The organism is Methanothrix sp. (assembly GCF_030055635.1).
Lineage (GTDB): Archaea > Halobacteriota > Methanosarcinia > Methanotrichales > Methanotrichaceae > Methanothrix_B.
The window spans coordinates 1-57,671 of sequence record NZ_JASFYM010000009.1 but is presented as its reverse complement, the minus strand read 5'-3'; the positions used below and the strand labels follow the sequence as shown (position 1 = coordinate 57,671).

Annotated in this window: 45 protein-coding genes and 2 tRNA genes; 32 read left to right on the top strand and 15 right to left on the bottom strand. The window is 55.0% G+C overall.

All coding sequences use genetic code 11. From position 1 onward, the window contains the following. The first annotated feature begins 208 nt into the window (after positions 1 to 208). On the top strand, positions 209 to 1,474 hold the full coding sequence (locus QFX31_RS05160; protein WP_348531054.1) for an adenylosuccinate synthase: 1,266 nt from the start codon (positions 209 to 211) through the stop codon (positions 1,472 to 1,474). Here the strand turns inward: QFX31_RS05160 and pyrE are convergent. Next, on the bottom strand, positions 1,462 to 2,025 hold the full coding sequence (gene pyrE / locus QFX31_RS05155; RefSeq protein ID WP_348531053.1) for an orotate phosphoribosyltransferase: 564 nt from the start codon (positions 2,023 to 2,025) through the stop codon (positions 1,462 to 1,464). The genes QFX31_RS05160 and pyrE overlap by 13 nt on opposite strands. A 41-nt stretch (positions 2,026 to 2,066) precedes the next feature. Beyond that, positions 2,067 to 2,966, bottom strand: a complete 900-nt coding sequence (ilvE, locus tag QFX31_RS05150; RefSeq protein WP_348531052.1) for a branched-chain-amino-acid transaminase — start codon at positions 2,964 to 2,966, stop codon at positions 2,067 to 2,069. A 111-nt stretch (positions 2,967 to 3,077) separates the two neighbouring features. On the opposite strand from ilvE, the gene ribH reads away from it, so the two are divergent. The 5 genes from ribH (at position 3,078) to QFX31_RS05125 (ending at position 11,642) form a co-directional block, all read left to right on the top strand. Further along, positions 3,078 to 3,488 (top strand): 6,7-dimethyl-8-ribityllumazine synthase, encoded by a 411-nt coding sequence (gene ribH / locus QFX31_RS05145; protein ID WP_348531051.1) that lies wholly within the window; start codon positions 3,078 to 3,080, stop codon positions 3,486 to 3,488. 1 nt (position 3,489) lies between these two features. Next, positions 3,490 to 4,629 (top strand): pyridoxal phosphate-dependent aminotransferase, encoded by a 1,140-nt coding sequence (locus tag QFX31_RS05140; RefSeq protein WP_348531050.1) that lies wholly within the window; start codon positions 3,490 to 3,492, stop codon positions 4,627 to 4,629. Positions 4,630 to 4,922: 293 nt separating this feature from the next. Next, the gene (gene xseA / locus QFX31_RS05135) at positions 4,923 to 6,134 is read left to right on the top strand and encodes an exodeoxyribonuclease VII large subunit (protein WP_348531049.1); all 1,212 of its coding nucleotides are present in this window, start codon (positions 4,923 to 4,925) and stop codon (positions 6,132 to 6,134) included. Further along, a complete protein-coding gene (locus tag QFX31_RS05130) occupies positions 6,080 to 9,631 on the top strand; it encodes a helicase-related protein (protein WP_348531048.1) in 3,552 nt (1,183 codons plus the stop codon). Before xseA ends, QFX31_RS05130 begins: the two co-directional genes overlap by 55 nt. A gap of 700 nt (positions 9,632 to 10,331) precedes the next feature. Beyond that, positions 10,332 to 11,642, top strand: a complete 1,311-nt coding sequence (locus tag QFX31_RS05125; RefSeq protein WP_348531047.1) for a sodium-dependent transporter — start codon at positions 10,332 to 10,334, stop codon at positions 11,640 to 11,642. Between the two features lie 12 nt (positions 11,643 to 11,654). Here the strand turns inward: QFX31_RS05125 and QFX31_RS05120 are convergent, their stop codons facing one another. Beyond that, the gene (locus tag QFX31_RS05120; RefSeq protein WP_348531046.1) at positions 11,655 to 13,319 is read right to left on the bottom strand and encodes a Na/Pi symporter; all 1,665 of its coding nucleotides are present in this window, start codon (positions 13,317 to 13,319) and stop codon (positions 11,655 to 11,657) included. A gap of 442 nt (positions 13,320 to 13,761) precedes the next feature. Here QFX31_RS05120 and QFX31_RS05115 point away from each other — a divergent pair, with 442 nt between their 5' ends. The 8 genes from QFX31_RS05115 (at position 13,762) to QFX31_RS05080 (ending at position 25,307) form a co-directional block, all read left to right on the top strand. After that, a complete protein-coding gene (locus QFX31_RS05115) occupies positions 13,762 to 13,971 on the top strand; it encodes a hypothetical protein (RefSeq protein WP_348531045.1) in 210 nt (69 codons plus the stop codon). 260 nt (positions 13,972 to 14,231) lie between these two features. Beyond that, the gene (locus tag QFX31_RS05110; protein WP_348531044.1) at positions 14,232 to 15,776 is read left to right on the top strand and encodes an AMP phosphorylase; all 1,545 of its coding nucleotides are present in this window, start codon (positions 14,232 to 14,234) and stop codon (positions 15,774 to 15,776) included. Between the two features lie 406 nt (positions 15,777 to 16,182). After that, the gene (locus tag QFX31_RS05105) at positions 16,183 to 19,002 is read left to right on the top strand and encodes a DUF1156 domain-containing protein (protein ID WP_348531043.1); all 2,820 of its coding nucleotides are present in this window, start codon (positions 16,183 to 16,185) and stop codon (positions 19,000 to 19,002) included. Between the two features lie 36 nt (positions 19,003 to 19,038). Beyond that, the gene (locus QFX31_RS05100; RefSeq protein WP_348531042.1) at positions 19,039 to 19,779 is read left to right on the top strand and encodes a DUF3800 domain-containing protein; all 741 of its coding nucleotides are present in this window, start codon (positions 19,039 to 19,041) and stop codon (positions 19,777 to 19,779) included. A 368-nt stretch (positions 19,780 to 20,147) separates the two neighbouring features. Continuing rightward, on the top strand, positions 20,148 to 23,456 hold the full coding sequence (locus tag QFX31_RS05095; RefSeq protein ID WP_348531041.1) for a Swt1 family HEPN domain-containing protein: 3,309 nt from the start codon (positions 20,148 to 20,150) through the stop codon (positions 23,454 to 23,456). 136 nt (positions 23,457 to 23,592) lie between these two features. After that, positions 23,593 to 24,381 (top strand): DUF166 domain-containing protein, encoded by a 789-nt coding sequence (locus QFX31_RS05090; RefSeq protein ID WP_348531040.1) that lies wholly within the window; start codon positions 23,593 to 23,595, stop codon positions 24,379 to 24,381. Between the two features lie 33 nt (positions 24,382 to 24,414). Next, positions 24,415 to 24,903 carry a tetratricopeptide repeat protein gene (locus QFX31_RS05085; protein ID WP_348531039.1) on the top strand — a complete coding sequence of 163 codons (489 nt, stop codon included), beginning with the start codon at positions 24,415 to 24,417 and terminating at the stop codon, positions 24,901 to 24,903. Positions 24,904 to 25,232: 329 nt separating this feature from the next. Then, positions 25,233 to 25,307: transfer RNA gene (locus QFX31_RS05080), tRNA-Pro, on the top strand. Here the strand turns inward: QFX31_RS05080 and QFX31_RS05075 are convergent. After that, on the bottom strand, positions 25,308 to 26,222 hold the full coding sequence (locus QFX31_RS05075) for a methyltransferase (RefSeq protein ID WP_348531038.1): 915 nt from the start codon (positions 26,220 to 26,222) through the stop codon (positions 25,308 to 25,310). It abuts the tRNA gene before it with no gap. 174 nt (positions 26,223 to 26,396) lie between these two features. Between QFX31_RS05075 and QFX31_RS05070 the strand changes: the two genes are divergently transcribed. Together QFX31_RS05070 and QFX31_RS05065 are read left to right on the top strand one after the other, a co-directional pair. Continuing rightward, positions 26,397 to 27,653, top strand: coding sequence for an ATP citrate lyase citrate-binding domain-containing protein (locus QFX31_RS05070; protein ID WP_348531037.1), 1,257 nt, complete (start codon positions 26,397 to 26,399; stop codon positions 27,651 to 27,653). Positions 27,654 to 27,656: 3 nt separating this feature from the next. Beyond that, the gene (locus QFX31_RS05065) at positions 27,657 to 29,501 is read left to right on the top strand and encodes a citrate/2-methylcitrate synthase (protein ID WP_348531036.1); all 1,845 of its coding nucleotides are present in this window, start codon (positions 27,657 to 27,659) and stop codon (positions 29,499 to 29,501) included. 172 nt (positions 29,502 to 29,673) lie between these two features. Here the strand turns inward: QFX31_RS05065 and QFX31_RS05060 are convergent, their stop codons facing one another. Next, entirely contained in the window at positions 29,674 to 30,153 is a 480-nt protein-coding gene (locus tag QFX31_RS05060) for a hypothetical protein (RefSeq protein ID WP_348531035.1), read from the bottom strand. 245 nt (positions 30,154 to 30,398) lie between these two features. Here QFX31_RS05060 and mutS point away from each other — a divergent pair, with 245 nt between their 5' ends. From mutS to QFX31_RS05045, 3 genes are all read left to right on the top strand, one after another. Then, the gene (gene mutS, locus QFX31_RS05055; RefSeq protein ID WP_348531034.1) at positions 30,399 to 32,966 is read left to right on the top strand and encodes a DNA mismatch repair protein MutS; all 2,568 of its coding nucleotides are present in this window, start codon (positions 30,399 to 30,401) and stop codon (positions 32,964 to 32,966) included. Beyond that, positions 32,944 to 34,617, top strand: a complete 1,674-nt coding sequence (mutL, locus tag QFX31_RS05050) for a DNA mismatch repair endonuclease MutL (RefSeq protein WP_348531033.1) — start codon at positions 32,944 to 32,946, stop codon at positions 34,615 to 34,617. The genes mutS and mutL overlap by 23 nt, the downstream gene beginning before the upstream one ends. Positions 34,618 to 34,692: 75 nt before the next feature. Next, positions 34,693 to 35,268, top strand: a complete 576-nt coding sequence (locus tag QFX31_RS05045) for a uracil-DNA glycosylase (protein WP_348531032.1) — start codon at positions 34,693 to 34,695, stop codon at positions 35,266 to 35,268. Positions 35,269 to 35,473: 205 nt separating this feature from the next. Here QFX31_RS05045 and QFX31_RS05040 read toward each other — a convergent pair whose 3' ends face one another. From QFX31_RS05040 to QFX31_RS05025, 4 genes are all read right to left on the bottom strand, one after another. After that, positions 35,474 to 36,298: a PstS family phosphate ABC transporter substrate-binding protein gene (locus tag QFX31_RS05040; RefSeq protein WP_348531078.1), complete on the bottom strand. Its 825-nt coding sequence runs from the start codon at positions 36,296 to 36,298 to the stop codon at positions 35,474 to 35,476. A gap of 327 nt (positions 36,299 to 36,625) precedes the next feature. After that, positions 36,626 to 37,069, bottom strand: a complete 444-nt coding sequence (locus QFX31_RS05035; RefSeq protein WP_348531031.1) for a hypothetical protein — start codon at positions 37,067 to 37,069, stop codon at positions 36,626 to 36,628. A gap of 10 nt (positions 37,070 to 37,079) precedes the next feature. Then, on the bottom strand, positions 37,080 to 37,292 hold the full coding sequence (locus tag QFX31_RS05030; RefSeq protein WP_348531030.1) for a DUF2116 family Zn-ribbon domain-containing protein: 213 nt from the start codon (positions 37,290 to 37,292) through the stop codon (positions 37,080 to 37,082). A gap of 666 nt (positions 37,293 to 37,958) precedes the next feature. Further along, complete coding sequence (locus tag QFX31_RS05025) at positions 37,959 to 38,177, bottom strand: dodecin family protein (protein WP_342766388.1); 219 nt, start codon at positions 38,175 to 38,177, stop codon at positions 37,959 to 37,961. A gap of 346 nt (positions 38,178 to 38,523) precedes the next feature. Between QFX31_RS05025 and QFX31_RS05020 the strand changes: the two genes are divergently transcribed. The 5 genes from QFX31_RS05020 to QFX31_RS05000 all read left to right on the top strand — a co-directional run bounded on the left by QFX31_RS05020 (position 38,524) and on the right by QFX31_RS05000 (position 46,078). Beyond that, positions 38,524 to 39,237, top strand: coding sequence for a UPF0280 family protein (locus QFX31_RS05020; RefSeq protein WP_348531029.1), 714 nt, complete (start codon positions 38,524 to 38,526; stop codon positions 39,235 to 39,237). 188 nt (positions 39,238 to 39,425) lie between these two features. Beyond that, the gene (locus tag QFX31_RS05015; protein ID WP_348531028.1) at positions 39,426 to 40,925 is read left to right on the top strand and encodes a 2-isopropylmalate synthase; all 1,500 of its coding nucleotides are present in this window, start codon (positions 39,426 to 39,428) and stop codon (positions 40,923 to 40,925) included. A gap of 31 nt (positions 40,926 to 40,956) precedes the next feature. Continuing rightward, complete coding sequence (locus tag QFX31_RS05010; protein WP_348531077.1) at positions 40,957 to 41,709, top strand: TatD family hydrolase; 753 nt, start codon at positions 40,957 to 40,959, stop codon at positions 41,707 to 41,709. 278 nt (positions 41,710 to 41,987) lie between these two features. Next, entirely contained in the window at positions 41,988 to 43,727 is a 1,740-nt protein-coding gene (locus QFX31_RS05005) for a BatA domain-containing protein (RefSeq protein WP_348531027.1), read from the top strand. A gap of 5 nt (positions 43,728 to 43,732) precedes the next feature. After that, a complete protein-coding gene (locus tag QFX31_RS05000; RefSeq protein WP_348531076.1) occupies positions 43,733 to 46,078 on the top strand; it encodes a VWA domain-containing protein in 2,346 nt (781 codons plus the stop codon). A 132-nt stretch (positions 46,079 to 46,210) separates the two neighbouring features. On the opposite strand, the gene QFX31_RS04995 is transcribed toward QFX31_RS05000, so the two are convergent. Both QFX31_RS04995 and lysS read right to left on the bottom strand, forming a co-directional pair. Beyond that, positions 46,211 to 46,342: a hypothetical protein gene (locus QFX31_RS04995; RefSeq protein ID WP_348531026.1), complete on the bottom strand. Its 132-nt coding sequence runs from the start codon at positions 46,340 to 46,342 to the stop codon at positions 46,211 to 46,213. A 329-nt stretch (positions 46,343 to 46,671) separates the two neighbouring features. Continuing rightward, the gene (lysS, locus tag QFX31_RS04990) at positions 46,672 to 48,165 is read right to left on the bottom strand and encodes a lysine--tRNA ligase (RefSeq protein ID WP_348531025.1); all 1,494 of its coding nucleotides are present in this window, start codon (positions 48,163 to 48,165) and stop codon (positions 46,672 to 46,674) included. 364 nt (positions 48,166 to 48,529) lie between these two features. Between lysS and QFX31_RS04985 the strand changes: the two genes are divergently transcribed. From QFX31_RS04985 to QFX31_RS04975, 3 genes are read left to right on the top strand one after another with little or no spacing between them, the layout of a single operon-like run. After that, complete coding sequence (locus QFX31_RS04985) at positions 48,530 to 48,997, top strand: formylmethanofuran dehydrogenase subunit E family protein (protein ID WP_348531024.1); 468 nt, start codon at positions 48,530 to 48,532, stop codon at positions 48,995 to 48,997. An 8-nt stretch (positions 48,998 to 49,005) separates the two neighbouring features. After that, positions 49,006 to 49,731: an ABC transporter ATP-binding protein gene (locus QFX31_RS04980; RefSeq protein ID WP_348531023.1), complete on the top strand. Its 726-nt coding sequence runs from the start codon at positions 49,006 to 49,008 to the stop codon at positions 49,729 to 49,731. Further along, positions 49,732 to 50,550 (top strand): metal ABC transporter permease, encoded by an 819-nt coding sequence (locus tag QFX31_RS04975; protein WP_348531022.1) that lies wholly within the window; start codon positions 49,732 to 49,734, stop codon positions 50,548 to 50,550. 137 nt (positions 50,551 to 50,687) lie between these two features. Here QFX31_RS04975 and QFX31_RS04970 read toward each other — a convergent pair whose 3' ends face one another. Continuing rightward, the gene (locus QFX31_RS04970) at positions 50,688 to 51,674 is read right to left on the bottom strand and encodes a hypothetical protein (protein ID WP_348531021.1); all 987 of its coding nucleotides are present in this window, start codon (positions 51,672 to 51,674) and stop codon (positions 50,688 to 50,690) included. A gap of 534 nt (positions 51,675 to 52,208) precedes the next feature. Here QFX31_RS04970 and QFX31_RS04965 point away from each other — a divergent pair. The 4 genes from QFX31_RS04965 to QFX31_RS04950 all read left to right on the top strand — a co-directional run bounded on the left by QFX31_RS04965 (position 52,209) and on the right by QFX31_RS04950 (position 54,362). After that, entirely contained in the window at positions 52,209 to 52,667 is a 459-nt protein-coding gene (locus QFX31_RS04965) for a hypothetical protein (RefSeq protein WP_348531020.1), read from the top strand. 248 nt (positions 52,668 to 52,915) lie between these two features. Then, positions 52,916 to 53,710, top strand: coding sequence for a polyprenyl diphosphate synthase (gene uppS / locus QFX31_RS04960; RefSeq protein WP_348531019.1), 795 nt, complete (start codon positions 52,916 to 52,918; stop codon positions 53,708 to 53,710). A 28-nt stretch (positions 53,711 to 53,738) separates the two neighbouring features. After that, positions 53,739 to 53,824 (top strand) — tRNA-Arg (locus QFX31_RS04955). Positions 53,825 to 54,011: 187 nt separating this feature from the next. Then, positions 54,012 to 54,362, top strand: coding sequence for a nascent polypeptide-associated complex protein (locus QFX31_RS04950; RefSeq protein ID WP_348531018.1), 351 nt, complete (start codon positions 54,012 to 54,014; stop codon positions 54,360 to 54,362). A 246-nt stretch (positions 54,363 to 54,608) separates the two neighbouring features. Here the strand turns inward: QFX31_RS04950 and QFX31_RS04945 are convergent, their stop codons facing one another. Then, the gene (locus tag QFX31_RS04945; protein ID WP_348531017.1) at positions 54,609 to 55,322 is read right to left on the bottom strand and encodes a hypothetical protein; all 714 of its coding nucleotides are present in this window, start codon (positions 55,320 to 55,322) and stop codon (positions 54,609 to 54,611) included. 159 nt (positions 55,323 to 55,481) lie between these two features. On the opposite strand from QFX31_RS04945, the gene scpB reads away from it, so the two are divergent. Further along, positions 55,482 to 56,492, top strand: a complete 1,011-nt coding sequence (gene scpB / locus QFX31_RS04940; RefSeq protein ID WP_348531016.1) for an SMC-Scp complex subunit ScpB — start codon at positions 55,482 to 55,484, stop codon at positions 56,490 to 56,492. A gap of 147 nt (positions 56,493 to 56,639) precedes the next feature. Here the strand turns inward: scpB and QFX31_RS04935 are convergent, their stop codons facing one another. Beyond that, positions 56,640 to 57,197, bottom strand: a complete 558-nt coding sequence (locus QFX31_RS04935) for a matrixin family metalloprotease (RefSeq protein ID WP_348531015.1) — start codon at positions 57,195 to 57,197, stop codon at positions 56,640 to 56,642. After that, positions 57,194 to 57,671, bottom strand: a 478-nt coding sequence (locus QFX31_RS04930; protein WP_348531014.1) for an RNA-guided endonuclease TnpB family protein, incomplete at its 5' end; no start/stop codon positions are given. The genes QFX31_RS04930 and QFX31_RS04935, both read right to left, overlap by 4 nt.

Below are 57,671 nucleotides of genomic sequence, written 5' to 3'. Positions count from 1 at the left end.
GCTTCTACGCCAAAGCCTCCTACAACACGTGCTTCCCACACGCAGCTTTATAGTTGTCACAAATTAACTAAATAGATGAAAATACTCTATACATTTCTATATTCCAATTGACCGCACAGAAAGCGACCGGCACCATTGACGATGCGATTGCTGAGTGAACTGAGCTTGTGGGAAATGGTTTATCTACAATGCACCCAACCCACGGAGCATGTTCACGATAATCACAGGTGCACAGTTTGGTGATGAGGGCAAGGGCAAGATTGTGGATCTGCTTGCTGAAAAGTATGATATCATTGCGCGCTTTCAGGGCGGGGACAATGCGGGGCACACGGTGAAGGTAGGGGACAAGACATACAAGCTCCATCTGGTGCCCAGCGGCGTTCTTTTCAACAAAAGACTTCTGATAGGCCCGGGCGTGGTGCTCAACCCGAAGATACTCTGGGGAGAACTCCAGGCTCTCTGGGGAGAGGGAATGAAGGTGGATCTCGGCATAGACCCGAAGACGAGCATAATAATGCCCTACCACATAGAGCTGGATGCCCTGAGGGAGAAGGCCAGGACGGCAAAGATCGGCACCACCAAGCGCGGCATAGGGTATGCGTATATCGACAAGATCGCGCGCGAGGAGGTGCAGATGGCTGACATCACAGATCCGGAGAAGCTGAGAAGGAAGCTCGAGGAGATAGCGCCGGCCAAGGAAGCTGCGATAAGGGAGATGGGAGGGGATCCGTCTGTTGTGAGAGACGAGGCGCAGCTGAGCGAGTACCTGGAGATCGGAAGGGCTCTGAAGAACAACCTCACAGATGTCTCGCTTGAGATAAACAGGGCGCTCGATGAGGACAGGATGGTTCTCGCAGAGGGCGCGCAGGGATCGTTCCTGGATGTGATCCACGGCACGCAGAAGTTCGTCACATCGAGCTTCACAACAGCAGGCAGCGCGTGCGCAAACCTGGGCGTCGGTCCTGTGCGCGTCGACAACGTCGTGGGCGTTGTGAAGGCGTACATCACGCGCGTGGGTGAGGGGCCGCTGCCAACCGAGCTCAGGGACGAGACCGGAGCCAGGCTCAGGGAGGCTGGCGGGGAGTACGGTACGACGACCGGAAGGCCGAGGCGCTGCGGCTGGTTCGATGCAGTTCTCGGAAGAAAGGCGGTCTATCTGAACGGATACACAGAGCTCGCTCTGACGAAGCTGGATGTGCTCACCGGCCTCAGGCGGATAAAGATCTGCGTCGCATATGAGCTCGACGGGGAGATAATAGATTACCCGCCGGAGAGCACATCCGACCTGGAGAGATGTGTCCCTGTGTATGAGGAGATAGAGGGGTGGTCTGAGAGCATAAGCGATGCCCTGGATTACAGCGATCTGCCCCAGAACGCGAGGGCGTATGTGGAGAGGATACAGGAGCTCATGGATGTGGATATAGCTGCGATATCCGTTGGGCCTGCGAGGGAGCAGACCATCTACATGGAGTGATCGCGCTGAGCGAGCCCGAGGTCGTCTCTAGTGAAGAGCGACTCGAGCTCGAATCCAGCATCCCTCAGCGCCTCCTTTCCTCCCTCCATCCTGTCCAGGACTGCGAGGGCCTGTACAGGCCTGTAACCCGCCTCCTCGATCCGCTCGATCGATCTGAGCAGCGAGCTTCCTGTCGTCACGACATCATCCACGACCGCGACCTTTGCGCCCGCCTCCAGCACAGGCCCCTCTATAAACCTCCTCTTGCCGTGCTTCTTCGGCTCCTTTCTAACGATCAGTCCACACAGATCCCTGCCCTCCATATGACCGACAACGATCATGGAGGAGACGATCGGATCTGCTCCGAGCGTCATCCCTCCGATGGCACTGACCTCCGGCCTCACGAGATCCAGGAGGAGCTTCGCTGTCAGGTACGCCCCCCTTGGGGTGAGAACCATCCTCCTGAGATCGACGTAGTAGTCGCTGGTGCGGCCCGATGACAGGACCACAGTGCCGATCTCGAGCGCCATCTCCTTTATCAGGTTGAGAAGCTGCTCCCTGAGCTCTGACATTGCGACCTCGTATTGCTGAAAGCATGACCGCCTGAACAACCTCACTCCTGGGCAGCGACCTCGACGTTCTCTCTGTATATCGGCGTGCCCTCCGACTCTGTGCACTCCCTGAAGAGCTTCATCAGGAGCTTTGTAACAGGTCCGGGCTTCCCGTTTCCTATAACCCTGCCGTCGATCCTGGAGACAGGCGCTATCTCGGCTGCGGTTCCCGTAACGAAGACCTCCTCTGCGGTGTAGAGATCGAAGAGCCCGAGCCTGGTCTCATGAACCGGTATGCCGTTCCGGCTCGCGAGCTCCAGCACGACCTCTCTCGTTATGCCCTTCAGGTTGTTCAGTGTCGGGGGTGTGTAGATCCTGCCATCCCTAACAACGAATATGTTGTCGCCGCTGCCCTCTGAGATCGTGCCCTCTGCGTCTAGGAATATCGCCTCATCCCCTCCCTTTATATTGGCCTCTATCTTCGCGAGGATGTTGTTCAGGTAGTTCAGAGACTTTATGTTCGGCGGGAGCGCGGCAGGCGAGTTTCTCCTCACGGTGACCGTGATCGCGTTCAGCCCGACCTCGTAGAGGTTGCCATACATCGCGTCCCATTTGACCGCTATTATGATGACAGTGGGCTTTGAGCACTTTCTCGGATCGAGGCCCAGGTCGCCGACGCCCCTGGTGACCAAGGGCCTGATGTACGCATCTCTCAGGTTGTTTCTCCGGAGGGTCTCGAGTATCGCCTCGCACATCTCCTCCTGCGTCATCGGTATATCGAGCATTATGGCCTGCGCCGAATCGTAGAGGCGCCTGACATGCGCCTCGAGCCTGAAGACCCTGCCTCCGTATGCGCGAATGCCCTCGAAGACCCCATCTCCATAAAGAAGACCGTGGTCGAAGACGGAGACCACAGCCTGCTCCCTCGGGACGAAGCTGCCGTTGACGTAAACGATGCTCATGGATGTCCTCCCAATTTGCTTAGGATAAATGGGTTTTGATGCATGGTATCGATGGATTTATTAAAGAATGCATGAACCTAGATGGTTACATCTTCATCGGATGTTGATGTTATGGTACGACTTGGTTTCGTGGTTTCAGAGTTCAATAGGGATATAACATACCAGATGGAGCTCCTCGGGAGGGAGCATGCGCGATTTCTCGGCGCTGAGGTTGTGGAGACGATAATGGTTCCCGGGGTCTACGACATGCCGCTGGCTGTAAGAAAGCTCCTGAAGAGCGATGAGATCGATGCTGTTGTGGCGATCGGATGCGTGATCCAGGGCGAGACCGCGCATGACGAGATAGTCGCACAGCATGCTGCAAGAAAGCTCATGGATCTCTCGCTGGAGTTCGACAAGCCCGTCACGCTCGGCATCAGCGGACCGAGGATGTCCAGGCCGGATGCCCACAAGCGCGTCGATTATGGCAAGCGCGCGGTTGAGGCAGCCGTCAAGATGGTCAGGCGCCTGAGGGGGGAGTGATATGGTATCAAAGAGGCTCGCCTCGATAGAGGAATCAGCCACCATGAGGATCTCTGCGGAGGCCAAGCGCATGAACTCTGAGGGTTTCGACATCATAGATCTCGGTGTTGGGGAGCCTGATTTCGATACCCCCAGACACATATGCGATGCAGCCTGCAGGTACGTGACGGAGGGTAAGACTAGGTACACCCCGACGAACGGGATACCTGAGCTCAGAAGGGCGATCGCGAAGAAGCTCCGCGAGGAGAACAGGATCCCAGCGGTGCCTGAGGATGTTGTTGTCACCCCTGGCGCGAAGATGGCCGTCTTCGCTGCAATCCAGGCGCTCCTCGATGATGGGGATGAGATGGTGCTCATCGGCCCATCATGGGTGAGCTACGAGCCCTGCATCAGGTTCGCTGGCGGCAGGCCCGTGTGGGCAGACGTCGACCAGGATTTCATGCCGATAGATCTTCCTGATGCGATAACATCCAGGACAAAGGCGATACTGGTAAACTCCCCGTGCAACCCGACCGGCGCCGTCTTCGGGCGTGATGTGATGAACGAGATCCGGGATATCGCCATCGACCACGATATCTACGTCGTATCCGATGAGGTCTACGAGAAGATAATCTACGGGCATGAGCACATCAGCATAGCCTCGCTCCCTGATATGGCTGACAGGACCGTTACCATAAACGGCTTCTCAAAGTCATATGCAATGACCGGCTGGAGGCTGGGATACCTCACAGGCCCGAAGGATATACTGAAATGGGTCAGCAGGCTTCTATCCCATTCTGTGTCACATCCGACCACCTTCGTCCAGTGGGCAGGCATCGCAGCTCTCGAGGGGCCGCAGGATGAAGTGAAGAGGATGACAGAGGAGTTCAGGGCGAGAAGAGATCTGCTGGTGGAGGGTTTGAGATCTCTTGGGATAAGATGCGCGCTTCCGGGAGGGGCCTTCTACACGTTCCCCGATGTCTCTCACCTCGGCGGAGGGGATGCCTTCGCTGAGCGCCTCCTGAGAGAGGCGAAGATCGCGGTCACCCCTGGATCTGCATTCGGGCCCGCTGGAGAGGATTACGTGAGGATCTCGTATGCCACATCGATAGACCGCATAAGAGAGGCGCTGGAGCGCATCGGGAGAATGCTGAGTGGTTAGCCGCGCACAGCGACTCTGACGGTGGCTCATGTGGTCGAATCATAGGAGAGGCAAACTCTGATAACCTCCACCATCAGCAGTTGACGCCACATCTTTCTGCGAGGTTAATGATCCGCTGAATCACAGGATGAGCCCTGACGGTATCAGGGGTCACGTAGTGTTCGGGTGGGATCATCAGAGGCCCAGAGGCATCGGCAAAGGATGCGGCCATGTGGGGCTGCGGCCTATATTTTTTTCGCACTCAAATGCATCACAAAAAAATTATATAAGATCGCGAGAGCTGCTACCACCTGATGGTATACACGTATTCTGTTTCCGAGCTCTGCACAAGGATCCAGGACAGGATAGCCGGGGATGTGAGGCTTCATGATGTCTGGGCGCGTGGCGAGCTCTCGAATGTTGTGAACCACAGCTCAGGCCACCGGTACTTCACTCTGAAGGACTCTGAGGCCCAGATCTCATGCGTCATGTTCAGGAACCATGCAGCTGACCTCGATTTTGCTCTCAGGGACGGCATGAACGTCAGGGTCTTCGGTGATGTTGGATTCTACAAGGCGAGGGGTGATGTCCAGCTCCAGGTGCGATTGATCTCTCCCGACACCGGCATCGGGAGGAGCGCGATGGAGCTCGAGGTCATCCGGAGAAGGCTTGCAGCTGAGGGGCTCTTCGCTCCTGAGAGGAAGAGGCATCTCCCAAAATATCCGGAGAGGATCGGGATCGTCACATCCCTGGATGGGGCTGCGCTTCGAGATGTTGTTCGCTCTCTTGGGAGATATCCCGCGAGGATCGTACTCTCGCCGGCGACCGTGCAGGGGGATGCAGCTGCGCAGAGCATGATACTCGCTTTGAGGGCTCTGCGCGGGAGGGCGGACGTCATAATACTATGCAGGGGTGGCGGCTCTGCTGAGGATCTCTCGCCATTCAACGACGAGCACCTAGCGCGGGCGATAGCTGAGTGCGATGCTCCTGTCATATCAGCGGTCGGACATGAGGTTGACGTCACAATCGCCGATCTGGTCGCGGATGCGAGGGCGTCGACGCCGACAGCTGCCGCGAGGCTGGCAGTGCCTGATGTGGAGGAGATCAGGCTGCGCCTCCGGAACCTGGAGGATCGCATGACATGGGCCATCGATTCGCAGCTGGAGCGAATCAGATCCAGACTGGATTACCTCGGAAGGGGCGTTGAGGCCCGCCAGATGTATGCCCTCCTCGATAGGAGGAAAATCAGGCTTCGAGATCTCTCGAGGAGACTTCTGGATGCTGAGATCTCGATCTTGGACTCCAGAGAGAGAAGGCTTGAGCTCTCCAGGGCAAGACTGGATTCTGCGAGCCCGCTCGCACTGCTATCAAGGGGTTACACCATGGTTGTAGGCCCATCCGGAGTCGTGTGCCGTGCAGCAGATCTCTCCAGGGGTGAGGATATCAGGCTTGTGTTCTCAGATGGTGAGGCGTGCTGCAGGGTGCATGGAATCAGGATCAAATCCACGAGAGGTGGTTTGGACTGAGGCTGGAGGACATCCGCCCGAATATCTCCCTGCGCGGGGTGCTGCCTGACTCCACTGTGACTGTGGTGAGCGTGCGGTGGCACGGCCCGAACGCGCTGAGCGTGATCTACAGGACGCCATCTGGGCGTGTTGCTGAGGAGATACTCTACAGGGATGATGAGCAGCGCCTGGAGCCGGCTGAGAGGCACCAGTGGAGCTTTGGAGGCGATGGCAAGCTCTTCCGTCTGGTATCCGAGGCGTACAGGATCAGAATGGCACATCTATTCGATCCGCTGCTAGCAGTGCACACATCTCTCGTCGAGCCCCTGCCCCACCAGATCTCAGCGGTTTACGAGATCATGCTCCCGCGCCAGCCTCTGCGCTTCCTCCTTGCCGATGATCCGGGCGCGGGGAAGACGATCATGGCAGGGCTTCTGATAAAGGAAATGATGCTCAGAGAGGATCTCCACAGATGCCTCATAGTCTGCCCTGGAAGCCTGGCCGAGCAGTGGCAAGATGAGCTGTACCAGCGATTCCATCTTCACTTCGAGATACTCACAAATGACAAGCTAGAGGCTGCGAGAACCGGAAACTGGTTCCTGGAGAACGACCTGGCAATCGCGAGGCTCGACAAGCTCGCCAGGGATGAGACGCTCCACGACAAGCTCCGCGTTGATGAGTGCCGCTACGATCTCATAGTATGTGATGAGGCGCACAAGCTCTCAGCCACGTTCTTCGGAGACGAGGTGAAGTACACGAAGCGGTACAGGCTCGGGCAGATTCTCTCCGGCATCACCCGCCACTTCCTGCTTCTCACCGCCACCCCGCACAATGGCAAGGAGGAGGACTTCCAGCTGTTCATGGCGCTGCTCGACAGCGATCGGTTCGAGGGCAGGTTCAGGGGTGGTGTTCACAGAGTTGATGTCTCCGATCTTATGCGAAGGGTGGACAAGGAGAGCCTGCTCAGGTTCGACGGGACGCCGCTTTTTCCGGAGCGCATAGCCTACACTGTACCGTTCAAACTATCCATGGAGGAAGCAGAGCTGTACAGGGAGGTGACCGAGTACGTTCGTGAGGAGTTCAACAGGGCGGATGCCCTCGCAAACAACAAACGTGCTGGGACGGTGGGTTTTGCGCTGACGATTCTGCAGCGGAGGCTTGCATCCTCGCCGGAGGCGATATACCGGTCGCTGCGCAGGAGGCGGGAGCGGCTGGAGAAGCAGCTTCATGAGATGAAGAATCGGAGGATGAATGCAGCGGGCGGGCTGGAGCTGGATGCGGAGGAGCTGGAGGAGCTTGAGGACGCGCCTGAGTCTGAGGTATACCTCATAGAGCAGGAGGTGGTGGGCCAGGCCACAGCAGCTCAGACCATCGATGATCTCAGATCTGAGATCGAGACGCTGAGGCGGCTTGAGGATCTCGCCGGGAGGGTGCGCAAGAGCGGCAGGGATTCCAAATGGGTTGAGCTTTCGAGGGTTCTGAGCGAGGTGTTTGAATCAAAAGATGCAACAATCAGATCCAGCTCGATCTCCAGGGAGAAGCTTGTCATATTCACAGAGCACAGGGACACTCTGAGCTACCTGGCAGACAGGATACGCTCCCTTTTCGGGCGGAATGAAGCGGTTGTTACGATACATGGGGGTATGAAGCGGGAGGAGAGGCGGAGAGCTCAGGAGGTTTTCCTCTACGATCCAGAGGCAAGGGTGCTCGTCGCAACCGATGCAGCCGGTGAGGGCATAAATCTACAGAGAGCGCACCTGATGGTGAACTACGATCTGCCCTGGAATCCAAATCGAATTGAGCAGAGGTTCGGGAGGATACATCGAATCGGACAGACTGAGGTGTGCCATCTCTGGAATCTTGTTGCTGAGGATACGCGAGAGGGCGATGTGTATCGTACGCTGCTCGAGAAGCTCGACCGGGCACGCGAGGCTCTGGGGGGAAGGGTCTTCGATGTTCTCGGGAAGCTCCAGTTCGATGGGAGAAGTCTGAAGGATCTGCTCATAGACGCTATACGGTATGGTGACAGGCCCGAGGTTCGTGACAGGATAACGAGGGCGATAGAGGGGGCCGTGGACCGTGAGCGCCTGATGGAGCTGATCGAGGAACGGGCGCTCGCACGCGATCTGATGGATGTGGGGAAGGTCGCCAGGATCAGAGAGGAGATGGAGCGTGCAGAGGCCAGGAGGCTCCAGCCCCACTACATCGAGTCGTTCTTCCTTGAGGCTTTCCGGCATCTCGGCGGGGCGGTGCACCAGAGGGAGGGCAGGCGCTATGAGATCAGGAGGGTGCCGGCGGGCATCCGCCAGCACGCAAGATCGAGAGACAGGCAGATACTGGAGAGGTATGAGCGCGTCGTCTTCGAGAAGGAGCTCATCGCGCCGCAGGGCGTGCCGAGAGCTGCGTTCCTCTGCCCCGGGCATCCGCTTCTTGATGCGGTCATCGATCTGATCCTTGAAAAGCACCGCGATATCCTTCGCACAGGCGCTGTTCTTGTGGATGATCGCGATAATGGAAAGGATCCGCGGGTCGTCTTCTACATGGAGCATGCGATTCAGGATGCGAGCACTCTACCGTCAGGCGAGAGGCGGACTGTGAGCAGGCGCATGCTCTACGTCGAGGTAGATCGCTCCGGTGGTGTGAGGCACCTGAACAGTGCTCCGTATCTGGATCTGAGGCCGCTGGCTCCGGGCGAGCCATCGCCTGCTGAGATCCTGAGCAGACCGGAGTGTGCCTGGATCGGACCTGAGCTGGAACAGAGGGCTCTGGAGCATGCAATTGGTGAGATGGTTCCTGAGCACCTGAGCGAGGTCAGGGCGCGCAGGCTGGAGATGGTGGAGAGGACTCGCGCCGCGGTCAGGGAGCGTCTCACCAAGGAGATCGCCTACTGGGACCATCAGGCGGAGAAGCTCAAGCTTCTGGAGCGCGAGGGAAAAGCGGGAGCGCGGCTGAACTCACAGGAGGCGAGGAGAAGGGCGGATGAGCTCCAGGCCCGGCTTGAGAGGCGGATGAGGGAGCTCGACCTGGAGAAGCAGCTATCTCCGATGCATCCCGTTGTCATTGGCGGGTTCCTTGTCGTGCCAAGGGGGATGATCGATGCATTGAGTGGTAGAGATGTTGCGGGGTCAGAGGACGTGGATCCTCAGGAAGTCGCGGCTCGCGCCCGTAAGATCGTGATCGATCTCGAGCGGAGGCTCGGGTATCTGCCCATCGACAGGGAGGCGGAGAGGATCGGATACGACATAGAGAGCAGGGATCCCAGAACCGGGCGTCTCAGGTTCATCGAGGTCAAGGGCCGGGCCTCCGGAGCCAAGACGCTCACGGTGACGAGAAACGAGATCCTGACGTCGCTGAACAAGCCGGATGATTACATACTGGCGATCGTTGAGTTTCTCGCTGGCGATGAGCACAGGGTGCATTACATAAGAAGACCGTTCCGGAGGGAGCCTGACTTCGGGGTGACGAGCGTGAACTACGACTTCGAGGAGCTGCTGGCGAGAGCTGAGGAGCCGGCGTGAAGGTGACCTCCTCTATGGCCTGAAGACCTGGGTTTGCGTACTGAGTGTTTACCATGAAAGCACGACATGGAGGGTTGACCTTCCTTGTCGGGTTGTTTGGACGAAACCAACCCGCATCTCAAACGCTTTCATCCTTTTGGCACGCCTCTAATGTCGCATGCAGCGTTTCAATAATATTGGTACCTTGACATTGTTTCTACCACTATCTTCTGCTTGAGTTGCTGTGTTGGATAACCTCTCGAGATAATGTCTCAAGATATCGATTCTGATCTATTATTCACGCATTGCTGGAATCGTCTTCTGGTTGCGGATTTTCATAACTTCTCCAACACAGCAGCTTGAATTAAAATAAAATATATTAGATTCATGTTACTTTCCGTCACGTTTTTGGGTTGATACATGCGATGTGAGCAACTGCGCTCATCAATAAATAGGGTTTGCTGTTAAACCGCGGTCTTGGGAACTGCAGCAGGTTTGTGAGGACCGTGCACAAAAACACTTCAAATTTGGATACGTAAACGGATCATGTAGAAGACCGCTCGATGGTCAGCTCTACCTCCCAGATAGTTGGGCGATAACAACAAGTTGCGCAACGAATGCAAGAGGCCAAGCATAAAGCCAGAATCTCGGCCAGAGAGTCGCGTCATCGAATATCTGCGGCATCACATTCTAAATAGTAAGAGATGACAACATAAAGCCCTTGAGAATAATCAAAAGAGCAAACATGGAGAGGTGGTCTTCGAGAACGGGTTTTATATTGGCAGCAATAGGATCAGCCGTAGGCATAGGCAATGTTTGGCGATTTTCATCGGTAGTGGGGCAGAATGGAGGAGGAGCTTTCCTAATACCGTACCTTTTGGCAGTTCTTCTGTTCGCCGTTCCTCTGATGATCCTCGAGATGGCTGTAGGAAGGCATTTTAGAGCGGATGTGGTCTCGTGCTTTGGCCGTGCTGGCGAAAAGTTCAAGATATTGGGTTGGATGATATGTACGACACTTCTCTTAATCCTGAGCTACTATCTGGTGATCACCGGCTGGACTATGGCGTATCTGGTCTTCTCACTTCTCGACCTCAAGATAGCCTTTTCTTCGTTCACCTCCTCGTTGCAGCCAGTAGCTTACTTTTTGATCTCAGCGCTGGCAACTGGCGTGATTGTTTGTCTGGGCGTTCGAGCGGGCATTGAGAAGATAGTATCCACTTTGATTCCATTTGCATTTCTCATCCTGCTGATTCTGGTATTCTTCTCCATCACTCTTCCAGGTTTTCATCCTGGGATGAACTTTTTCCTTAGCCCTGATTTCTCCATGCTCGCCCATCCAAGCGTTTGGAGCGCTGCTCTGGGTCAGGCTTTCTTCTCCCTATCAGTCGGCATGGGCATTCTAATCACATATGGGGCATATCTCGATGATGAAACCGACATACCACAATCCGCTTTGGTCATCACTATCGCTGACCTTGCTGTCGCCATGCTGGCAGGAGCCTATATCTTTTCTCTAGTCTTCACCTTCGGTCTAGAACCCACTGCAGGCGCTGAGCTTGCCTTTACCACTCTGCCCGAAGGCTTTGAATTGATGCCACAAGGTCGAGCTTTTTCGACGGCTTTCTTCGCTCTTCTCTTCTCCGTAGCTATCACCTCAGCAATATCGATGATGGAGGTGATTGTGGCTGCCATTATTAGAGAAACCAACATGAACAGGACAAAGGCAAGCATTTTCCTGACAGTAACCATTATGCTGATAGGTCTGCCTTCTTGTCTGAGCTACAGCTCAGTCGATCTAAATATGCTTGGGTCAAAGATCTTAGACCTGATGGATAAGACTGTTGGAACGATAGGACTGCCAGTAGCTGCATTTCTTGTTGCAGTCGTCTTCCGGTGGTACACGGATAGCGATATCTTAATCCGCCAGGTCCATCTCACAGAGAGGCGGCTTATGCTTCTCTCTCTACTCACAAAATATGCCATACCGGTTGCTTTGCTGATAGTTACAGTTTCAAGATTCGTTGGCCTGTGATCAATGAAGCCATCATTTTTCGTCGTGGCCGGCGGCCGCATCATCCTGATCGGGCGGGTTGATGAGATCAGGCACATCCAGGGCAGAAGCATGCAGCCCCATCACTGTGGATGTCTTTCTCAATTCCCTGATGATGGATCCGATTCTCTCGAAGGAGAAGAGTATCTCTGAGAACATCTTGCTGTAAGAACTCTTGGCAGCCAACCTGATCAGATATCCCTTATAATTCCAGTTCAACAATTGACGGAGACGCTCATCATTTAGGCGCATTTGTTTCTCAATATCCTCCGGCATTTCCGGGAATGTTGCCAAAAGATATTCTATATTCTCCCTGCAAAGGACCGCCATGTCCTGAATGCCAGTGTAGGATTCTGGTGATAGTGCAATTTTCTTATCCTTCATCATCTCGAATACTTTTGCCATTGATACCATCTGCTGCGCCATCAGGCCGCAGAGGTCGGCAACTCGTGCAAGTATAGCGAGACGAGCGGCACCTTCAAGAGATATCTGACGATCTAATAGTGACATGATGGCAGATATGATCTGTGAATGCAGAAACTCGACGTAGTCTCTCAGCTGCACAACTCTTGAACACATGTCGATCTTGCCATCTGCGACCTTCAGAGCGCTCTCAAAGATATCTCCAGTGACTTTGAGCATGTGCCCAATCTCTTTTTCCACCAGAATAGTCGCGGCTGAGATGTCCGCTGGGAGTTCCGGTGTAATATGTTTTGTGACGAAGACTATCTCTCCGTCCTTTTGCGGCAGAAGGTACATGATCAGGCTGGAAAACGGCTTTATTGCCAGCAGAAATATCACCGAACATGTGGAGTTGAAGATAAGATGGGCATTTGCCACTTGCTGAGCAGCAGAGCCGCCCAGCTCTTCGATCAGCAGCGAAAAGCCATCTATAAACGGCAGAAAGAGCAGCACACCCAGAAAATTAAAGAGAAACTGAGCAACTGCAGTACGCTTCGCCGCTGTGTTCATGCGCAGGGATACGATAAGCCCTGTGATTGATGTGCCGATATTGGCTCCCAGTATTAACGGTACGGCCTGTATAGTGGTGATCAGACCGCTTTGTGCCAGGACAACAACCAGCCCTGCAGTGACCGAGCTAGACTGGAACAGGTTTGTTATAATAAAACCGATGGCGACTGCCATTAAGGTATTGTCTGTCGTGGCTATAAGAGATAGAACGCCAGGGTCTCCCTGCAGAGGTGCAACCACTGACGAAATCAAATTAAGGCTATAGAATACAAGCCCGAAATAAAATATCGGCTTTCCAAAAGCCCTGTAAGGTCCACGAATTATGCTTATCACAAACCCAAGGATAATAAATATTGGAGCAAAGGCCGTCAGCTTGAGGGCAACTAGCTGTGCAGTAAGAGTTGTGCCAATGTTCGCACCTATAATTATCCCCAGGGAACCCAAGAATGATATCGCTCCGGAGTTTACGAGCCCCACAGCGATGATTGTTGTAGCAGTGCTGGATTGGACCATTGCAGTAACTGCCGCGCCCGCAAGCGCGCCACGAAGAGGTGTCCTTGTCGCTTTTTGCAGAGCGGATCGGAAGCGTTCACCAGCTACATGTCGAACTTCTTCAGAGAAATTCTCAATGCCGTAAAGGAATAAAATGACAGCAGGAATAACGGCGAAAAGCAGATCTAACATCATCTTATTTCAGATCCCTCAAGCTATTCGGGGAAGATTATGCCCGCATCTCCTTTTGCTTATATGCTTCAGTATCTACACCCGGTTACCAGATGAGGATTCCCAATAAAAACCTTATGCTCAAACGAAAGCAAGCCCAGTCATACACGAACAATCAACACTTATTTTAAATTTAAAACCGCACAGCTAGCTGCTGGATGCACCGTAGCCGTTTGACTAGTACTCGTCTCAAAATAGCGATGCGTACCGTTTTTAACCGAACAGAGATTACACGTGAGTAATCAATGCCCTTAGCACCAAACCGATGTGAAATCTAGATCCTGATGGAAGTCTGCGTAAATAGTTTTGAGACCAGCTCTACCAGAAAGCACCGGAGAATTCCGGTCTTGAAGAATGCAAAGGATACCGAAAATATTTTCAGCAAGTCGATCCAAAATCAATCCCAGTGATCTTAATGGTAACGATAAGTGGAAGACCAAGCAGATTGGAAGGAAGCCTACAAGTGGACGAGGGGTTTGTGCAGGAGTTCTACATGACCGCAGATGAGGTGACGAGCATGCTTAGAAGCCTCGCAGATGTGGTCGAAATCCAGGGGGAAGTTAGAGGCATCTACAAGGGATTGGACTCTTCCAACGAGCCTGATAGAAGCCATTAAGGTTGATTGGGGTGCAGTACAAGCACGATCCTTGGAAGAAAAGCGGTTGAGGTTCATGTGAAGCTTAAAGAGAATCCCTAAAGTCGTATTCATGCAGAAGGAGATCCACTCTTACCTGGAGGAGAATGGGGACCTCCAAGTGCAAATCAAATTTAACTCGGCTCAGCTCTCCTCTGCAAATGTCCTAAGATCTTAATTCATAATCCCCCAATAACTGCGCATCAAACTGGGAGACGAAGCTGGAAGACGGAGTGCTAGAGATGATTCTAAAAACGGTGTTTTTGGGTTTAGACGCGGGTGGGAAGGCCGTTGCAGTACTGCATGAACAAGACGCTGAGCAGCTAGGAGCTATGAGCCTGGCAAGGATCACGATCCGAACTGATGTGGTGGAGCAGACAGCGATAGTTCACACATCCACCGACCTCGTTCAGCCGGGTCACATAGGGGTATGCAAGAAAGTTTGGGCCGCCCTTGGCCTCGAGGAGGGTGTCGATGTCGAAGTAAATGTTGCGCCCTTCCCTGCCTCTCTATTATTTATCAGGAACAAGCTGATGGGACGAAAGCTGGTATATGACGAGATCCTGAATATCGTTGAGGATACGATTGGGGGAAAGCTGAGCGATGTGGAGATAGCCGCCTTCGTGACCGCGTTGCATTGCTTCGGCCTGGATCTTGACGAGGCTACAAACCTCTCGCGTGCCATGGTGAAGACCGGCAACATGCTGAAGCTGGACAAACAACCGGTTGTTGATAAGCATTCTATAGGAGGTGTGCCTGGAGACAAGACTACACTGCTTGTGGTCCCGATTATTGCAGCATGCGGGCTCCCGATACCCAAAACCTCTTCCAGGGCTATCACATCTGCAGCCGGGACTGCAGATCGAGCAGAAGTACTGATGCCCGTAAGCCTGGATATGGGAGAGATGCAGGAGGTGGTGGAGAGAACAGACGGTTGCATTGTCTGGGGAGGCTCTGTCCATCTAGCCCCTGCAGACGACATATTCGTGAAGGTAGAGTACCCTCTATCAATCGATCCGCTCCTGCTCCCCTCGATCATGAGCAAGAAAAAGTCTGTCGGTGCGGACCTCCTGGTAGTCGACATCCCTTGCGGGAGGGGCGCTAAGGTTAAGACGATCGGGGAGGCGGATCTATTGGCCAAGGATTTCATGGAGATCGGCAGCCGCATGGGAATGCAGGTACGATGTGCTGTCACATATGGCGAGCAGCCGGTGGGCTACGCTATAGGTCCCTCTTTAGAGGCAAAGGAGGCATTGGAAGCTCTTATGAACCGAGGAAGTGCTTCGGACGTGGTTGAAAAGGCAATCGCTGTCGCTGGGATGATCCTGGAGATGGCTGGAAAAGAAAACGGACGCGAGCATGCAGCAGAGGCCCTAAGATCCGGAAAGGCCGAGATGAAGATGAGGGAGATAATTGAGGCGCAAGGAGGAGACCCACGGATAAATCCTGAAGATATTGCCCTTGGCAGCCATCAGTTCACACTTCAATCCGATAGGTCTGGGATTGTGCTATGGATCAACAATGCATTGGTCGCCGATCTGGCAAGGTTTGCCGGATGTCCGAAGGACTCCGGCGCCGGAATCCTCCTTCATAAGAAGCTCGGGGATATCGTGGATGAAGGTGAATCACTGTTCACCATCTATGCAGAGAGAAGCGCCAATCTTCAACATGCCCTGGACAAGCTAGAGAATTTCAGAATCATGGGCATCGGAAATAGAATTGAGATGCTGATTCATGAGGTCAAGGAGAGGCCTGTTACGGAGAGAACCTTTGCACTAGATAGGTAATGTTCCAATGGTGATGTATCAGGCAACCATCCAAAATATAAAAATATAATATTTATAAAATGATTTATGAGAATAAACGCGACTGGCGCGAATAGGTACTCTACCTAAGACGTGTGGATAAGCGCGAAAACAATTAGCCATCAACCACGCTGTGGGGCGCCGGAAATTTGTTAACCGGTCCATTGGTATCGATTTCCATACCAGCATTGCTCAAAATAAACACATCTAATGGGACTGCCAAATCTACACCCTCCTTTTTGACACCCTCATGTCCCGCGCAAGCTCTTTCGTTGCAGCACCTTTGCGGGTTTGACGAAGAATACTTTTCAGGAATCTACAAGCAACGACCATAGAGCATGGGAAAGATGGAAATAAGGATTTTGCAAGCTATACGCTGGAGGGGAAAGTGACATCCTATCGAAAAAAGCTCATCGAGGTCGCCCTGCCTCTCGATGTCATAAACAGAGAGGCATCGCGCGAGAAATCCATCCGGCACGGACATCCGAGCACGCTCCATCTCTGGTGGGCGAGGAGGCCGCTGGCCGCATCCAGGGCTGTGCTCTTCGCCCAGATGGTCGACGATCCATCTGCCTGGCCTGAGCTCTTTCTGACAGAGGAGGATCAGAAGCGGGAGCGTGATCGTCTCTTCTCGATAATCAGGAACCTCGTGCGATGGGAGAGCTCGAACGATGAAACAATTCTCACCGGTGCGAGGGATGAGATCTGGAAATCCTGGAGGAGGGCATGCGCTGGCAGCAACGATAAGGAGCTCTACGACCCGGGCAGGCTCCCCGGGTTCCACGATCCATTCGCTGGAGGCGGCTCGATACCGCTTGAGGCTCAGCGCCTCGGGCTCAGGGCATGTGCAAGTGATCTGAACCCGGTGGCAGTTCTCATAAACAAAGCTCTCATCGAGATCCCAGCGCAGCTTTCTGGAATCGGTCCTGTGAACCCGGCAGCGAACCGCAGGATCGGTTCTGATGGTACCCACGGTCTCGCAGAGGATGTTCCCTTCTACGGGAACGAGCTCCTCAGGGAGGCGGAGCGGAGGATCGGTCATCTCTATCCGAAGATAAGGATCACAGAGGAGATGGCCTCTGAGAGGGATGATCTCAGAGATCTTGTGGGAGAAGAGCTCACCGTGATCGCGTGGATCTGGGCAAGAACGGTGAGAAGCCCGAACCCGGCGTTCGCAGATATCGAGGTGCCGCTCATATCATCCTACGTTCTCTCAACGAGGAAGCACGCATACCTCGAGCCCGTGATCGATGGGAGGGAGTACTGGTTCAGGGTGCACGCAGGCGCTGAGGAGATGCCGGAATGGGCGAAGCAGGGTACTAAATCAGGCGGGAAAAACTCAGGCTTTCTATGTATTTTCTCGGGTATCCCGATATCTCTCGAATACATACGGTCCGAAGGAATAAACGGGCGCATGGGCGCACGTCTGATTGCGATAGTTGCAGACGGCCCGGGTGGTAGAGTCTACCTCCCAGCGATAAAAGAGCATGAGGAGATCGCAAGAAGCGCTATCCCGACATGGAAGCCGGATGTATCCATCTCTAGTGATACAAGGGACTTCAGAACGCCTCTCTACGGTCTCACCACCTTCGGCGATCTCTTCTCCCCGCGCCAGCTCGTGGCGCTCACGACATTCTCTGATATCATAAAGGAGACGATCGAGAGGGTGCATCGGGACGCGAGAGAAGCGGGGATCCCCGAGGGCGATGTGCTGGCGAAAGGCGGGAGAGGCGCCAGGGCCTACGCCGAGGCGATCGGCGTCTACCTCGCACTCGCTCTGGACAAGTGCGCAGATTACTCATCGACGATATGCGGCTGGCATTCAGGCAGAGACAACATTCGCAACACCTTCACACGCCAGGCGATCCCGATGACGTGGGATTACGCCGAGGCAAATCCCCTCTCCGGATCGAGCGGATCCTTCAGCTCGATGCTCAGCAATGTCGTGGAGGTCCTGCGTGCGGTGCGGCGGGGTCCTGAGGGCTCATCTCTGATCTCCGATGCCAGATCGCAGTCGTTAAGCAGAAACAGAATCGTCTCCACAGATCCGCCGTACCACGACAACATCGGATACGCGGATCTCTCCGATTACTTCTACGTCTGGCTCAGGAGAACCCTCAGAGACATATACCCTGAGCTCTTCGCAACGCTCTCAGCCCCCAAAAATGAGGAGATGGTCGTTGTTCCCTACAGGCACAGATCCAGGGAGGAGGCTGAGCGCTTCTTCCTGGAGGGGATGTCCCAGTCCCTGAGGAGGATCGCCGAGCAGGCGCATCCTGAGTTTCCGGTGACGGTATACTACGCTTACAAGCAGTCCGAGAATACAGGGAACGGGGCGAGGACCGGCTGGGAGACGTTCCTGGAGGCCGTTATAAATGCAGGGTTCATGATCACCGGAACCTGGCCTATGAGGACAGAGCTCGGGAACAGGACGAACGCGAGGGAGGCGAACGTGCTGGCGTCGAGCATAGTCCTCGTATGCAGACCCAGGCCTGCCGGCGCAGGAGTGGCCACCCGCAGGGAGCTCATCGCGGCGCTGAGACGGGAGCTCCCCCATGCGCTCAGAGTGATGCGGGAGGGAGGCATAGCGCCTGTGGATCTGCAGCAGGCTGCCATCGGCCCTGGAATGGCGGTTTACAGCAGGTACTCTGAGGTGGTGGAGGCCTCAGGGGAGAGGGTCAGCGTCGGCGAGGCGCTGAGGCTGATCAACGCAACTCTCGACGAGGTCCTGGCGGAGCAGGAGGGTGATTTCGATGCCGATACACGCTGGGCGCTCGCGTGGTTCGAACAGCACGGCTTCGAATCCGGCGCGTTCGGGGATGCCGAGACGCTCTCGAAGGCGAAGAACACCAGCGTCGACGGCATGGTGGATGCCGGAATAATCGAGTCGAAGCGCGGCAGGGTCAGGCTGCTGAAGCCAGAGGAGCTGCCATCTGATTATGATCCTACAGTGGACAAGCGCCTCACAGTCTGGGAGATGACCCATCACCTGATCAGGCTGCTCGAATCCGGTGGCGAGACCGCAGCCTCTGATCTCCTCTCGAAGCTCGGCCCGAACGCGGACTCCGCGCGCGACCTCGCCTACAGGCTCTACATGATCTGCGACCGCAGGAGGCGCTCGCAGGATGCTATCCGCTACAACGCCCTCGTCCAGAGCTGGCCTGAGCTGATCAGGCTCGTCAAACCCGCACAGAGGACGCTGGGATGAGAAGAGATGTCATGGAGGCACAGGAGATACCATGCGGTGGACGGGGAGGTCATTTTTGCAGATGAATCTGGAGACCTTGGTTTATCTGAAGCCTCCATAGGGGAGCACCCTTACTACACAGTAGGCTTCGTCCACTGCACCAATCCATCACAGTTACGAAAGGATTTAAAAAGGCTGCTGAAAAAGGTGCATGATAGCAAGAAATATCCACGCGATATAACAGAGCTGAAATTTTATCTTCCAACGACAAAGATGTTGCAGCAGCTCGACTACAGCGAAGAGGAAGTCAATAAATACGTGAGTAACCTTCCCGATGTACGCCAAAAAGCTATTGATATTATAAAGAAAGATGCAAAAATGGTGTTTGCAGCGGTTTTGGATAAAAGGCAGGCATACAACTCTTGGACTTCTGAACGCCTTGGAAACTTCGTGTTTGCTCAAACGCTGTTAATAAATGTAATGCGTGGTGTAAACGCACGATATCCTCCATCTGTTGTATATGACCGCGGTCGGCTCTCTCCAGCTCAAACCGAAGAGTTCAAAGATTACGTCAGCAACAAAGAGCGATACCTCGAATCGATGGAGCTTAAAGTTTATCAGGGAAAATTACCATGCCTGCAGGAGATGAGTTCACACATAGAGCCTGGTATATGGGCTGCAGATATAGTGGCAGGGGCGGCCAGTTGTAAATATGCTCATAATGACCGCTTCTACGTGGAGCGGTTTGGATCAAAATATAAAGAAAGGATATTCTGGCAAAAACAGCAGAACGGATAGACCCTTGGTATTCCCGATCAGGAACGAGCCCCTCTCGTCTAAATGGGTATTCCCAGATAGACATGGTTTCCCAAGGACTTACCTATCCATTACAGCAGTCTCCTTGATGATATTTAATTGTTTCCTGGGTGGCCCAAATAAATCCCTCTTCGATGTCACCCATGTGTTACCTCTTTACATATACCCGGATCTTTGGGTCTTTCCCATAAAGAGCATTTTTATCCCTCCCAGGCACAGTTTCCCCACATCCGACAAATTTATTTTCTTTAAGGCTGACAAAATGGCAGAGATTCCGCCCCGCGACGTGTACGGTCCTGCACTATCGACATAACCGCCTCGGATTCGCGGATGAACAGGAATGTGGTAAGATGTCCATCACAAACCATGAGCGTGTCGGCAAGGCGCTTGAGCTTCTGCGCCAGGGGCTTGCGCCTTTCGTTGAGCGTGAGATCAAGGAGGCCCTCAAGTCAGGCGCCATAACCATGGAGCGCCTCCAGAGCTTCTCTGAGGAGGAGAAGCTCGCCGACAGACACATCTCCCAGTGGGACGCGGCAGGTCTTCTCAAGCTGATGTGGGAGACCTGGAACGAGTGCTTCAAGCACACCCTCGGATTCTCTGAGAGAAGCCTGGTCTCAGAGCTGCGCGACTGGAGGAACAGATGGGCGCATCAGCACACATTCTCCAGCGACGACACATACAGGGCTATCGATTCTGCAGCGCGACTCCTGCGAGCTGTATCTGCTCCCCATGCAGAGGATCTGGAGCGCATGAAGCTGGAGCTCCTGCGCCTGAGATTCGATGAGCAGGTCAGGAACGAGAAGCGAAAGGCAGGGGGCTCTCTCATAGAAGCAGCTGCCACCGGAGGCCTTAAGCCCTGGCGCGAGGTCATCACACCACATCCTGACGTCGCAGCGGGCAGGTTCCAGCAGGCCGAGTTCGCAGCCGACCTATGGCAGGTCTATCTCGGCGAGGGGAACGATGAGTACAGGGATCCGGTCGAGTTCTTCAGGCGGACTTACCTCACAGAGAGCCTTAAGTGGCTCCTGGTCAACGCCCTGAAGCGCCTGAGCGGCATGGGCGGTGAGCCTGTGGTCCAGCTCCAGACGAGCTTTGGTGGTGGCAAGACACACTCGATGCTCGCTCTCTATCACCTCTTCTCAGGCACCCCTCCATCAGATCTCCCCGGCATAGAGGAGGTCATGAAGGCTGCTGGAGTGAGCTCTGTGCCGAAGGTGAAGCGGGTTGTGCTCGTCGGAAACCGGATCTCTCCAGGGAATCCATCGGTCAAGCCAGACGGCACGCGCATCTGCACCCTGTGGGGGGAGATCGCATGGCAGCTCGGAGGCCGCGAGGCGTTCGAGCGCGTCCGGAGCGATGACGAGCGCGCGACTAATCCCGGAGACGTCATGAGACAGCTCCTAAAAGAGCATGGTCCCTGCCTCATCCTGATAGACGAGTGGGTCGCATACGCCAGACAGCTCCACGATCTCGGTGATCTGCCCGCGGGCAGCTTCGAGACCCAGTTCACATTCGCTCAGAACCTGACAGAGTCCGCAAAGCTCGCGGATCGCGCGCTCCTAGTCGTGTCGCTCCCCGCATCGGATGCGTCCGGTGCTGACGACACAGAGGTCGGCGGGATCAGGGGGCGTGAGGCCCTTGAACGTCTGAGAAAGGTGATCGGCAGGATTGAATCGCCTTGGCGGCCAGCAACCGCAGAGGAGAGCTTTGAGATCGTCAGGCGGAGGCTTTTCCAGCCGTTCACGGATCCAGACCAGTTCAAGCAGAGGGATGTCATCGCCAGGGCATTTGCAGATCTCTACCGCAGCCAGCGGGATGAGTTCCCATCAGAATGCGCAGAGGCAGATTACGAGCGGAGGATCAGGGCTGCCTACCCGATACATCCGGAGCTCTTCGATCGGCTCTACTCCGACTGGTCATCTCTTGCGAACTTCCAGAGGACCAGAGGTGTTCTCAGGCTGATGGCGGCTGTGATCCACTGCCTCTGGAGGGACGGCGACAGGAACCCTCTGATTCTCCCCGCGTCTGTGCCAATAGACGATGACAGGGTGAGGTTCGAGCTAACCCGCTACCTCCCTGACAACTGGATGCCCATAATCGAGAAGGACGTCGACGGCCCGGACTCTCTTCCAAGAAGGCTCGACTCCGAGAACCCGAACCTCGGCAAGCTGCATGCCACCAGACGTGTCGCCCGCACGGTCTATCTCGGCTCTGCGCCTATGGCAGCAGCAGCGCATCGGGGCATCGAGGATCGCAGGATCAAGCTCGGCTGCGTGATGCCTGGCGAGCCTCCCGCGATATTCGGTGATGCCCTCAGGCGGCTCGCGGCCACGGCTACATACCTCTACCAGGATGGATCACGCTACTGGTACTCAACCCAGCCAACTGTAACAAAGCTTGCCGAGGACAGGGCCGAGATGCTGAAGCGCGATCGTGACAGTGTGATTCAGGAGCTAGAGCAGAGGCTCCGGTCGGAGGTTAGGAGGAGTGAGATACGCGTTCACATGCTGCCGCGCTCTAGCTCGGATATCCCCGATGATCTTGATGCAAGGCTGGTTGTTCTTCCCCCTGATCTGCCATACACCAGGGACGCGGATAATCCTGCGATGAAGGCTGCGGGAGAGATCCTGGAGAGACGGGGGAGCGCGCCGCGCATGTATCGCAACACCCTCGTGTTTCTCGCAGCTGACAGCATGCGCCTCAGCGATCTCGAGGATGCTCTCAGAAGATACCTAGCGTGGAGATCCATTCTCGATGAGAGGGAGGAGCTGAACCTCGATCCGCATCAGACAAGACAGGCAAGGGCGCAGATGGAGGATGCAGAGAGAGCTGTAGCTGCGCGCGTTCCTGAGACATATCAGTGGCTCCTCGTACCGGAGCAGAGCAGCCCATCTGCGCCTGTGGAGTGGAAGCAGTTCCGGCTCACAGGAAGCGAGGATATAATCACAAGAGCGATCAGGAAGCTCAAGCATGAGGGGATGCTCACAGAAAAGCTCGCACCAGCAGTGCTGCGCAGGTACCTCGACGAGATCCCTCTGTGGAGGGGTGATCACGTATCCGTGAGGCAGCTCGTCGAGGACTTCTCGAGCTACATCTACCTCCCCCGCCTTCGCTCTCCTGAGGTGCTTGCCGAGGCAGTCGCTGAGGGGATCTCGCTTATCTCCTGGGAGACCGAGACTTTCGCACTCGCTGATGGCTACGAGAACGGCCGCTACCAGGGCCTCAGGTACTGCCAGGCGGTGAGGATCACGCCAGAGAGCAGCTGCATTCTCGTCAGAAATGAGGCTGCGATCCGTCAGATCACAGGCGATGCCCAGGCCGCCGCAGCATCTGCGTCATCAAGTATTGGAGCATCTGCGTATGAGGCGGGCAGAACTGTTGTGAGGACCAGAGGGGATGTGCCCACAGAGACCCAAACCATCAAAAAACCTCCGCGCCGCTTCTACGCGGCTGTGGATCTGGACCCGGAGCGCGTGGGCCGCGACGCAGCCCGCATCGCAGAGGAGGTGATTGTGCACCTCCTGAATGGATCTGATGTGCAGGTGACGCTTGAGATCCAGGCCAGATCCGCAGAGGGCTTCCCGGAGAACGTCGTGCGGATCGTGAGCGAGAACAGCAGAGCCCTGCAGTTCAGGAACCACGGCTTCGAGCCTGAGTAGTTCAGAGCCGGACCAGGCGAGCCTCTCCGACGAAGCTCTGCGAATCTGTCATGGAAGCATTCTCCGGCTGCACGGGTTCTCATCGTATACAGCTCGAAACTGTTACATAGCGACCTGTGCAAATTACGTGGAGGATGTGACTTTCTTGAGGGTTGTGTTCTACTACAACGGTGAGTTCGGCGAGAGGGTCGTCGGCAATCTTCTCAACTACCCCGGATTCTGCATATCATGCGGTGAGGCGTGCACGCAGTGCAGGAGCGGAAAGTACAGCGGAGCTGAGGACATCGTGGCGGCGGTTGAGATGCCCGATCCATCGACTCTTGGAGATTTCATAGACGACGTTGAGCCGCTGCTTCCCCGGGTTCCAGAGGCGGATATCGCGATCGTCATAAATGTACATCCCGACATACTCTTCGGAATGCTCCCAAGAATGAGGGATGCGGGGATCAAAGGAATAATCGGATGCTCAGAGAGCCCGAAGGATATGCCTCTGGGGCTCAGAATGCAGGTGACCAGGGCTGCGGAGGAGCTGGGTATGGAGGCCGCGTTCTCCAAGCCATTCTGTGCCATGAAACCCGATCCTGCAAAGCCGAACATAGCAGCTTTTCTCAGTAGAGCGATGATCGGCGAGCCTGAGCTGGAGATGGTGCTCCGGAAGGGGAGGGAGGGGAAGGATGTGATCGCCGCGGTCAGTGTCATCAGATCAGCCCCATGCGGATCGACGTGGTTTGTGGCCAAGCGGCTGATCGGCGTGGAGAAGGATGATCCTCACCTGCACGAGAGGATCTCAGAGGCACACCATGCATATCCATGCACTGCGAGCATGGACCGTGATCCTGAGATCGGAGATACCGTGCTGCACAGGGCAGGGTACATCATAAGGGATAAGGTCGAGGAGGCGATCAGGAGAGCCGCGCCCGGGTAAGGTTTTTGTAATATCCTGTGGATATGTAAAATCATGATATTTCCATCATTTGCCCGGCCTCTCGCAGTGACGCTCGTGAGCGAAGCAGGCGCTGCGGATGCCAGGAGATGGCTCGAGAGGGGCAACTCTTACTTCAACTCGGGAAGATATGAGAAAGCCTTGGAGGCATACGATCGCGCTATAGAGCATGATCCAACAATCGTGGACGCCTGGAACAACCGCGGGATCGCTCTCTCGTACATGGGAAGGTATGAGGACGCTCTGAAGAGCTACGACGAGGCGCTCAGGCTCGATCCAAAACATGCGTTTGCCTGGAACAACAAGGGCATGGCCCTCGGATCGATGAGGAGATACCAGGAGGCGCTCGCCTGCTTCGACAAGGCCCTCGAGATCGATGCTTACTTCATAGGCGCATGGTACAACAAGAGCCACGCCATGGCAGCGCTCGGCAGAGCAAGGGAGGCGCGGGCTGCGATGATCACGGCAAAGACCCTCGAGAGCGCGGCAAGAAGGTGCAGGTGAGATCTAAGATGCGTCAAATGTGACCGCGCCCCTGCATTATCTGAGAATCGGGGCGGTCTCCGTCATGAGATCCGGCACCTCCGCGATTCGGTCGTGTACTCAGATCATCGAACCGAGGAGCATGTGACACCGCAGGTTTGTGATCTCTTGTGCCTGAGAATGCCGGTTCCTGAGTTTCCATTCAGTGATTTGAGTACATGACCCGCGATTCGTTCAGATCCGGGCAGCCTCCCTCATCTGGTCTTCAGGAGCCTCTGCTCATCGCCCTGCAGTCACTTCAGGATTAGCTATATATCCATGGTTTGATTCATACTGCGTTGCCCTTCTGCGGGACAGTAGGGTAGCCTGGTCCATCCTCGAGCGTTTGGGACGCTTGGACCGCGGTTCGAATCCGCGCTGTCCCATCATATTACCACAATTTCATCGCAGGAGCTGCATGCTCTCCTGATCTCGTCCAGCGGTGCGCCAGGAAAGTGATCCAGTATGCATATATCCTGGGGGCTCACAGCTGAGAAGAGCTTTCGTATATCCCCATGGTATACCTCTATCTCGCATGCGCCCCTTGCGCGCCCGACCAGCCTGGGACTGCCTCCAACCTGCTCATCTCCACGATCGAAGAGCTCTATGCTATCTATGCCCAGGATGTCCCTGTTGGCCTCCAGGTTTATGAGCACGTTCTCGATCGCCGGCAGCCATATGTCGTTCATCACGACCTTTTTCGCGCCGGCAAGTACACAGACAAGCCCGAGGGTTCCAGGCCCGCAGAGACCGTCGATCACGCTTCTTCCCGCGATCCTTAGATTCTCCAGAATCCGTATCTTAGGGTAGCTCTCCCTGGGAAACTCTATGTGTATCTTCGACTGGTTTTTGTATATCACAAGATCCCCGTAGATGCTCTGGATGATGTCACAGCGCATATCGCAGCCTGAGAGCAGCTCCCATGTGTGCCCTTTTTTATCAACAACGCCAGGTATCTGTCTGCTGCGTCTTATCACGCCCTTTACCTCCGGTATCTCGATGAGCCTGGAGGCAGCACTTCTGTTCACCCTCTCCATCAGCAGTATGAGCTGAGAATCGCCGAGGCGCGGTGGATATGGCAGGGGATAGCCAATCTCTATCATCGGCGAGCCGACGCTGCGGAGCGGCTCGCGATCGTCGCGAAGCCCCTCCTCGACGAGGAGATCCATCGCCTCGAGCATGACCAGATCCAGCGGTGCTTTCCCGCAGTGCTCGCACCTCTCCAGCCCTCCTATCTCGAGGGATCTCCGTGGGGCCTTCTTGTCAATATGCGGCTCATTTTTGCATTCCCGACACGCCATGTAAATATAATCGATGGAATTCAGAACATGAGCCGCTGGTCTTACGCATCGTCCTCCACATGATGGACAGTCCATGGTGAGAGCTGGTCTGCGCAGATATGTAACACTTTCCTGGCGCCAGACCAGAAGATTTGTAAATACAGAGCGCTTAGGCCCGCAGAAGGTGGTTGTAAGATGGCGCAGAGAGGCATTAGGGAGTTTGATGCTAAGAGGCTGCTTGCCAGGTTCCTCCCAGAATACCTCGATGATTTTGACTACAGAGGAGAGGTTGCCCTGATCGGGCCGGAGACCGATCTGGAACGCACGGTCTCCGAGAATCCCTGGATTCTCGAGAAGAGGCTTGTGGTGAAGCCTGATCAGCTCTTCGGAAAAAGAGGCGTCCACGGGCTTGTCCTGCTTAACGCCTCCTGGGATGATGTCAGGGAGTACCTGAGCAAGAACATGAAGAGAGAGGTGACGATAGGCGGTGTCAGGGGCGTCCTGGATCACTTCCTGGTTGAGCCGTATGTGCCTCATGAGAATGAGCTCTATGTGGCCATAAGCTCGGATCGCGACGGGGATACCATCTACTTCTCCACACAGGGAGGCGTCTGCGTGGAGGAGAACTGGGACAGGGTCGTTCAGATGCACGTTGATATTCTGGATGGCATCGATGCAGTTGATATAAAATCCAAACTCCCGGCCTCTCCGGATGCAGAGAGAGTGGCAAGATTCATCGAGGCCCTCTTCAGGTTCTACGTAGACCTCGGTTTCGCCTACCTGGAGATCAACCCCTTCACGATCGTCGACGGGAAGATAATACCGCTCGATATGGTCGCGAAGCTGGACGATGCCGAGGAGTTCTGGTGCAGGAAGAAGTGGGGAGATCTCGTATTCCCGGAGCCATTCGGGAGGAGCCTGACACCTGAGGAGCTCTTCATAAAGGAGATAGATGCGAAGACAGGCGCATCGCTGAAGCTCACGATACTGAATCCGAAGGGAAGGGTGTGGACGATGGTCGCAGGCGGCGGAGCCAGCGTGATATACACCGATACGATATGCGATCTCGGCTTCGCCGGAGAGCTGGCGAACTACGGCGAGTACAGCGGCGATCCGAGCACTGAGGATACCTACCATTACACAAAGACGATACTCGATCTCATGACCAGGGAGAAAGATCCGAGGGGGAAGGTGCTGCTCATCGGCGGCGCGATAGCGAACTTCACGGACGTCGCGAGCACCTTCAAGGGCGTTGTCATGGCCCTGAGGGAGTACAGGGACAGGCTCAGGGAGAACAACGTCAGGATATACGTGCGCAGAGGTGGGCCGAACTACGAGGAGGGGCTGAGGATGATGCGGGAGCTCGGCAGGGAGCTCGGAATACCAATAGAGGTCTACGGCCCTGAGACGCACATGACCAGGATAGTGCCAATGGCACTGAGGGGGGAGTGAGCTATGAGCTCGAGGCCTGATTACATTCTCTTCGACAGGAACACGAAGGCTTTCGTTTACGGTTACCAGGTGAACGCGATCCAGAGGATGCTCGATTTCGATTACGTATGCCAGAGGGAGACTCCCAGCATCGCGGCCATAATAAACCCCAGCAGATCCGGAATACACAAGGCGTTCTGGGGGACGAAGGAGATCCTACTTCCGATGTACAGGACGATCGCGGAGGCTGCCGAGAAGCATCCAGATGCTGATGTGATGGTGAACTTCGCCTCACACAGATCCGCGTTCGATACAACAATGGAGGCTTTAAGGGAGAGGACAATAAGAACTGTTGCCATCATAGCTGAGGGAGTGCCTGAGAGGCACGCCAGGATAATCGGGGCGACTGCGAGAAGAGCAGGCAAGGTGATAATAGGGCCTGCAACTGTTGGTGGCCTGGCTGCTGGCGCCTTCAGGATAGGCAACACCGCGGGAACGATAGAGAACATCGTCGCATGCAGGCTCTACAGGCCTGGATGTGTTGGGTTCGTCTCAAAGTCAGGCGGCATGCTCAACGAGGCTTTCAACATCATCTCCAGGAACTCGAATGGCGTCTACGAGGGCATAGCCATAGGCGGCGACAGGTACCCTGGCTCCAGCATGCTCGATCACATACTCAGGTATGAGGCGAATCCGGATATAGCGATGATCGCCTGCCTGGGCGAGCTCGGCGGGGAGGACGAGTACAGGATCGTCGATGCTCTGAATGAGGGGAGGATAACAAAGCCGCTTGTTGCCTGGGTCACGGGAACATGCGCGCCCTTTCTGCCTGCGAGCGTCCAGTTCGGGCATGCGGGTGCGAAGGCGGATACAGCGAGGGAGACCGCGCAGGAGAAGAACCGCGCGCTTAAGGAGGCAGGGGCACACGTCCCAGAGTCCTTCGATGGATATGGAGATGAGATAAGAAAGGTGTACGAGAGGCTCCTGGCCGAGGGAAAGGTCAGAGAGGTGGTAGAGCCGCAGGTTCCGAGCATACCTGTGGATTACAGCAAGGCCCTCTCAACTGGCATGATAAGAAGGCCCACAACGTTCATATGCACGATCTCGGATGACCGCGGCGAGGAGGTGCTATACGCAGGGATACCTCTGAGCGATGTGCTTGAGCGGAACATGGGGATCGGCGGGGTGATCGGCCTGCTCTGGTTCAAGAAGGTGCTCCCCGATTATGCTGCCCGCTTCATAGAGCTTGTTCTCCAGATAGTCGCAGATCACGGGCCATCCGTCTCCGCGGCGCACAACGCGATCGTCGCATCCTGCGCCGGCAAGGATCTCATCTCCTCACTGGCAAGCGGACTGCTCACGATCGGCCCGAGGTTCGGAGGGGCGATAGATGATGCGGCGAGGGAGTTCAAGAGGGCATACGACTCCGGTCTCACCCCCGAGCAGTTCGTGAATGAGATGAAGAGAAAGGGCGTGAACATCCCGGGCATCGGTCACAGGATCAAGAGCGTCAAGAACCCTGATAAGAGGGTGCAGCTGCTGATCGATTACGCAAAGCGGCACTTCGCCAGGACGGATCTCCTCAACTACGCGCTCCAGGTCGAGGCGATCACAACGGCCAAGAAGGGCAATCTGATCCTGAACGTCGATGGGTGCATAGGCATACTCTTCCTGGACCTGATGGCATCGTGTCCGGTCTTCACGCAGCAGGATATAGACGATGTGCTGAAGTACGGATACCTCAACGGGCTCTTCGCGCTGGGCAGGACGATCGGGATCATAGGGCACATCCTGGATCAGAAGCGCCTTGGCGCAAGGCTGTACCGCCATCCATCTGAGGACATAGCATTCATGCTGCCAGAGCATTAGGCTCTGGCATTTTTATGGGATTTTCTGCAGAGCAGATGTGCTGCTCTATGAACTCACCTCAAAATTTGCATAGGATGTAGATAGGTCGCATGGTTCTGAACAGATGCGCTGCATTCATGGATCATTGAGTCTATCAACTCAATAGCACCCTCTTCCGTGCCCCTTGAGCCATTCATCGCATTCGATTGCTGGTGGAGACTTGAGTCTGTGTAGATCCACCTCGCATCCTGGTCAGATCCGCCCGGATCGTCGGGTTCCGGCAGGGCCATGGGGTCTTGAGCCTTATCTGAATCCTCATGGAATTGCCATCTGTGGATATCTCTGCCAGAACATCTGCCACAATGCTCATGCCCTGTGTCTGGATAGCAGAAGCCGCGATGAGCACACGCGGGTTTCTGGTGGATACATTGCCCTTTACAGGCACTGTGCCTGCGGGAACGTCAACCAGGCCAGGGCATATCAGGCCTCCTGTGTCGACCTTTATGCCGGGAAGGATAGTCGCAATCCCCTTGACCGCACTGCCGTTCTGGGTGAGGTTCAGTGTGAGCAGTGCGCTGGTGCCTCTATCTCCGGTTGCAATACCTGTAAAAATGCCATCGTAAAGGCCAGCATCTTCCGTCAGAACCTGCGTGCTGAAGCACAGGAGTAGCACCGCAGCACATAAAAGCAAGCGCATCCGCATAGCTGTGATATTGTTACTAATTGATCTTATACTTTCTGCGATTTCAGAGTCCTATTGGGGTCAATCGATTCCAGCAGAACTATTCAGTGGATCCATCGCCAGGTTATGCAGACCCGCTCGAACAGCCTGCAACAGAGAAGGTTACAGCATCTCTGGACGCTGCTCTCTCTCAGGCATTCGAAAGTCATATTTAAGAGGCGGTCTACATGTGATTGATGGCAAGGCTCTCGCCGCTCATGGAGCAGTACTTCAGGATAAAGGAGCAGTGCCCAGATGCCCTTCTCCTCTTCAGAATGGGCGATTTTTATGAGACGTTCGGCGAGGATGCGGTTACGGCATCAAGAACGCTGAACATAACTCTAACGTCGAGGCAGAGGGACGACGAGGGGAACAGGATCCCGCTCGCGGGCATACCATATCACTCGCTGGACGTTTACCTCTCACGGCTCGTTAACGCAGGCCACAAGGTGGCGATATGCGAGCAGGTCGAGGATCCGAAGCAGGCGAAGGGGATCGTGAGGAGGGAGATCACCAGGATAGTCACCCCCGGGACTGTGATAGAGCCAGCGCTGCTCCAGGAGAAGAGCAACAACTACCTGGCAGCCATTCTTCCGGAGAACGGGCTCGCAGGGCTGGTGCTTCTCGATCTATCGACAGGCGATTTCATGGCATCTGAGGTTCCAGTGGAGCGGCTGAGATCTGAGCTGGCCAGGTTCTCTCCGGCTGAGTGCCTGGCTCCGCCCGGTGTATCTCTGGATGGCATGCGTGTGCAGTGCATTGATGGGGAGATCTTTTCATTGAATGTGATGGCCGGGGATGGTGGGCTTCTTGGAGATCTGCCAGAGAAAAGCCCACTGTGCGCCCGCGCTGCCTGCGCGATACTCTCCTACCTGCGGGAGACCAGGATTCACTCGGTTGACCACATCAAGCCGATCCGGATGATATCCTCCTCTGAGTACATGCTTCTCGATGATATCACGCTCAGAAACCTGGAGATATTCAGGAACCTCAGGGACGGGTCCAGAAGCGGCACGCTGATGGAGGTCCTGGACGAAACAGTAACGCCGATGGGGTCCAGGACGCTGGCGAGATGGCTCCAGATGCCGTCGATGTCTCTGGAGGTGATTCGGAGAAGACAGGATGCGGTTGAGGAGATGGTGAGAAAAGCTCTGATCAGAGAGGAGATCTCGGAGCTTCTCGAGGGTCTCAGCGACCTGGAGAGGATCATCGGGCGCGTCTCGCTTGGAAGCGCAGGGCCAAAGGATCTCGTGGCGCTGCGATCATCGCTCCGCCGGATCCCGGAGATCGCACGGGCGATGAGCGGTCTGGAGTCAGAGTATCTTGCTGATATCAGAAAGAGGCTTGATGTGAAAGAGCTTGATGATCTTGTGGAGATGCTCGAAAGGGCGCTCTCGGATGATCCCCCATCCTCGCCCAGGGATGGTGGAGTGATAAGGGATGGCTACAGCCCCGAGCTGGACGAGCTGCGCAGAGCGCTCAGAAGCGGGAGGAGCTGGATCGCGGAGCTCGAATCCTCGGAGAGGAGGAGGACCGGGATAAAGTCTCTTAAGGTCGGATACAACAACGTCTTCGGTTATTACATAGAGGTCACGAAGCCGAACCTCTCGATGGTGCCAGGCGACTACATAAGAAAGCAGACTCTCTCAAATGCGGAGCGATTCGTGACCCAGGAGCTGAAGGAGATGGAGAGCAGGGTGCTCTCAGCCCAGGAGAGGTCATCAGCGCTCGAGTACGAGCTCTTCCTGGATCTGCGGCGGCAGGTCGCATCCAGGACCAGATCTGTGCAGGAGGTTGCAGCAGCTGCAGGGGAACTGGACACGGTTCTTGGCCTGACGAAGACCGCCCTCCGGGGAGCGATGGTCAGGCCCCTGGTCGATGCTGGCAGGGAGATAATATTGCGCGACTCAAGGCATCCTGTCCTCGACAGGGTGATGAAGGGCAGCTTCGTCCCGAACGACCTCACAATGGATGAGAGCAGCTGGTTCATGATACTGACCGGCCCGAACATGGCCGGAAAGTCGACATTTATGCGCCAGGTCGCTCTGATAGTCATAATGACTCAGATCGGCTCGTTCGTTCCTGCATCATATGCGAAGATAGGGCTCGTCGACAGGATCTTCACAAGGGTCGGAGCGAGGGACGATCTCGTCTCGGGGAGATCCACATTCATGGTGGAGATGAGCGAGCTTGCGAACATACTGGTCTCAGCTACAAAAAACAGCCTTATTCTGCTCGACGAGATCGGGAGGGGAACGAGCACATTCGACGGCCTCAGCATCGCATGGGCTGTGTCTGAGTACATACACTCCAGAATAAGGGCAAAGACTATCTTCGCGACGCACTACCACCAGCTCACACAGCTAAACCTCCCCGGAATAGTTAACTACAGCATGGCTGTGAAGGAGGAGGGGAGATCGATAACGTTTCTGAGAACAGTTGTGCCCGGCGCGACAAACAAGAGCTACGGCATACATGTCGCCAGGCTCGCCGGAGTACCGGAGCAGGTGATAAGGAGAGCGGAGGAGCTTCTCGATATCATAGAGGGGCAGGCAGCCATAGAGATCAGCAAGTGCAAATCCAGGAGATCTAAGAGGTACACCCAGCTCATATTCTTCAATCAGCCCGAGACGCAGGATAGCTCCATACTCGAGGAGATAAAGAACCTCGAGCCTGAGAAGATAACACCGCTTCAGGCCCTTAACATGCTTGTGGAATACAGAAGAAGGCTCGGCTGTAGGGATGCCCAGGATACACATACTTGATGAAGAGACCGTGAGCAGGATAGCTGCGGGGGAGGTGATAGAGCGGCCGGCATCTGTCGTCAAGGAGCTGATCGAGAACTCGATAGACGCTGGAGCCACGCGGATCTTCGTCGAGGTCAGAGACGGTGGCATATCACTCATAAAGGTCGTCGATGACGGCTGCGGGATCGAGCGTGATGATCTGCCGCTCGCATTCCAGAGGCATGCCACAAGCAAAATTTCAAGAGCAGATGATCTCTTCAGGCTTAAAACCCTTGGGTTCCGCGGTGAGGCGCTGTCTGCTATAGCCAGCGTATCAAGATGCGTTGAGGTGCAGACGAGAACCAGAAGCTCTGGGATGGGCACGTATCTTCGACTGGAGAACGGCAGGGTTGCTGAGATAAGAGATGATGGATGCCCTTACGGGACAAGCATAGAGGTGAGGGGGCTTTTCGAGAACATCCCTGCGAGGCTCAAGCATCTCTCCTCCCCCTCACAGGAGCTCGCGAGGATCGCAGAGACTGTTACGCAGATGGCCATAATACACCACAGAGTATCATTTGAGATCTCCTCCGGCAGGAGATCGCTCTTCAGATCGAACGCATCGGAGACATGGGATGATGCTCTGATCAGAGCATTCGGGCTCGGGACTGTTAAGGGCATGATACCCATAACAGCGAAAGGAGAGGGGTTCGAGCTCCGCGGCATGATATCCTCTCCAGATGCCTCACGCCAGGACTCCGAGTCCATCCTGGTTTATGTGAACAGCCGGCCGGTGTACTCGAGAGCTCTCATTCAGGCGCTGAGGGATGCGTACAGGGGCTTTCTGCGGTCGGGCAGAAGCTATGTTGCTGTGATATCGATCGAGATCGAACCATCTCTGGTGGATGTGAACGTCCATCCAGCGAAGAGGGAGGTCAGGTTCCTCAGGGAGGGCGAGATCTATGATGCTGTGAGGGATGCAGCGCTCAGCGCTCTGAGGTCCTCCGCGATACCCGCTGCCGCCCCGCCAGCGCGGATAACAGAACCGCAGCTCTTGATCCCAAAGCCCCAGATCCAGGAGACGCTCCCCCTGGAGGTGCAGGCCGAGCAGAGAATCTCAGAGCCTCTCATCAGAATCCTGGGCCAGGCTCTCGATCTCTACATCGTTGTGGAGTATGATGATGGAATAATGCTCGTGGACCAGCATGCTGCAGCAGAGCGAATCAGATACGAGCATCTTCTCGAGAAATGCGAGAGCGAGAGCATCTCTCAGGAGCTGATCCAGCCGGTCACGGTGGAACTCTCCCCTGGGGAGGCAGCACTCCTCGATTCGTTCTCCGCGAAGCTCAGGGAGATCGGCTTCGAGATCGATCACTTCGGAGGAAGGGCGTACAGCGTCAGGGCCGTGCCCGCAGCTGTGGGCCTTGAGAGCCCGGAGTCGGTTCGTGCTGTTCTCAGAGATATTCTTCAGCTCGGAAGGGCGTGCAAGACCTCTTTCAGGGACGAGGCTCTGAAGCTTCTGGCCTGCAGGGGCTCCATAAAATCAGGAGAGAAGCTGAGCGAGGGTGCGATGCTCAGGCTTCTCACAGACCTCTTCGCATGCGACAACCCCAGGACATGCCCGCATGGAAGGCCTGTTGTTGTTCGGATATCATCTGAGAGCCTGGAGAGGATGTTCGGGAGGAGATGATCGGTGAGAGGGCTTTTCGGGAGATATCTCATGGAAATCTCGAGGGTTCTGGTGTGATCCAGTGAAGGAGGAACCGTGTGCGGGAGTGATCTCAGGGAGCTTGCATGTGAGATCATGAGATGTGAGAGGTGCAGGCTCTCGCAGACAAGAAGAAACGCAGTTCCGGGTGAGGGGCCGGCGGATGCGAGTATCATGATGATAGGCGAAGCACCAGGCGCGGCCGAGGATCTTGCGGGGAGGCCGTTTGTGGGAAGGGCTGGTGCGATCCTGAACAGGGCGCTGGGCCTTGCGGGATTGAATCGTGGTGAGATCTTCATAACAAACATCGTGAAGTGCAGGCCGCCAGGAAACAGGCAGCCCAGCAGAGAGGAGATAAGGGCGTGCATGCCGTATCTCAGAAAGCAGATCGAGATAATCGGACCATCAGCGGTCTGCCTCCTCGGGAACGTCCCCGCAAAGGCTGTACTCGGGATGCAGGGCGTGACATCTCTCAGGGGGAGGATATTCGACGATCTGTATCTGATCACATTCCATCCGGCGGCTGTTCTCAGAAACAAGGATCGCATGGAGCTTTTCGTATCCGATCTGGCAAAGCTCAGGGAGATGCTATCTGTGGATCATCTGCCCCGAGATGTGAAACGAAATGCCTGAGGGCATCCATTGGTCATCGGTTAAGGAATCGCATGCAACGTAATACGATGTGTATTTAACAAGGCTCATGCGGTCGCTGGAGGGACGAACTCCGGTAGCTCCAATCAGCAATTGACTCGTTTCTTTCTGTTAGATCACCGTCCGCTGGATCACAGGGATGGCCCATCTGTAAAAATAGTTGGGTCTGGATCCCCAGATCCAGCACTCATACCCGTATATACCCGGCCTTTTCAGCCAGATCCTGCCCGCGTGAGCTCAGCACGAAGTCTATGAAGGCCTGGGCGCCCGGACTGGGCTCGCCGAGGGTGTAGAAGTACAGCTTCCTCGCCAGCGGGTACTCTCCGGATTTGATGCTATCAACTGTAGGCTCCACGCCATCCAGCGCAACTCCCTTCACAGTCCCATCTGTGACGTAGCTGTACCCGAGATAGCATATCGCCTTATCGCTGCCCTTTATCGCGGTCTTCACCTCAGAGTTGTCAGCGGCCTCTGTCGATACTCCGGGGGTCTCCGCCTCCTTAGAGCCCATTATGATCTCGTTGAATGTATCCCTCGTGCCGGATCCCGCTCTCCTCGCTATGGCGTATATCTGCCTGTCAGGACCACCGACCTCCTTCCAGTTGGTGATCTCTCCGGCATATATCATTCTGACCTGCTCTTTTGTGAGCGCCCTCACGCCAGCATCATAAACCTGTGGGCTCACTGCTATGACTATGCCGTCGTATCCAACCAGTATCTCGTTGAACTTTTTGCCGTTGGTCTCATACTTGCTCCTCTCAGTGTCTGTCACTTCCCTGGATGCCATGGCGATATCCGATCTCCCCTCTCCCAGATCAGTTATTCCCACTCCGGTGCCACCGCCTGTGACAGTGACCCGGTAATCACTCTGCTCCGAGTTGAAGCTCTCAGCACATACAGATGCAAGAGGCAGCACAGTGGTCGATCCCGAGACGCGCACGTCCGTGGCGCTCAGCACAGGGCTGATGGATCCCATTACAAGCATTACGGCTATTAATGCCAGCAATCTCATCTCGATCACCGATGGCAGAGATAGCATGGTATTATATATACTATGCCGAAATAAAAAATATATCTTAACTTATGTCTATATTCTTATTGTAATGTATATACCAGATGTGCATAAAAGAAGTGCCGCATGCGTGGGCTGGCATCATGTAAGATCACATGCTGTGAGTGTCAGTAAAGGTTCCACAAAGCATAATGGAGTTCTATCCATCTTGTGACCTGCCCACAGAGGGCAGCGGTCTCGATATGCGCTCCTGGCGAGCGAATGAGTGCTTCCTGCAGTCAGCCTGCATGACCTGCAAGTTGCTAACCGCATAAGAGCGAACGGAGTTTACCGCGCAGCCATTCTCAGCGCATTTTTCTCCACGAATATGCTCGGCGTTGCTGTCACATTGATAAAAGTCCTGGTGACGCCCTCCGGGTAGACTACGGTGAACCTGGATACCGGAGCGCTCAGGGGTTTCGCGTCGTACAGGTAGTAACCGTCGAGGTATGTGCCCGCGCTCTCGACGACGAGCGTTGCTGTGGTTGGTTTGGCCTTCACCGTCTTCACATTCTGATAGCTGGAGAAGAGCCTGATCAGCTCTGGCTCGATGTGCCTGCACCCCAGAGCAAGCACATAAAGCTTCGCGAATGGCTCCAGCGTGTAATTCACCTGGAGCCTCAGATCTTCGCCATCTGGGATCATGGTAACATCCTTAACCTGTATGTAGCTCAGTCCAGCAGAGGCATGCAACAAAAACACCGATGCGATGATCAATCCGAGATACCTCACATCAACCACCTCAGCCGGGCCTGCTCTGCCCGAAGAGCGCCGGCAGGATGCCAAGCAGGACGAATGTTGCGATCATGAGAAGAAGAAAGACCACAAAAACAAGCTGCTGGCGCCTCTGGGCCGATCGGTATTTCGATTCGCAGAGCTCATCACAGAACATGCTGTCGGCCTCAATGGCATTGCCGCATATTATGCAGTGCTTGTGGGGTGAGAGCTTGTTCAAACCACACCACCATGGGATGTGCTCTAGTCGAAACACAATATAGATAAGATTTGCGCGTGATCGATCCATGCCAGGACGGCTGCAGGCCAGCGTCATCCGGTGGATTATATCATCCAGAAAATCGCCATGCTTCGCGCGACCGGATCACCTGACGTCGGGAGGGATGTAACAGGAATCTGTCGCCCGATGCTAACTCCGGTGCATCATCCTGCGGTAACCTCTGTCTGACCGGCAACCCTCGCAACGGGCACATGTACCGCATGTGGGTTGTCTTGAGGTCATCGTCAGACCCTGTCAGTGATCTCCCACAAGGACCTATCAATGCGGCGTGTCGTCCCTCTATCGCACCGGCACTCAAAGCGACATCATGCCATGCTCATGCCAGCCCTCGTTAAAGGGACCATTCTATGTTGGATTTTTCGTTTATAAATGTATCGTTGCCTGAGTCGTGTACCTGTATGAAAACCACGCATGAGAAGGTGAGTCAAAAGAATGAAGGCGTTGAGATGCGGGTTGGTTTCATCCAAGCAAGCCGACACAGGATTTCAGCCTATGTCGTGCTTTCATGTTAACCCGCATCCTCAAAACATCCAGATTTACGGAATCTACCTGAGGCCATCGATCGCAGCTGGAGCATTAAGTGGTGCAAGCCCACGAGCTGAACTCTCAGTCCTCCTCCTTCTCGTACTTGAACGACAGCTTCACCTTTGCCCTGTACTCGACGATCTTGCCCTTGTCCAGCCTCACATCAAGCTCGGTGACCTCAGCCACCCTCAGATCCCTCAAAGTCTTTGAGGCTGTCTCCACGACAGTCTTCACCGCATCCTCCCACCCAACCGTCGATGTGCCGACGAGCTCTATGAATTTATATACATCCCCGTTCAAGCAAATCACCTCATGAATTACTTGATAAAATGATCCTCTATCTTAATATAACTTTCGAGATTGTGTGTGCGTCAGCAATCAGGTCTGTTGAGTCGCTGGATCTCATGCACAGAGCACGTTTCACCTGATTGAACTCTGCACCCGGGGGGGTTTGCTCAGAGCGGCAAGATGCGGTCGTGTACTCGAATAGCTGAATGATCCGCTGAAATCGAGTGCTATGGGTGAGACATCCCATGAGTCTGGCTGAAGTGAACGCTGCGGATTTCAATGATACAAGTACACGACCCAAGATGCATTTCTCACAGAATCCTCAAAAGCTATAGCGATGAAGTGAGATCGAGCACTGATGATACGCGAGCACTTCAGGCTTCATCAGACGATAGCCACGATTGTGGCCAGATCGCAGGAGCACATAGAGATCGCAAAGAGCGCGATAATAGAGAGCAGGATCCAGCTTGAGGAGTTCATAGCTATGGACCCGATCTTCCAGCTGACACTCGAGCCGTACGATCGCCCTGTAGATGATGCCCCTCCTGTTGTTAAAAGGATGTGTCATGCATCATCACTCTTCAACGTCGGACCTATGGCGGCGGTCGCCGGTGCGATAGCTGCAGCCGCAGTCGAGGCCATGGTTGATGCAGGAGCTGATTACGCGGTCGTTGATAACGGCGGGGATATAGCGATGTGCTCAGATGAGCCTGTGCTGGTCGGGATATACGCCGGCACGTCTCCTATAAAGAACCTGGCGCTTGAGATCCCTCCTGCCGGAGGAGTTCTGGGAATTTGCAGCAGCAGCGGGACCGTCGGGCCATCGATAAGCTTCGGATGCGCAGATGTCGCGACCGTGATATCCAGAGATCCGGCGGTAGCAGATGCCGGAGCAACGGCGCTCGGCAATGCCGTCACCCCGGATGCCAGCCTGGAGGAGTGCTTCAGTGCAGTGGATCGAGATGAGGTGATCGCAGCTCTGGTTGTAAGGGGGAATGAGATGGCGGTGTGGGGAGATGTGCCACCCATACGGAGAGCACGGGTCGAATACGACCTGATAACAAAGGGATAGCAGCCTGATTTTGGCCGTTCCCTTATGCATGCGACGCACAGACATTTCTTGGCCCAGCTCAGGTTCAGCCGCGCCTCCAGCTGAAAGCAAAGTTTTATCTCTCACGCGATTCAACCCTGCGAGCATGTCAGTAGAAACTTCTGCGTGGGATCGCTTTCTACCATCTTGAGCACCTTCGCGGCCAAGAGGTGAGGATATTCGACACTACCCTGAGGGATGGCGAGCAGACTCCGGGGGTCTCGCTCACCCCTGAGGAGAAGCTCATAATCGCCAGGCAGCTCGACAAGCTCGGGGTCAACGTCATAGAGGCTGGCTTTCCTGTATCGTCCAGGGGCGAGTTCGAATCCGTCAAGGCCATAGCAAATGAGGGGCTCACCGCCACAGTCTGCGGCCTCTCCAGGATCATCAGGAGCGATATCGACAGGTGTCTCGATGCAGGTGTCGGCATGGTCCATGTCTTCGTATCGACATCTGACATACAGATAGCACACACGATAAAGAAGAGCAGGGAGGAGATAGTTGCAGACTCGATAAAGGCGGTCGAGTACGTGAAGGATCATGGTGTTCTCTGCCTCTTCTCAGCCATGGACGCCACCAGGACGCCCCCCGCCTTCCTCAGGGAGATCTTCAAGGCTGTTGAGAACGCCGGCGCTGACATAATAAACATACCCGACACCGTGGGCGTCATGGCGCCGTCCGCGTTCCACCGGCTCGTGAAAGAGGTCTGCAGCTACATGAACATACTCGTGGATGTGCACTGCCACAACGACTTCGGGCTTGCGGTGGCTAACAGCCTGGCAGCTGTGGAGGCGGGCGCGCGGGAGGTCCAGGTCACAGTCAACGGGCTGGGTGAGCGGGCAGGCAACGCGAACCTCGCAGAGACCGTCATGAGCCTGCACTCGATATACGGAGCGAAGACATCGATAAAGACGCAGTATCTCGTTGAGACTGCAAGGCTTGTCGAAAGGCTCACAGAGACCAGGATACCGATAAATGCGCCGATCGTCGGAGACAACGCGTTTTCCCACGAGAGCGGCATACACAGCCATGGGGTTATCGAGAGAAGCGACACATTCGAGCCCGGGATAATGACGCCTGAGATGGTCGGCCACAGGCGCAGGATCGTTCTCGGAAAGCACACGGGAAGGCACGCGGTGAAGAAGGTGCTCGAGGAGTCCGGCTATCATCCGACAGAGGATCAGCTCCAGGAGATCCTCCAGAGGATAAAGGAGCTGGGCGACAAGGGCAAGCAGGTCACAGACGCGGATCTCCAGACCATCGCAGAGGTCGTCCTGGGCGAGATCGCAAAGGGGGAGCAGGCGCTCGTCCTCAAGGAGGTGGCTGTGATGACCGGTAACACGATAACGCCCACAGCCACGGTCAGGGCGCTGTTCCGGGGCGAGGAGAAGGTACTCGCAAACATCGGTGTTGGTCCAGTCGATGCTGCCGTGAAGGCTGTGAGGGAGATACTCGGCCAGGACAGCCTGATCAGGGTGAGGGATTTCAGGATAGAGGCGATCACAGGGGGATCTGATGCCCTTGCAGAGGTCGTGATAGGGGTTGAGGATACCGAGGGAAGGAAGGTATCCGCCCGGTCTGCGCGGGAGGACATAGTCATGGCATCGGTGGAGGCGCTTGTCAGCGCCATAAACCGCCTTCTGCTCCTCGAGGAACGTGCATCCAAGTAACCAAAAGAAATGAGCAGGGGATGTTTTATTGGTGGAAGTCATAGATGCACACTGTCATCTCGATTTCAAGCACTTCAACAAGGACAGGATGGATGTTATAGAGAGGGCGAGAGCTGCAGGCGTTGTGGAGATGATCAACTCCGGAGTTGACCTTCAGACGAACAGGGAGACGCTGAAGCTGGCCAGGTCGCATGAGTTCATCCACGCGACCCTGGGCCTCAGCCCAAACTCCCTAGACCGGATGAGGCCCGGGGATGTGGATATCGTCCTCGAGGAGATCCGGCAGAACTCCGGGGAGATAATCGGGGTCGGAGAGGCGGGGCTGGATTACTACAGGTGCAGCGATCTGGCTCTGAGAAAGCAGCAGGTTGATGTCTTCCGCAGGGTGATAGAGCTCGCAGAGGAGCTCGACAAGCCGCTTGTGATACACGCCAGGGATACCGAGGATATCGCGTTCGATCTTGTGAAGGACATGGGGAAGGTGGTGTTCCACTGCTACAGCGGAAGCCTGGAGACCATGAGGAAGATCGTCGACAGGGGATTTTACGTGTCAATTGCAACAGTTGTGTGCAGATCTGTGAAGCACCAGGCTCTGGCCAGGAGCGTGCCTTTGGATCACCTGCTCATTGAGACAGACAGCCCGTTTCTCTCTCCCCGGCGGGGCAGGAACGAGCCTTTATTCATACTGGACTCGCTCAACCTCATAGCGCGGCTGAGGGGAATGGATCCTGAGGATCTTGCCAGGGCGACTGTGAGGAACACCAGAAGGATCTACGGAATGTGATATCCGTCCAGGCGCCCTGAGATGCGGGTTTGCTCACGAACCCGCCTCAAACCCCGACTGCGGCAAGGAGCGCAGAAAGGACGAAAGCATTTGATGTGGTTTTCAGCAAAAAGCGAGTCGGCAGGGAGTTATCTCTCAGTGTCAAGCTTTCGTGGTAATGGCCATCAGTCCTCGAAAGGTCGCATTGGGGTCATGGAGCTCACATTCACTGCAGAATGAAATGCAGGCCCGACCGCACAGGCAAACATTTTTCTCAGATCTCCGCATCAGAGCAAGAGATGCCGTTCAGAAATCCATATGCACTCCTCGGACTTCTCAGCATACTGCCGCTGATCGTCCTCTACCTCATAAAACCGAAGCCCCGTGATGTTCTCTTCCCGAGCATAAGGTTTCTTGAGGCTGGAAAGGCCAGGAGATCCGCAGCCCTGAGCAGGATGATAAAGGATCCGCTCTTCTGGCTGCAGCTCCTCATTCTCATTCTTCTATCTATTGCAGCTGCCGGGCCATATACCCTGGAGAGGGGGAGCCCCGGCTCGCATCTCGTTCTTGTTCTGGATGTCTCTGCGAGCATGGAGAGCACATTCCAGAACGCGCTTGGCATAGCATCATCAGAGCTCTCCGGATACGACAGGGTGAGCATAGTTCTGGCGGAGAGCATACCTGTCGTGGCGCTCAGAGAGGGCAGCCCTGATGAGGCGCGATCCATGCTCGGTAAGATCTCGGTGCTCGATCTCTCCGCGGACATATCGAGCGCCATTAACCTGGCATACACCCTGACAGGTCCTGAGGGCGGTGATATCCTCGTCATCTCAGACTTCATGAGCTGGATCGGAGACGATCCAGGCGCCACAAGGGACTCCCTCACCGCGACGGGCGCCAGCATAGTCTTCGCGGACACAGGCGGGGGAGGGGACAACGTCGGGATCGTGGGAGGCTGGCTGACAGAGACATACGAGGGGATCAACTACACATGCAGGATCCACAACTACGGATCTGCGAGGGATCTCACGATAAGGGTCGCATCACAGGGCGGCAGCTCAGAGCACAGAACGCTCATGGATGCGGACTCAGACTACTACCTCTCCCTCAGCCTCCCATCCGGCATCAGCACAGTATCTCTCGATGTCAGGGATGCGGTATCCGCTGACAACACTGCGTACATCTACGCCCCGTCCCGGGGTGAGACGAGGATTCTCTACGTGGGAGAGAGCGGTCCCACACTGGCGGCGCTCAGGGCAATTGGCAGCGTTGATACCAGTGGAGAGCCAAAGGGCTATGACCTGGTGGTGATAAGGAACAGCTCTATCGATGGCGATCTGAACAGGTATGTTGACTCCGGAGGAAGGATCATTTACATCCCGCAGGAGAACTCCCCGAGCCCGGAGTATCTGCCCGTAAGGATAACGGGCGTGGTGAACAGGACAGGCATCCCCTGGGCGAGAAATCCTGTATTCGGAGAAGGAATACACTTCGAGGAGATCGGGATGAGGGCGTACCTCGAGGCCGTGCCCAGGCGCGGAGCTACGACCATTGTTGAGGTGAACAGCGTTCCCTTGCTCGCATACTGGCAGCTCGGCAGGGGGACTGTCGTGTACAACGCGCTCGAGTACGGCAGCGATTTCCATCTGCGGCCTGAGTACCCTGTCTTCTGGTATGAATTGATCAGATGGCTGACAGGCGCTCCGTCGCTGGATGATCTCAACAGGAAGACCGGAGAGGTTGTGCCATTGGACAGACAGACGACCATAAGCACGCCTGGAGGCACGGTTACCACACAGCTCCTCCTTCTCGACAGGGCGGGTCTGTACACCTTTGACGGAAGGAGAATCGCTGCGAACCTCTACGATCCCGCCGAGTCTGATCTGAGAAATGGAGGATCCTATGATCCCGGAAGCTTCAGATCCAGCGTCAGTACGGAGAAGCTCGTGGAGAGGGATCTCTCTGTCTGGGTCATTCTGGCGGCTCTGATGCTTCTCATGGCCGAGCTCGGAATAGTGAGATGGAGGAGGGAGCTTTGACAGAGATGTACCTTCAGAGGCCTGAACTGCTCTGGCTCGTTCCTTTGGTTCTCGCAGCAGGGATTCTCTACACAAAGCGCACACAGCGGAGGCTTCTGGTTCTCACCAGATCCCTGGTGGTGTGTCTGATCGTAATCGCGCTGGCGAACCCGTACACAGTAACAACGCACACAAAGGACGTGAGCAGGCCGAGGATACTGATACTCTCGGATCAGACAGTATCCATGGAGATCTTCGACATGAATGTCGCGGAGCGTTTGAGCGAGAGGATCCCGGACTCGCAGCTCAGGTACTTCTCAGGCGAGAGCACGCCTCTTGGAGACAGGATCATACAGTACATGCCACAGGCTGATTCGATTCTGCTTGTGAGTGATGGTTACAGCAACAGCGGGCGCCCGCTACGGGATGCCCTGCTCCTCGCCAGAAGCTCGAACGTCTCGGTCTTCGCGATAGAGATGAACACTCAAGAGAAGGAGGCGGGCGTCGAGATATCCGGAAGCAACATTGCGGTTCTGGATGGCGACTATCCATTCAAGATAATTGTCAGGAAATCCGGCAGCGTCAGCGGCGATGCTGTGGTATACGCGGACGACCTGGAGATATTCAGGGGCTCTCTGGAGAGCATAAACGACTCCTTAAGGATGTCACACCGGTTCCGCAGCACAGGGACGCACCTTCTGAGAGCTGAGATACACCCGGACGAGGACCACTTCGAGAGGAACAACATGTACACAAAAGCCGTCTACGTCGTGCCGAAGCCGAGAGTTCTCCTCCTGGGCAGACCCTCTCCTCTGATGGATGTGCTCAGGGATCTTGTCGATCTGAGCACTGCTGACTCCCTTCCGCAGTCACTGAGCGGTTACAAGGCGGTCATCCTGGACAACATCAAGTACGACCCGGATCTCGACCGTCTGAGGAGCTACGTTGCAAGCGGCGGCGGACTGGTTGTCATAGGAGGCCCGGATGCATATGAGCTGGGCGGCTATCACGGCACAGAGCTTGAGAGAGCTCTCCCCGTCATCTCATCCCCGAGCATCTTCGAGGGCGGGAAGGTTCTGATCATGGTCATAGACATCTCCGGAAGCACCATGGCGCCGATGAGGATCGGGGAGAGCACGACATATCTCGATTACGAGAAGTCACTCGCGATAGAGCTACTGAGATCTCCGGAGCTCAGGGATGCCAGGGTCGGTATTGTGGTCTTCGGCACGAAGCCCTACGTGGTATCGCAGCCGGTGCCGATCAGGAACAGGGGCGTCATAGAGGAGAGCATAAAGAGCCTCCAGACGCCGCTCGGTAAGGACGAGACGAACCTGGATGAGGGGCTCCGCCTGGCATGGAAGATCATCAACGAGAGCAGGGCCGAGGCTGATCTTGTGATCATCTCAGATGGCAGAATAGAGCCTGACAAGGTAAAGGGCGATCAGGTATTCCTCAACTCTGTGGATATTATGAGGAAGATGAACGCGACTGTAACCCTGATACAGGTCCAGAGCTATGCGGGGTCTGCAGGCAGGTTCCAGGAGATGGCCTCGCTCACGGGCGCCACGTTCCGTCCCGCAGTGTATCCGAGCTCTCTCACGGTGAGAACTCCTGAGATTGAAGGGGAGCATGAGGTCGCGGAGAACGTCTCCGGATACACGCTTGTGGTGACGGACCAGAACCACTACATAACAGAGGAGATTGAGATCAATGCTACGATCAGCGGCTTCAACGACGTCACCCCGAAGCCAGGCGCCCAGAGGCTCGTGGCGCTGACAGATGGAAAGCCGATAGTTACAGCGATGCGCTACGGCCTCGGAAGGAGCGTCTCCCTGGCCACAGACGATGGCAATGCCTGGGCGCAGTCGCTTTATGCTGCGGAGAATTCAATGCTCATATCCTCCATTGTGAACTGGGCTGTTGGAGATCCCAGGCCGGAGAAGGAGCGGGTTGAGGCTGGAGACGGATGGGCCGGGAGCCCTCTGGAGATATACGTCTCAAGCGAGAGCCCGCCGGAGATCGGGGAGGGGGCGAGGATCGAGAGCACCGCTCCTGGCAGGTACACAGCGACTATCGTCCCGGAGTCTGAGGGTGTGTATTACATTAACGACTACGGGATCGCTGTGAACTACCCGCTGGAGTACAGGAATTTCGGATTCAATCCTGAGCTGAGAGGTATGATAGAGGCAGCGGGTGGAAAGATCTTCACAGAGGAGGAGGCTGGAAGAAGCATAGTGGAGGAGGCGAGAAAGGCGAGCGAGCGTCTCGTCCAGGAGAGGCTGAGCATCAGCTGGCAGCTTCTTCTGGCTGCGCTGGTCCTGTTCCTCTTTGAGGTCACGATCAGGCGCCTGAGGGAGATAAGGGGCTGAGGTTCTTCATGCTGAAGATGTGCATCCGTGATGCTTCGCTCATTCAGCAAGCCTGCTGGCGTGCGAGTGAACTGACACTGCTCAGAGCTGCATCGATTTTTGAGGCTGGACGCGGGGCAGAGAAGCGCAGCCTCATCTCCTCTCCCTTTCAAGCTCGCGCCTCAGAATCTCTATGATCTCCAGCAGCTCCTCCCTTCGTGTGGCGCATATGTGGCGACCCGCGATCTCCTCAAGCCTCAGTATAGCCTCCTCGATCCCTGACATCAGATCACCCCTGCAGAACTGTTCCGGTTTTGATGAACATGCCTGGAATATGTGTCTGTTATGCTGCAGGTGGCCGCCAGTCCTTCCAGGAGATTGCCAGTCATGCGTGACCTTCTCTCCGGCATGAAGACCGGAGTTTGCGCTCTGCTGCTCTCCATCAACAGATCGATGTGACTCTTTTTGGAGAGGCGTCTCCAAAAAGAGTCGGCTCATCTCCGCGAATTATCGGAAAGCTTGATTGAGCCGGATTTTCGGTACCGTTGAAGCTTCCCTTTTCGCCATTCTCAATATTCCGCTAATTAGCCTGGATGAGCCAAAGAGTCATTCACTCACGCGAGAGATGCCTCGATGAGCCTCTGCTTGACGAAGTCCCTGTCCAGGCTCGCGAGGAACCAGCCGGCCTTCGGCCCCTGACGCTCACCGAGAAACGCGAGGTACACTGCCTGGAAGAACTTCTTTGGATCGAGGCTGAGCTCGTTTGCCACTGCATATATCTCGTCGTGGATCTCCTGCGCGCTCTTTCCATCGATCCGCTCAGCTAGCAATCCAAGACCCCTGCGCTCCTCCTGGGTGATGTTTCTGACCGCCTGGGGGAGGGTCTCCTTGACCTCGAACTTCACAAACGGCGGCGCGTACCTCTCCAGCCAAATCCTCACGTTCCTGGCGCGCGCGAGTATCTCATCCCTGCGCGATGTCTCGTAGCCGCTCCTCTCCAGAACCTTGAGAAGCAGATCTTCGTCATCACGTGCAATTTGTACCGCAGTAACCATGTGCCTGAACGGTATGTTGAACGGCTCGCTGTGTCCTATTGAGGATAGCTCCAGCGCCCTCGCATCGCCCCTCCTCTGATCGTACTCATCCACAAGTGTGAGGAGCGGAAGTCCAGGATCGAACTCTATGTGCTTCTCCGGCTTCGTCCTGATTATGAGGTAGCGCAGAACCTCTGGCGGCACGACATCGAGCATCTCCTGGACAGTCACAACAAGCCCTGTGGAGCTGTGCATCGCGCCCTTTCCCTTGAGATGGATCCACTCGTAGACTATTGGATACGGGGCAGGGTAGCTGTAAACATCCTCGCTGATCCTCTTGCCGGTGTCATAAGATCCTCCGGCGGTCGCATGATCCTTTCCAAAGGGCTCGACCGTCACCTTGAAGATGTGCCAGCGTGCAGGCCAGTCGACCCTCCAGACGAGCTTGCCACCCCCACGCATGCTCACGCTCCCGGATGATCCACACTCGCAGACGTAATCCACCTTCTCCGCATCAGGATCGAACCCTGTCACCCTTGTTGTGTTCATGCGGCCGCAGTCCCTGCAGATTGGATCGAAAGGACTCCAGGTCGGCGCAACATCCCTGCCGGAGATCTCCTTAAGTATCCTTGCGATCTCATCCCTCTTTTTCAGAGCGATCTTTATGGCATCCAGATAAACGCCCTCTTTGTAGAGCTGATCCGCCCTGTAGACCTCAGGCTTTATATCCAGAATATCCATCGATCTGAGGAACGGCTGCAGGAAGTGCTCTGCGTAGCTGCTGCAGCACCCCTCCGGGCATGGGATCTCAGATAAAGGCTTGCCCACATGCTCCCTGAAGCTCTCGTCCAGAAATGGGTAGAGCCTCCGCAGGCGATCATATGTATCAGCTATGTAAATCAGCCTCGCCTCAACGCCCCTGTCTACAAGAGCTCTGTAAACAGCATCAGCTGTCATGACCTCGCGCAGGTTTCCTATATGCACAGGCCCTGATGGCGTTATGCCTGTGGCCAGTGTGTGCGGGCCACCGTCCTTGAGCCTCTCTGCAATCACATCTGCCCAGTGGATGATCATAAGCCGAGATCGATGCAGAGCGGGATATTAAGCTTCCGGCCATGGCGAAAAGGAGCTCAGAATGCGCCCACCAGGATGGCTGGACGAAAACATGCCTGAGCACAACTATATCTTTCGTCACGTTCTGTCTCTTCATGACCGCCAGCAAACCTCTGGACAGCTGCCCGATGTGCCGCATTGCGATCCTGACCAGAAGGCACAGCTCCCATTGCAGCCAGTGGCTGGCATAGTCCCAAGACGACCTCAGTTTCCTTCTGCCTGAGTGATGGTAAGCGCCACCATCTGGTAATACAATATTGCAGTGCGCATCTTAACATTGTTACTGGAAAAGCTATATATCGCAATTCAAGTTATTTTCATGCCTTTGATAATACCAAGTCAGATCAATAAGGTGATTGTGTTGAAGATGCACATGATAGATCCAGATAATGTATCTATTGATAACATGATAGAGCGTGGCAGTGAGTTTCACGGCCATCTGGGGCCGTTTCTTGTTCTTGGCATAAGGATGGGGCTCGCTGCTCTCAGGGAGCTCGGCTCTCATGGTCACAGGGATATCAGCGCTCTCGTGCGGTCAGGTAGCAGACCCCCTGTATCGTGTATGGCGGATGGCATTCAGATATCCACCGGATGCACACTCGGGAAGGGAAACATATCTGTCGTCCAGGATGGCATGCCTGAGGCTACATTTTACTCAAACGGCAGAAGTGTGAGCTTCAGGGTCAGGAGAGGCATTGTTGAGAGGATTTCAGAGCTGTCGCATGATGAGCTGGAGGATTTCTCCTGGGAGCTGTCCAGAATGCCGCTGGACTCGATCATCGAGAGGCTCTGAGGTGGTCCATGCTGATCCGGCTCGAGAACGTGCACACATTCTACGATGGCGAGAGGAACTCCACCCTGAAGGGAATCACGCTCTCCATCAGCAGGGGAGAGATGGTATGCGTCATGGGACCCAACGGCGCCGGCAAGACCACGCTCCTCGAGACGATAAATGGAATACTCCCATCGACCGGCAGGGTCGAGGTATTCGGAAGGGACGCCCGGAGGCACGGCCCTGAGATCAGAAAGGATATAGGCTACATGCTTCAGGCCAAAACGTTTCCCGAGGACACACCGTATCTAGTGAGAGATGTCGTTGTGATGGGGAGGTTCGGGAAGATCGGCATCCTGCGAAGGCCGGGGAGGGAGGATTGGCAGATAGCGCATGAGGCTGCAAAATTCATGGATATAGATCATCTCTGGGACCGGCCGATAGGAAAGCTCTCAGGAGGCCAGACGCAGAGGGTGCTTCTGGCCAGGCTGCTCGCGAAGAGGCCCAGGATACTGCTTTTGGATGAGCCCTACTCGAACCTGGACTGCAGAGCTGTGGAAGATGTATCGAAGAAGATATGCACTCTTCATACGAAGTATGGGCTGACGACTGTCATGGTCATACACGACACAGCTCACGTGTCCGATATCTGCGACAGGATACTGCTGCTGAAGGACGGGCGGCTCATCGGAGATGCGCATCCTGACGAGATGCTCTCCTCCAGGACGTTCAGAGATGCATTCGCTGAGGCTTAGATGATGCTGCCGCCGGGTATAGTGATGAACACGATCATCGGGGCTTCACTTGCTTCTGTCGTGTGCTCCATGATAGGCGTGTTCATTGTGCGAATGAACCTCTCATCGATGGGGTTCTGCATGTCGCACGCTGCTTTCGCAGGCGCCGCGCTCGGGCTGGCCGTATCCAGAGACCCATTCGCTCTGGCATTGGGTATGGCAATGGCCGTTGCCCTGATCCTTGGACCGGTTGCGGATAAGGCCAGGCTGCAGGCTGATGTCGTCCTGGGAATCATGTTCTCCCTCACGATGGCGCTGGCGCTTCTGTTTCTCAGCATCGTACCAGGGTCTGTGGTGAGCAGCACTGCTCTTTCAGTTCTCTGGGGGAGCGTCCTGGGAATAACAACCACCGATCTCATCAGGCTTCTTGTTCTGATGCTGGCGCTCCTGGTGGTGATATTCCTCTTTTACAAGGAGTTCTTCGCGATAATGCTCGACAGAAAGCTCGCCGAGGAGTCAGGCATCAACACGAAGCCATTCTACTACGCGATACTCTTTCTCTGCGGCGTCACTGTCTCGGTCTCGCTCAAGCTCATCGGCGGCCTGCTCATATTCGCTCTTATGGTGAATCCAGTGTCATCAGCGTACCAGTTCTCCCACGACATGAGATGGATCATGCTGATATCACCCCTCATAGGGCTTGCATCAAGCATCTCGGGAACAGCTGCGTCCCTGTATTTCGATATCCCTGTGGGCAGCTCGATCGCGATAATGAGCGTTGCGATATTTCTGGTATCTGTAGCCCTCTCTCCGAAGAGAAGGCGCGGGCAGAAGTGCTGATGTCCGGGCCATCGGATAACCTGTCGCATCTAAGCTCTCCTGAAAGAGAGCTTCCAGGACAGGCCGCACAGCCTCCTGAACACCCGGGAAGCGCATCACATGACGTCACCAGGGAGACCGTCTCCTTGATGAATTGCTTACACCTTCTTCCAGCGGATCGTATCTCCCTTTATCTTCACCACTCCATTTTTCTCAAGGATCTTTGCGAGATCCTCTGCCACACCATATGCATCGACATTGAAAATGCCGCTATCCATCTCCATGTAGACGCCACACATGTGCAAGAAGCTCTCCATGTCAACTTTGCCTGATGGCGGCATATCTGTCAGATTGTTCAGTATGGCGTTGATCGCCATGATCTGAATCGCCTCATTCTGAAACTCATCGAAGAAATCCTTGTCCGGATCCTCGCATGTGAAAACAGACCATTCATCTATGTAGAGATCATAGGCTTTCTCCAGACTCACATGTATATTCGTTCGCAGCATCGGGTGATCTGAATAATCGCTTGCTATAACCGGTATTGCAACGATTGGATCGTTCAGCTTATCTCCGGGATCTTCATCCATCTCCAGCTTGTTCAGCGAGAAAACCCACTCCACGAATTCTGCGGCAGCTCTGTTATCAATAAGGATGTCGTAATCCACCTCCTCATCGACCTCATCAGATATGCTGGCAGCTTCAGGCGAGGTTTCCTCGTGTGGTGTCTCTTCAGGAGAGGGCCCTGCAGGTGGTTCCTGAGCAGCCTCCTGAGACGATTCCCCTGAAGATGTCTCCTCTGTGGTCGCCTCTGCACGGATCCTCTCCATCATCAGTGCCTCTATCCTCTCGGCGATCTTGACCCACTTTGGAACCGCATACATCTGATACCTTCTGTAGAACTCCTCCGGGGCAGGCTTCTCAGCGAATGTCTTCCGTAGAGCATCCAGGTAGTGCTCGTACTTTTTTACTGTCCTCTCGTCCTTGATCTCGTTTTTCAGCTCGCTGAAGCGCCCCTGGAGTACTGGTCTGATCTTCAGATCTGCCACGATCGATGGCCGTATATCGACCCGGATCTTCATCTCCCTGAGACGGTCTGCAAGATCTTTTGCCGTCAGCTCGTCATATTCTCCCAGCTTGAACATAACAGCAGCAGCATCGTCACTCATGTTATAGTTTGCGATGCGTCCCAGTGTGCGCACAGAGGATTCTGCAGGAGGTCTCCTGATAAAGGGGTGAGCTTCTGAGCACCGGAATAGGACCAGATCTATATGCGGGACGCCGGACTGAAGCTGCAGAGTTCAGGCCGGAAGATCAGAGATGTCCTGCGCTCCTGTATGTTTGGCCGTGTACTCATATCCTGCGGCCATACAGCTGCTTGAATGGATGGGGGCGACAGTCTGTTGAGGACCGTCGATTCTATCATAGGCAGTTCAGTTCCTCTTCCGCTGCATCCTGCTCAAATGCAGATGTACGATCGCGAATCATCCTAAAGTGCAGAAACTCTGCTTCAGCGGAGATCATCTCTGCCGATGCTGAATTTATTTTAAGATATTTTCTGATATTTTTATAAACAATCTGATGATAAGATAATAATATTAAATCTGTAACAATCTTAGAAAAGATTTAAATCTTAATTAAGATGAATGAGTTTTGATTAAAAAGCAAGGAGGTATTATATGAAGATCGTAGCATACACGCTTATGCTTGCTCTGCTTGTGTTCCTGGGAGCGGCATATGCGGAAAATACTGCTGAGAATGTCACCGCAGAGAATGTCACAGCCGAGAACGTAACCGCAGAGAATGTAACAGCAGAGAATGTCACCGCAGAGGTTGCGGCACTCTACATCGCTGATGTCAACATCGAGGAGGCCTATGTGGAGATCGCCAACGATGGCGATGCAGCCCAGAGCCTGGAGAACTACACGCTCAAGATAGATGAGAACGAGCCGGTAACACTGGGTGCGATCGAGGTCCAGCCAGCCAGCTCTGTGAAGCTCTTCCTGGGCGCTGGCGAGAATACAGAGACAGAGATATACCTGAACACAACGATCGAGTTCGCTGAGGCCGGCAACGTCACCCTCATCGATCCAGAGGGCAACGAGGTCTCCACATTTGCGTATCCTGTGACTGAGTAAAACGGTGCAGGAATCTCTTTTATTTTTGGCTCCTCAACGAGCTGATCCTGTTTATTTGCATTTGCTCCCAAGAACGTCGTATAAGACTTGCAGGTTCCTGGTTTTATGAGGGTGAACAATGGGCTGTGTACTTGTATTGATGAGAACCAAAAGCCTCCTCCCGGATTACGCGTGAACGATGCGGCTGCGAGAATCCCGGTGTGAAACAGTTAAATACATGCTCAGGATAGCCTGCATAAGGGATTTTTTTGAGATGCGGAGATCTGCTGCTCTCATCAGCATATGCAGTGTACGAGAGAATGCTAAAGCGCCAGCTCGCCAGGGGCCCGAGAGTGGAGCACGTCGCGGTCATCCAGGATGGAAACAGAAGATATGCGAACAGGCACAACATGCCGGTATCGAATGGCCACAGGCTCGGCGCGAAGACCACAGAGAAGATATCAGACTGGTGCCTGGAGCTTGGAATAAAGCACCTGACTGTCTACGCGTTCTCGACTGAGAACTTCAGCAGGAGCGAGCCTGAGAAGAGGTACATCTTCAACCTGATCGCGGAGAAGCTCCTTGAACTGTGCAGCTCTGAGAAGATCCACAAAAACAGGGTTCGGGTCAGGGCCATCGGCAGGATCGACATGCTCCCTGAGTACCTGCAGAATGCCATACGAGAGGTTGAGGCCGCGACCGAGGGGTACAGCCAGATGTACCTAAACGTGGCGCTCGCATACGGAGGGCAGTACGAGCTGGTCGACGCAGCCAGGGCCATGGCAAGAGACCTGCGCAGTGGGACGATCAGGATAGACGATGTCGATGAGGATCTGGTGAGCAGATACCTCTATCCCATCGAAGAACCGCCAGTGCCGAAGGTCGATCTCATAATAAGAACTGGTGGCGAGCTCAGAACATCCAACTTCCTTCCCTGGCAGGCAAACGGAAGCGAGTGTGCCGCATACTTCTGTGCGCCGTACTGGCCGGAGTTCAGAAAGATAGACTTTCTCAGAGCAATCCGGACAGCACAGTCGTATGCCTCCAGATCAACAGGCTTATAACCAGGAAGGGATTCATGACTCACTCGTTGTCCCGATGGGGTAGTGGATATCCCGGAGGCCTGCGGAGATCCTCGCAGACAGCCTTCAACCCGGGTTCGAATCCCGGTCGGGACGTTCGAATTTTGGTGCTTCATCACTGTCCGATGCGGATCGGCTGTATGGCACTCCACAGCGATGATCTTCTCATGCGCTTCTGACTGGTTATCTGCAGCCCGCCTTTCAGTAAACGCAGGTTTGTGGCGAGCATACCTTCTCGGATAAGGATAAATCCAACCATCTCCTTCTGTCCTGCGGTGGTCTTATGTTTCCAGGACTTGGCGGACGGGGGATGAGCCCCAAGAAGATGAAGGGCATGCTGAAGAGCATGGGCATAAACATCGACGAGATCGAGGGCGTGGAGGAGGTCGTCATACGAACCTCGGACAGAGAGATAGTGATCAAGAACGCGTCTGTGGCAGTAATGGAGGCGCAGGGCAACAGAAGCTATCAGATATCCGGAGATGTCACAGAGATTCCCAGGGTCTCGCCCTCTGATATCGAGCTGGTTGTATCTCAGACAGGAGCAAGCCCTGAGGAGGCCAAAGCCGCGCTGGTGGAGTGCGGGGGAGACCTCGCTGAGGCGATAATAAAGCTGGGCGCAAGGACATCATGAAGGATGCAAAACGCAAGGCCCACTCCCCGTAATTTGGCGGGGCTCATCCAGCAGATTAATCGGGCTGGCAGAGAATGACGGAAATGGGCCTCTACATTCCGAAAATTAACCCAATCCAAATCTCCGATAATTCACAGAGACGAGCCAACTGCAGAATGAGGTAAAGTCGAATGCTGCTGGTTGGGTTCGCATCTCTGACGATTCGACTACCTGAGCCAGGCGTAAAATAGAGCTCAAACCTGAAGATCAGGGATCATAGATGACCGGTATGCCATGCGATGCAGCGATCTTCCCGACCGCATCCTTCAGTCTTAGATGCTTCATGGCGCTCCTGCTCGCCTCAACCAGGATAACAAGATCGTTATCGTGAAGTGCCCTGCCGATCTGTGAGGCCTTGTTTCCAAGCCTCGGATCCGGCCTTCTCACCAGAAGGATACGCGCATCGCCCATCACGAACACGCCATCCTCAGACATGTGACCGAGCTGGATAGTAACTCTGTCTGAATCCTGTGAGAGCTCGAAGGCTATAGGATAGTTCGCGAACTCATTGTGGTCGTATATTTTCCTGTCTCTCAAGGCAGATCTCAGCTCCTCCATGAGCCTCCTCGCCAGATCTGCCAGCTCAATCTGGGCCTTTCTCGAGAAGTCCCTGCATTTCGCTATTGATAGAAACGTCAGATGGTGCAGAGGCTGGCCTTTCTTGTGACAGTATGCATGCGTATCGATGACCTCGTAATCGTCCTCCAGCGGGAAGAAGCAGGGCGCGTAGTTATCGCAGTTTTTGCACTTGAGTTCTATCACCTTGGTCTTGTCGAGAAATGGCGCCAGACCTTCGAGTATCTCGAGCATATCGATGATCTGGGCGCTGGAGCTGTTTGTGCTCTGCAGTCCCTTGACCATGAACATGAGCTCATCAGCATCATGCACGGATTCCTTCGACTTCTGAACCGACTCGCTCATTCTAACCCCATGAGATCCGGAGCGAATTTAAATATATCTCATGCCCAGATAGAGAGGCTGCATTCTGATTCTTAACGTATACCGAATGGAGATTAAGAGAACAGAACATCACCGCCCACAGGAGGTCCCAGAACGACAAAGGCAGGTGCTAAAGCTATAGTGGAGGCGATGCTTTTCGCAGCGGGCCGTCCCCTCTCTGTGGAGGAGATATCAGGCCTCACAGGACTCGATGCCAGGGAGGTGCTTGATGCCGCAGAATCCCTTTCGAGGGAGTATGCATCACGCGGTGGAGGCATCGAGGTAAGAGCAGTCGGGGGCTCATTTGTGATGCAGGTGAGAGGGGATCTCTCTCAGGCAGTGGCGATGGTCGCACCAAGGGAGCTCGACTCCTCAGTGATACGCACGCTCGCTGTCATCGCATACAGGCAGCCGATAACGCAGAGCGATCTCGCGAGGATCCGCGGGAACAAGTGCTACGAGCACGTCAGGATCCTGGAGCGGATGGGCCTGATAAGCGCGAGCAAGAAGGGCAGAACCAGGGAGCTCAGGACGACCAGAGGGTTTGCGGAGTACTTCGGCCTGCAGTCTGCGAACCCTGAGTTCCTGAGGGAGATGATCTCCAGGAAGCGTGAGATGATCGGGGTCACCCCGATATACGAGAGCCTGGCCAGGCGGCTTGGGATCGATTACGTGGTGGTAAACCCGTACAGGCCTGACGAGAGTGATACTGCCAGGCTCAGGGAGATCCGGCTACTTGTGGCATCCCCGGGGTATGCGGAGAGGATAAGAGAGCACTACTCAGGGGAGCTCGTAGAAATTGGCACATCGACATTCTCAAAGCTGAAGGAGGGCGTGGAGAGGCTGATGCTCAAGCTGAAAGATGTGTCTGCTGGAGAAGCCCTGATCGGAGAGATCGACGCTGCATTAAGGGAGTACAGGGATCGGTCAAGGGGCCTGGGTCCTGTGAAACCGCTGACGCCGATCGCGAGGGAGATCGCCCTGGACATGCATCTGGAAATAGGAGAGGGCGTGACCGCAGCAGCCGATTACAAGGGAGCTGGAGCCGAGATAGTAATACCAACACATCAGGATAGCCATGTCGACATATTGGAGCGGATCAGACAGAGATACGATGCGATGCTCGAAGGGCTCAGGCAGCGGCGCAGGTGAAGATGCAGGTTTTGAGGCGGGCATGCCTTGGAGGTAAGCTCATCCTGTTGATGGCAACATACTGGAAGAGAAGACATACCGCCACAAAAGCTGGGCTCAGTTGAGTTCCCGATAAATGGCGGATGTTGGCCTCATAGGCACCATGGGTTATGGCACAGGACGCAAATAACCTTTGAGGGAGGGCCCACGCTGCACATTCACCCTCGCGATCCCGAGGCACTGCTCGCACAGAGCGAACGGGCGCCTCTCGATCTCTTCTCGACTCAGGGCTGGCTGCATGAGGCAGTGCCCGGTGCAGTGATCCAGCCCCAGGATGTGGCCGATCTCATGCAGTGCCACATTCATCCAGGCCGTTCCTGGCAAACCACATGTTGTGGTAACCGCGCATCGTCCGGCGGCACACCCGAATACCGGGCCTGTGCCTGGAAGGTGTATCTCGCCATCGACCACCCAGATTGATGGATGCGCTCCTGTTCTCCTCAAAAGCACGCTCAGGATGTCTGCGGCATCATTCCTTCCATGCATATGCTCCGGTGGATCTGAGAACTCCATGGACAGCCCAAGACCATGAAAGGAGCTCTCAAAGAGAGAGCTTAGCATCTTCCTGCTCAGATTATCCCCGCCGAAGAGGACTCTCACCATCATCTGAGTGACTTCCTCTCCGGCCTGAAGGCCGGAGCTTCCTGTCTCATTGATCTGTTTCATCCAGCATCTCCACAGGCTCTACCCCTCAGTCCGAGGGTGAGTATGTTCAATGCAGCGTTATGATCTCTGTCCAGCTTGAGCCCGCATCGCGGGCATTCGTGGACTCGATCCTCAAGCGTTTTCGGTACGATGATACCACAACCTGAGCAGCGCTGAGACGTGTACCTGGAATCGACCAGTTCAACAGACTTACCGGCCCTCGCAGCCTTGTAAGTTGTGTATTGAATCAATCGACCCCAGGAGTGATCTAAGATGTGTTTCGCGAGGTTGTGGTTCTTTACCATGCTTTTGATATTCAGGTTCTCAAATACTATGAGATCCGCTTTATCCACGAGCTTCTTCGAGACCTGATGCAGAAACTCGTCTCTGAGATTCCTGATCTTTCTGTGGATCCTGGCAACCTTGAGCTTCTGCTTGATCCAGTTCTTCGAGCCCTTGATCTTCCTGGAAAGTCTCCGTTGTGCCGCTGCTAGC

Bases quoted from the DNA above. Each gene is read 5' to 3' on its own strand.
- QFX31_RS05160 (WP_348531054.1), top strand. From the start codon at position 209: ATGTTCACGATAATCACAGGTGCACAGTTTGGTGATGAGGGCAAGGGC.
- pyrE (WP_348531053.1), bottom strand. From the start codon at position 2,025: ATGTCAGAGCTCAGGGAGCAGCTTCTCAACCTGATAAAGGAGATGGCG.
- ilvE (WP_348531052.1), bottom strand. From the start codon at position 2,966: ATGAGCATCGTTTACGTCAACGGCAGCTTCGTCCCGAGGGAGCAGGCT.
- ribH (WP_348531051.1), top strand. From the start codon at position 3,078: ATGGTACGACTTGGTTTCGTGGTTTCAGAGTTCAATAGGGATATAACA.
- QFX31_RS05140 (WP_348531050.1), top strand. From the start codon at position 3,490: ATGGTATCAAAGAGGCTCGCCTCGATAGAGGAATCAGCCACCATGAGG.
- xseA (WP_348531049.1), top strand. From the start codon at position 4,923: ATGGTATACACGTATTCTGTTTCCGAGCTCTGCACAAGGATCCAGGAC.
- QFX31_RS05120 (WP_348531046.1), bottom strand. From the start codon at position 13,319: ATGATGTTAGATCTGCTTTTCGCCGTTATTCCTGCTGTCATTTTATTC.
- QFX31_RS05110 (WP_348531044.1), top strand. From the start codon at position 14,232: ATGATTCTAAAAACGGTGTTTTTGGGTTTAGACGCGGGTGGGAAGGCC.
- QFX31_RS05095 (WP_348531041.1), top strand. From the start codon at position 20,148: ATGTCCATCACAAACCATGAGCGTGTCGGCAAGGCGCTTGAGCTTCTG.
- QFX31_RS05085 (WP_348531039.1), top strand. From the start codon at position 24,415: ATGATATTTCCATCATTTGCCCGGCCTCTCGCAGTGACGCTCGTGAGC.
- QFX31_RS05075 (WP_348531038.1), bottom strand. From the start codon at position 26,222: ATGGCGTGTCGGGAATGCAAAAATGAGCCGCATATTGACAAGAAGGCC.
- QFX31_RS05070 (WP_348531037.1), top strand. From the start codon at position 26,397: ATGGCGCAGAGAGGCATTAGGGAGTTTGATGCTAAGAGGCTGCTTGCC.
- QFX31_RS05065 (WP_348531036.1), top strand. From the start codon at position 27,657: ATGAGCTCGAGGCCTGATTACATTCTCTTCGACAGGAACACGAAGGCT.
- mutS (WP_348531034.1), top strand. From the start codon at position 30,399: ATGGCAAGGCTCTCGCCGCTCATGGAGCAGTACTTCAGGATAAAGGAG.
- mutL (WP_348531033.1), top strand. From the start codon at position 32,944: ATGCCCAGGATACACATACTTGATGAAGAGACCGTGAGCAGGATAGCT.
- QFX31_RS05040 (WP_348531078.1), bottom strand. From the start codon at position 36,298: ATGAGATTGCTGGCATTAATAGCCGTAATGCTTGTAATGGGATCCATC.
- QFX31_RS05020 (WP_348531029.1), top strand. From the start codon at position 38,524: ATGATACGCGAGCACTTCAGGCTTCATCAGACGATAGCCACGATTGTG.
- QFX31_RS05005 (WP_348531027.1), top strand. From the start codon at position 41,988: ATGCCGTTCAGAAATCCATATGCACTCCTCGGACTTCTCAGCATACTG.
- QFX31_RS05000 (WP_348531076.1), top strand. From the start codon at position 43,733: ATGTACCTTCAGAGGCCTGAACTGCTCTGGCTCGTTCCTTTGGTTCTC.
- QFX31_RS04995 (WP_348531026.1), bottom strand. From the start codon at position 46,342: ATGTCAGGGATCGAGGAGGCTATACTGAGGCTTGAGGAGATCGCGGGT.
- lysS (WP_348531025.1), bottom strand. From the start codon at position 48,165: ATGATCATCCACTGGGCAGATGTGATTGCAGAGAGGCTCAAGGACGGT.
- QFX31_RS04980 (WP_348531023.1), top strand. From the start codon at position 49,006: ATGCTGATCCGGCTCGAGAACGTGCACACATTCTACGATGGCGAGAGG.
- QFX31_RS04975 (WP_348531022.1), top strand. From the start codon at position 49,732: ATGATGCTGCCGCCGGGTATAGTGATGAACACGATCATCGGGGCTTCA.
- QFX31_RS04970 (WP_348531021.1), bottom strand. From the start codon at position 51,674: ATGTTCAAGCTGGGAGAATATGACGAGCTGACGGCAAAAGATCTTGCA.
- QFX31_RS04965 (WP_348531020.1), top strand. From the start codon at position 52,209: ATGAAGATCGTAGCATACACGCTTATGCTTGCTCTGCTTGTGTTCCTG.
- QFX31_RS04950 (WP_348531018.1), top strand. From the start codon at position 54,012: ATGTTTCCAGGACTTGGCGGACGGGGGATGAGCCCCAAGAAGATGAAG.
- QFX31_RS04945 (WP_348531017.1), bottom strand. From the start codon at position 55,322: ATGAGCGAGTCGGTTCAGAAGTCGAAGGAATCCGTGCATGATGCTGAT.
- QFX31_RS04935 (WP_348531015.1), bottom strand. From the start codon at position 57,197: ATGAAACAGATCAATGAGACAGGAAGCTCCGGCCTTCAGGCCGGAGAG.